This window comes from Ancylobacter sp., assembly GCF_965279025.1.
GTDB lineage: Bacteria > Pseudomonadota > Alphaproteobacteria > Rhizobiales > Xanthobacteraceae > Ancylobacter.
Map to the genome: position 1 here is coordinate 562,377 of NZ_OZ257132.1, position 57,671 is coordinate 620,047.

A 57,671-nucleotide genomic window follows, 5' to 3' on the forward strand; every position below is an offset into this window, starting at 1 on the left:
GCCGCCCTCCGGCACATAGCCGGTAGGGGCCTCGCGCAGGATGGCGCGAACCTCGGGAATGTCCTGTGCGTCGCACGCCGCCTTAAGCTGGGCGAGGACGCGCTCCAATTCGGACAAGGACAGTGAACGGTCCACCGTGGTCATGATGCGCGGATGCTCCGTCGGCTGAGCCGTGCCGCCTATCAGGAGTTCCTCATACAGCTTCTCGCCGGGTCGCAGGCCCGTAAAGCGGATCTCGACGTCGCCCTCCGGCGATGCACCGGCCACGCGGCTGCCCTCGACGATGACCGGGCTCAACCCGCTCAGGCGCGCCATCCGGAAGGCGAGGTCGACGATGCGTACCGGCTCGCCCATGTCGAGGATGAAAACATCGCCTCCCTGCGCCATGGCGCCGGCCTGGATCACCAGTTGCGCCGCCTCGGGGATCGCCATGAAGTAACGGGTGATGTCGGGGTGGGTGACGGTGATGGGGCCGCCCGCCTCGATCTGCTGGCGGAACAACGGGATCACCGAGCCGGAGGAACCGAGCACATTGCCGAACCGGACGATGGAGAAGTTCGTTCCCCCCTTCGCCGCCATCGCCTGGCAGACCAGTTCCGCCATCCGCTTGGAAGCGCCCATGATGTTGGTGGGCCTCACGGCCTTGTCGGTGGAAACCAGCACGCAGGCGCTGACCCCGCACGCGTGGGCGGCTTCGGCAACGGACAGCGTGCCGAACACATTGTTGCGCACCCCTTCGACCACATTGTGCTCCACCAGAGGCACATGCTTGTACGCCGCCGCGTGGAAGATCGTGTTGACCTCGAAGCGGCGCAGCAGGCTTTCGAGGCGAGGCCGGTCAAGCACGGAGGCGAGCAGCGGCACGATCGGAGTTTGCGCGCCCTCGCGTGCCGCCCAATGCCGCAATTCCTGATCGACGCCATACAGGGCGTATTCCGACTGCTCCAGCAGCACCAGCCGCGCCGGACCCTGGCGCAGGATCTGCCGGCACAGCTCGCTGCCGATGGAGCCCCCGGCGCCCGTCACCATGACGGCCTTGCCGCGGATGTTGGCGTCGAGCAGATGCTGCTGCGGAGGAATAAGATCGCGCCCCAGCAGATCCTCGATCGATACTTCGCGAAGCTCGGTCAGCCGGGCCCGTCCCGACACGATATCGGCGATGCCGGGAATGGTTTGCACGCGCAGGCCAAGCGGCACCAGCCGCTCCAGAATCACCGAACGTTGCAGGCGCGTGGCGCTGGGAATGGCCAGAAGCACATTCTCCACCTGGTACTCGGCGACCAGATCCGGCAGGGCGGCGGTCGGATGCACCCGGTAGCCGCCAATGTCGCGCCCCTGCAGCTCGCGCGCATCGTCGACGAAGGCGACAGGGGTGTATTCGGTGCCCTGGAGAGACGCGAGCAATTGCTGGCCGGCACGGCCCGCGCCGTAGATCACCACCGGCGTTCGCAGGCGGGACTGGCGGTGAAGATAGAGGGCGCGCAGGCTGAAGCGGGCGCCGCCCATCAACGCCATCGCCAGAAGCCAGTAGATGATCGGCACGGAGCGCGGCAGGAAAAGAACAAGCCCCTGGGCCACGGTAAACAGCATCACCGCCGAGAGTGCGGCGCCGATGGCGATCACCCGCAGGGTACGCCCGGCAATGTGCCGGACAACCGCGCGATATAATCCCAGCACGTGCAGAAGCGCGATCGTCAGCGGCGTCACGATGGCGAAGACCAGCCAGCTGTCCGGCGCGAAGGCCAGCGTGAAGCTGTCGAGCCGCAGTGCCATCGCCAAGTAGAAGCTCAAGGCGAGAAGCCACGCGTCGACGAGATAGAGGACCGTCCGCTTCTTCGCCCGGCTCAACCCGATCAAATAGTTGAGCATGCGCGCTGTCATGTGAGCCGTGCTCCTAGCAACGCATGCCGGCGCATGGCGCCATGGCGGCGTGGGCACTGCGGCAAGCCCGCCCCGCCACGGCCATCGACCCACGCGGCTCGCTGGAACGACCAACATAACGGGAAAGGGCCATGGAAACGGCGCGACTGTCCCGAACCATCATTGCACTGGCCTGCCACCCCGGAACACCGCCCCCGGCCTTACAACCTGCGAACGCCGCCTTGTAAGAATGCGTAATATATCCCGCAAAGCAGCTGCACTCAACCATCATTGATAGTATTAACCACCAATTAATAATACACATCCCGCCGAATTTTTGGGCTCGAACGCGCAGGCCTGGTCATTACTGGAGTGGCGCGGGTAAAAGCCACCCCGACAAACGGCGATTGTCCTGCAACCCCTGTACGATGAACGCTTTGGCGACGTGCCGAGGAAGGCCGTCCTCGCGTTGCCTTTTTCGTCCCGGCAATGTTCACCGCCAGGGTCGGAGGCAGCAGCAGACCACGGCCCGCTTTCGTCGCCGGGCACGGCATCGGTGCCCTGTAGCCTCCCGGCGAGACGGGCCGGTGCGCCGCGCGCCAGAACGTTAATGGCGCGCCGCGAAGGGCATGAAGATGCCGCGCATGTTGCTATGATCAGACCCCGGCCCGCCGAGGCGTCGGTGCGGCTTCAGAAGGAAAAGGCGTCGGATGGAAAAGGCCAGGGTCGCGCTGACGACGACGGGAAGCGGCGGATTCATCGCGCGCGGTGTGCTCGAAACCTGCGCCCGCGAGGGGCTGGGCAGCCGCGCCCTCTCGCGCGGCGCACGGCCGAACTGGGTGCCGGATGCGATCGCGTGGGTCACCCTTCCCAGCTATGCCGACCAGCCGCGCCTTGCATCTGCCCTCGCCGGCACACGCTTTGTGCTCCACCTCGCGGATGATCCCGCCCGCCATGGCGAGCGGGACCCGGCAGAGGCCCTTCGCGTCTGCGACGCCCTGATCGAGGCGGCGCGCGAGGCGAAGGTGGAAGCCATCATCCTGGCGAGCAGCGTCTATGCCCGCGACGCGCGCACGCCCTACGGATCATCCAAGCGCGCCATCGAGGACCGTCTTCTGGCGGCGAGCGATGTCCGCACCATCGTCCTGCGCCTGCCCCCCGTCTACGGGCCGGGCTGCAAAGGCGGCTTCGCGGCGTTGGCCAAACTGGTCGGCAAGGGACTTCCCCTGCCGCTCGGCGCGGCGCGGGCCCCGCGCGCCTATCTCTCGCGGCGAAACCTCTCATCGCTGATCGTGACGATGGCCGGCATGGATGCCGCGCGGTGCCGGGCCGCCGCCGGGCGCATCTTCGAGCCTTCCGACGGCCAGGGCGTCGCGACGCGCGATCTCGCCCTGATGATGGGCGCGAGCCTCGGCCGCACGCCCATGCTGCTGCCAGTGCCGCCGGTCCTGCTGCGTGCCGCCGGCCGCGCCATCGGCCGGGCCGATCTGGTGCGCGGCGTGGTCGACAGGCTGGAGACGGCGCCGGCCACGGAGCTTGAGGCCGCCTTTGGCTGGCGCCCGGTCGAGCAGATGCCGGAAAGCCTTGCCTTCCTGCCGCAGGGCTTCAGGCCCGCGTAACCGCATCGCCGCGACCGCTGCCCACGGCGGTCTTCAGAAGAAAGCCCATGTCGGCCGCGAGGCTGATCGCGGCGAGGTAGTGGCTGTCCGCCTCGGCAAGCTCGACCGGCGTCGACATGTCGATGCCGGCGATCTGCGCCGGGCCGGTAATGCCCGGGCGGACGGCGTAGACGCCGCGTTTCTCGCGCTCAGCCACCAGCAGCTGCTGGCTCGGCAGACACGGGCGAGGCCCGACGAAGCTCATGTCCCCGCGCAGGACATTCAACAGCTGCGGAAGCTCGTCGAGCTTGGTCTTGCGCAGCACCGCACCGAAGCGGGTGATGGAGACCTTCGACACCTCATGGCTGGGCAGGTTTCCTGTGTCCTTGGCCATGGTGCGCAGCTTGTAGAGAATGAAGTGACGGCGCCCACGGCCGACCCTGACCTGCCTGAAGACGGCCGGGCCGTCGCTCTCCAGGCGGATCACGCACACGCAGACGAGGCAGACGAGCGCCGCCGGCACCGTGATGGCGAGAGCCAGCAGCACGTCGAGGAGGCGTTTGCCGATGCGCGGATAGAAGTCAGACATAGGCGCGGCCCCCATTGCCCGGGTGACAGCGGGCATGAGGACCGGCGAGAGCGAGGCGGCTCCGGTCAGCTTTCATCCGGCCTCCCGACCCTTGCGGCTTGCGGCATCATCAGCGCGCAGCAGGCGGCGAAATAGGCGAGCATGGTGGCGGTGCGCAGGGGATAGTCGACGAAGGAGTGCAGCATCAGAAGCAGCACGGCAAGCGAGGCGCACTGCTGCAGAACGCGCAGGCGCATCTCGCGCGGCGGCGCGGCGACGAACCAGATCCGATAGGCCCGCGCCGCGAACCAGATGAGGAAGACCGTCACCAGCAGCCCGCCGGCAAGGCCGGTCTCAAGGAAGAACTCCACCCAATCATCATGCGCCCGGTTGACATATTGCGGGCCCAGCGTGGTCGCATCCTCGTAGATGGGGAAAACAGCGGTGAAGGTGCCAAGGCCCGTGCCGAAGGGAAGCGCGTCGACCGCCGACTGGAGCGTCTTCTCGTTAAGGATGGTGCGCAGCCGGTCGACGATGCCCGCATCGAAGCGTGTGAGGAAGCGATCGGCACCGAGTTGGCCGACCAGCAGCACCAGGCCGGCCGCAAGGATGATGACAACGCTGCGCACGCGGCGCGGCTTCGGCGCGCGGCCGCTCAGCAAGGCGAGGATCGACGGCGCCATGGTCACCACACCCGCCAGCGCGACCAGAAGCAGGAGAATGCCGGCGCGCGAGCGGGCAAGCGCGAGGCCCGCCAGAAGGAGCAGCGCCAGGCTGAACGCGCCGGCGAGCCAGATCACTTTGCGGGCCGTCGGCGTCCGGGGGGACAGTACGCGCTCGCCTCGCCCGACGAACCACCCGACGCCGAGCAGGAACGCGACATAGAGCTGGGCGGCAAAGTGGTTGCGGTTGGCGAAGAAACCGACCGACTCCGCCCGATTGCTGATCTCGAAGAAGCGCAGGGCGCTGGCAGGCCCCTGCATCACCTGGAGAACGCCAAGGCCGAGAGCCATGAAACCGAAGCCCACCGCCCAGCCGGAGAACCGCAGGCGCCGTTCCTCGTCCAGCAGCGCCACCAGAAGAAACAAGGCGAGCGGAGGGAGAATGGCGGGCAAGGCGGCAAGGCTGGCCGCGGGATCGACCGACGAACTGCCGGTCCATACGCCATCCAGCGCAGCGCCACCGCCGGCGGCGAGCCGGGCCGAGAGCCCCTGCCAACCCGGGGAGCCGAACAGCGGAATGAACTGGGCGAGCGCGATGAGCAGCCCGATCACCGCCAGCCCGGCGCCGCAGGCCAGCTCCAAGCTCAGCCGCCCGCGGAAGGTTCGCGCCGCGAACCGATCAAGCCAGAGCCAGGCGGCCAGCGCGAGAAACGGCACGGAGAAAAACTGCAGCAGCACGTCCGAGAGGTAGCCGGCACGCGTCGCCCCCCCGAGGACGACGTTCGCGAACAGCAGAAGGACCGACGCAACAAAGGCCGGCCCCAGATCTCCATGTGGCTTCAGGATCAGAGCCGTGCGCCCCCGTCAGGGACTGACCGGAAAGAAGATCGTCTTGTTGCTGCCGCTGTCGGAAAGCGCGATGGCGGCCGCGATGCCGCCGCCGACGGCGACCGTGCCGATGATCATGCCGGTCGTGGTGTCGATCACCAGGCCGCAGCCGGGCACGCGCAGCGTCTCGGTGGTCGAGCCAGGGATGGTAACGGTCCTGTTGGTGCCGAAATCGACCACGGCGCTGCCGGGCCCCTGCACAGCAACCTTGTCGCCGCCCTTAAGTGCGGCACCGACGAAGCCGGGGGCGAACCCCTGCCCCTTGTCGATCATCACCGTGCCCACGAGTTCCGTAAGCGTGCCCGTCGTCTGGCAGGCATCCGCAAGCGCCGCACCTGCGGTGCCAACTGAAAAAAACGCCGCAGCGGCGGCAAACAACACCGAACGATTCATGAGCCCCTCGACTATTCAACAGGCACGGAGAGCTGCGCATGTCTCCTGCTGTACTATCAGTAGCAACGCAGAGAATCAAAGAATCCGGCCACCCCGCAGGCGCCACCGGCCATTTCCCGCGCGTCGTGACCCGAATGCAACAAAGCGCCCCGTCCTCTCCGGTCAAATAATTGTAAAACATGGTTAATTCATTTTTGTCGCTAGGATAGGTCACAGCATTTACTTGACGGCGTACAAACGATCCATCGATCAACCTCGCCGCCCCGTTGCCAGCACCGTGGCCGGCCCCTATAAGCAGGGCGATGGCATCGTCGTGCGCATGCGGGGGCCTTTTCCCCGACAGGTATCCCGTCCCCACACCGCAATCCGGCTGCGGTCGGGGCAGCGCGGCGCACGCGTCGCGTTTGGCCGATGATTGACCTGCACAACCATATTCTGCCTGGTATTGACGACGGCGCCGCCGATATGGCCGTCGCGATCGAGATGGCGAGAATGCATGTCGCCCAGGGCGTCGAGATCGTCGCCTGCACGCCGCATATTCTTCCGGGCGTTTATCACAATGAAGGCGCGCAGATCCGCCGGGCGGTCGACAACCTCCAGCAGGCGCTGGACGAGGCAGGCGTGCCGCTGATCCTCATCCCCGGCGCCGACAATCACGTGGTGCCGGCATTTGTCGAGGAACTGCGCAAGGGGCGCCTGCTGACGCTGGGGGATACGCGCTATGTGCTGGTGGAGCCGCCGCACAACATTGCCCCGGCACGTCTCGACGAGTTGATCTTTACCATTCTTTTGGCGAATTATGTGCCAATACTGACCCACCCGGAGCGTTTGAAATGGGTGGAAGAAAAATTCACCTTGATTCAGCGCATGGCAGAGCGCGGCGTCTGGATGCAGATTACCTCCGGTTCGCTCACCGGCCGATTTGGCCGACGGCCGAAGTACTGGGCGGACAAGATGGTCGGCGAGGGAATGGTGCATATCCTCGCCAGCGATGCACATGATACGATCAAGCGCCCGCCAGACCTTGCCGAGGGCCGTCTCGCGGCCGAGCGGCTGGTGGGGACGGTGGAAGCCAGGCGGATGACTGTCGAGCGTCCACGGGATATCGTTTTGAACAGGGCGCCGGCCGAGTCCGCGCCTACAGGGGTGGTACGGTTCGATGAGGTTGGGCGGGAAGAAAGCGGCGATATCCGCGCGCATCGCTCTGGCGGTGGCGGGAGTAGCGATCTTCTTGGCCGGTTGCGTCGCCTCTTCGGGCGATAAGCCGCCACCGGGGGCGCAGGCTTCCGCCCCTTCCGCTTCGGCCGCCAGCTATGCCGCCGCGGGTGAACAGGCGCCTTCGCGCACGGCGGCGCCGACCCGTTCGGCAGCCCCCGCGCCGGGCGGCACGCAAATTCCCGTCAGCACCGTTGCCGAGCGCGTGCCGGCCGGCGAGGCCGCCGCCGTCAGCGCCGTCACAGCGGCCAGCACGCCCGGCTCGGACGGCTACCGCGTCGGCCCGCTCGATGTGCTCAACGTCACCGTGTTCAAGGTCGAGGACCTCTCCAAGACCGTGCAGGTGTCGGAGAGCGGCAAGTTCAGCTTCCCGCTGGTGGGCGACGTGCAGGCGTCGGGCCGCACGGTCAGCGAGATCGAAAGGGACCTCGCCGGCAAGCTCGGCGGCAACTATCTGCGCAACCCGCAGGTCACGGTTCTGGTGAAGGAATATAACAGCCACCGCATCACGGTGGACGGCGCTGTCAACAAGCCGGGCGTGTTCCCCATGCAGGGCCCGATGTCGCTCCTGCAGTCGGTGGCGATGGCGGGCGGCATGCAGGAAGTCGCGGAAGGCACGATCCTCGTCTTCCGCCGCGTCGACGGCCAGACCGCCGTCGCAAAGTTCAGCGTCGCCGACCTGCGCTCGCAGAAGTCCAGCGACCCCGACCTTCAGGCCGGCGATATCGTGACCGTGCCCTCTTCCGATCTCAAGGTCGGCCTCGGTTACATTCTGCGCGCGGTGCCCCTGCTCAACGCTTTCGTTCTGTTGTAGCCAAACCGGGGCGACGCCTGACATGCGCCATACAGGAAGCAGAGACGGATGATGAGCGAGGGGGCTGAAGGCGGGCGGCCGGGCGGCAATGACCGCAACCTTCCGGTGGCGCAGGAAAGCCGGAACCTGCCGGTCGGGCGCGACAGCTACGGTTATGGCTACGGCGCTGCCGCCTATGCCGGCGTCGACACCCAGCCTGAATCCGAACTCGCCGCCGCCATTCACTACGTGATCGGCATTGCCCTGAAATGGCGCATCCTGATCCTCAGCACGGCCGGTGCCTTCGCGGTTATCGCCTTGGTCTACAGCTTCCTCGCCACGCCGCTCTACACGGCCAATGTCCGCATCCAGATCGACAATGAAGCCAGCAAGGTCATCGACGGCGGCGGCACCGCGCCGACCGAGCGGGGCGGCGCCGAATTTCAGAAGACGCAGTACGAACTGCTGAAGAGCCGCGCCATGTCGGAACGGGTGGTGGCGGCGCTGGCGCTCGACCAGAGCCCCGAATTCACGACCTCTTCTCCGGGGCTGATCGGCAGCATTTTCGGGCTGTTCTCGGGGCCGCCGGAGGACGTCGACCCCGCGGCGCTGCAGGAGCGCAACCATCGCGTCAGCGTCGGGCGGGTGAAGGGCGATGTCGATATCCGACCCGTCGCATCCTCGCGGCTGGTCGACATCACCTATACGGACACCTCGCCCGCACGCGCCGCCTCGATCGCCAATGCCTATGCCGACGCCTATATCGCCTCCAATCTCGACAAGCGCTTCGAGGCCAGTTCCTACGCCAAGGTTTTTCTGGAAGACCAGATCAAGCAGTTGAAGCTGCGGCTGGAGGATTCCGAACGGGCGATGCTGGCGTTTGCCGAACGCGAGAACATGGTCCAGACCAACGACAAGGTCTCGATCGCCGAAAGCAATCTCGCCGCCGCCAACACGGCGCTCGGCCAGCTCATCTCCACCCGCATTCGCGACGAGGAAAGCTGGAAGCAGGTCGAGGCCTCCTCGGCGATCAACCTGCCGCAATTGCTCACCAATAACGTGATCGACGGCCTGCGCACGCAGCGCAACGAGTTGAGGCGCGACTACGAGGAAGGGCTGGAAACCTTCAAGCCCGGCTATCCCGCCATGGTGGAGATCTCCAACAAGATCGCCGAGATCGACCGCCAGCTCGCCACCGAAGTCTCGACCATCCGCAATTCACTGCGGGCGGCGTATCAATCCTCGGCTGCCCAGGAAGGGCAGATGCGCCAGCGCATCGAGGAACTGCGCGGCGAGGTGCTGACGCTCCAGCGCAAGAGCATCCAGTACGGCATCCTCCAGCGCGAGGTCGATTCCAACCGCAACCTCTATAACGACCTGCTGCAGCGCTTTAAGGAAGTCGACGTGGCCAGCGGCGTCGGCACCAACAACGTCTTCATTGTCGACCGGGCCATCCCCCCGCGCGGGCCGTCTCACCCGCGCACTATGCTGCTGCTCGCCGGCGGGCTGATGCTGGGCCTCGTCTGCGGCTTCGGCGCGGCCAGCCTCATCGAACTGCTCGACGACCGCATCCGCACCCCGGAGGATGCCGAGAAGGCGACTGGCCTGCCGATCCTCGGCATCGTACCCCGGGCGCAGTTCCCGAAGGGCATTGTCGCCGAGCTTGCCGACCCGCGCTCCGCCGTCGCCGAGGCCTATCGCTCGCTCGCCACATCGCTGCAGTTCTCGACCGAGACCGGCCTGCCGCGCACGCTGGTGGTCACCAGCGCGGGGGCCTCCGAGGGCAAGTCGAGCACCGCCATTGCGCTCGCCCGCCATTACGCCATCACCGGCAAGCGCGTGCTGCTGATCGACGCCGACCTGCGCCGCCCCTCGGTCCACACCAAGCTCGGCTACGACAACTCCGTCGGCCTGACCAATTGCCTGACCGGCATGTCGACCCTGCACGACGTGGTGCAGGCGACCGACCTGGCGACGCTCGACTTCCTGGCCTCCGGCCCGCTGCCGCCCAACGCGGCCGAGATCCTGGGCGGAACCCATGTGTTCTCGCTCATCTCGGTGGGGCTGGAGATCTACGACCTGATCATCTTCGACAGCCCGCCCATGCTCAGCATCGCCGACGCACAGCTCCTCGGCGCCGCCGCGCAGGCCACCATCTTCGTCACCGGCTCGGGTGATGGCCGCCGCGCCATCGCCCGCAACGCGCTGCGCCGGCTGCAGATCGCCCGCGCCGTCACCATCGGCGTGGTGCTGACCAAATTCGATACCCGCAGCGCGCATTACGGCTATGGCTATGGGTATGGCTACGGCTATGGCTACGATTACGGCCAGGGCACCGACACCGGCAGTGTCGACGGCAAGGGCGGCGGCCTGAGCGGGGTGAAGGCGCTGCTGCCGAAATTTGGCCGTCGCGACTCCAAGACGAACCAGTCCGAAGCGGCGTGACCATGGCGGAGCACGACGCGCTCGACGCCGCGCTTGCCCTGTTCAAGGACCCGGTCTCGGCGCGCCGTATGCCGCACATCGCCTTGCCGCAGGGCACCGCCATGGTGCTGGCGGTCGCCGTTGGCGACGAGGCCGCTCTTGCCGCGGCCGAGCGGCGCAGTGGCATCGGGCGCGACACGCTCCGCCAGGCGGCCGGCTTCTTCGTCGAGCAGGCCATGCTGTTCCACGATGCCGACAGCTACCGTGTGCTGGGAACGCGCCGCAGCGCCACGCATGAGGAACTGCGCCACAATATGGCGCTGCTCATGCGCTGGCTGCACCCCGATCTGCAGTCGCTGCGCAGCGGCCCGCTCGACCGCGAAGTGTTCACCGCGCGGGTCTCTCGCGCTTGGGAAGACCTGAAGACAGACGAGCGCCGCAGCGCCTATGAGGTGCGCCACCCGCAGCCGCCGCAGGCCTCGCCGGCACGCGGCGCCCCCGGGCCGATGGCGCGCCAGAGCCGGCCGGGCGGTGCGTCTTTCGCCACATCCCCCGCACGCACTTCAACCGTCCCGCGCGGTGCTGCCAAAGGCAGCGCCGGCAAAGGCAATCCCGGCAGGTCCCCGCCCGCATCCGGAGCGGGCAAGCCAGCGGCAATGGCCGGCGCGGCGAAGCTGCGTTTCAATAGTGGCGCGGCCGCCCGCCGGCGGCCGCTGGCGCTGCGTGTCAGCAAGATCGAGGGCGCGTCCTTCTGGGTGCGCCTGTGGGGCTTCATCTGGAGACGGCGATGACCGACGCTCCGCGCGAGCGGGTACGGAAGCCGCGTCGCCGTCCTCCCGAACGGCGGCCGCGCCTGATCTGGCTGCGCACTCTGCGTCTGGCGGCCATCGTGCATCCCTGGCGATGCGCCGGGATCGGCGCGGGGGCGGTGCTCCTGGTCGCCCTCATCGCCACCACCTCGCTGCCGCTGGCCCTCGCCGAGCGCCGCCCCGACCTGGCGCTGACGCTGCATCCCGAACATCCCCGGGCCCTGCTGGCACTGGCGCGCGAGCAACGTCTGAGACTCACGGCCGCCACCGCGCAGGCGGAGGAAGAAGCGGCAGCGCGTGCCGAGCAGGCCGCCGCACGGGCCGCTGCCGCAACGGCCGGCGCCGCCGAGGACGCCGATGACGCGGGAGCGCCGGCGCCCCCCGGCGAGACGGACGCCCTCTCCAAGGAGGAGCGCGCGCACGCTGCCTCGCTGGCCCGGCCGGATACGGAAACAGCCACTGAGACGGAGAGCGCCGCCGACACCTCCCAGCCTGCCCCGCCGGCCCCGGAAGACATGCCCGCCCTGCGCGCCGCCATCCGCGATCTCGCCCTGCGCATCCTCGCGCGCGCACCGCTCGACGCTGCTGCGTGGCGGCTGCTCGGCGACACGTCGGAGGATCTCGCCACTAGCCGCCAGGCGATGCTGGAGGCGGTGGCGCGCTCGCGCCGCGAGACGGTCGCAGCCTTCTGGCTCATGCATCAGGACTATGAGCGCCGCGATTATGCCGGCGTCGTGCGGATGGCCAATGTGCTGCTGCGCACCCGGCCGGCGCTGAACCAGTACACGCTCAGCTATCTCAGCTCGCTGTCGCTGACACCGGAAGGCCGCACGGCGCTGGTCGACGCGCTCGTCGAGCAGCCGAGCTGGCGCGGGCTGTTCCTGCGCACCATGAGCAACCAGCTCGCCGCATCGGACGCGCCGCTCACCCTTTTCCAGATGCTCAAACAGGCGGGCGCCGGGCCCAGTGAAGTTGAACTCGTGCCGCTGTTGCGCGCGCGCATGGCGACGGAGAAGCGGGCCGACGGCGCCTACAATATCTGGCTGCAAATGCTGCCGGAAGACGAACTCCTCAAGGTCCGCCCGATCAACAATCTCGATTTCTCGCGGGACCCCAGCGCCCTGCCGTTCAACTGGAACGTGCCGCGCTCGATGAACGCGTTCATCTACCTGCAGCGGCGCAGCGACGAGGCCGCCGGCCGGGTCCTCCGCATCCGCTTCGGCGTCGGCCGGGTGAAACTGGGCTCCATCGAGCAGGTCATCTTCCTGCGCCCCGGCACCTACCGCTTCTCGGGCGAGCAGAAGGGGCTGATGTCCTCCAAGCGCGGCATGGTCTGGCAGGTGCTGTGCTATCCCGCCGCACCGGCGGTGGGCCAATCGAGCCAGTTGCTCGGTTCCCCTCGCGAGTGGCGGCCCTTCTCCTTCGATGTCACCATTCCCGACAATGGGCGCTGCGACGCCCAGAGGCTGCGCCTGTTCCACGATTCCCGCTCGACCTCCGAACAGCTCGCCTCCGGCGAGATCCAGTTCCAGTCGCTGGAAATAACGCCAATGGAGCCGGATACGCCCTCGGGCGGCTGATCCGGCGGAACGCCTATTTTATTACCTTGCCAAATACTTAGGTTGCCCGCTGGGCAAGTTGTCGAAGTGGTGCGAGACTGCGTGGAAGGCGGGCAGTGACGATTGCCCGCGCCTGGGTTCGGCGGGCACCGGCTCGGTTCTGCGCGTTAAAGAGGGGCGAGGCCATGGCGACGTCAAACCGCGACAGATCCGGCACGTTTCCCCGTAAGGACTACGAGAAAGAACTCAAGCGCCTGCATGGCGAACTCGTCGCTCTGCAGGAATGGGCGAAGGACAGCGGCGCCAAGATCTGCGTCCTGTTCGAGGGACGCGACGGCGCCGGCAAGGGCGGCGTCATCAAAGCCATCACCGAGCGCGTCAGCCCCCGCGTGTTTCGTGTCGTCGCCCTGCCGGCACCGACCGAGCGGGAGAAATCGCAGATGTTCTCCCAGCGCTACCTGCCGCATCTGCCGGCGGCGGGCGAGGTCGTGATCTTCGACCGCTCCTGGTACAACCGGGCCGGTGTCGAGCGGGTGATGGGCTTCTGCACGGAGGCGCAGGCCGACAAATTCCTCGACAGCATCTCCGCCGTCGAAAAGGCGATTATCGATTCCGGCATCATCCTGCTGAAATACTGGCTGGAGGTCAGCCCGGAGGAGCAGACGCGGCGTATCGAGCAGCGCATCCACGATCCGCGCAAGATCTGGAAGCTCTCCGGCATGGACCTGAAATCCTATGGCCGCTGGTACGATTATTCCCGCGCCCGCGACGCCATGTTCGCGGCCTCGGACAGCGCGTGGGCGCCCTGGTATGTGGTCGATTCCAACGACAAGAAGCGCGCGCGACTGAACATCATCACCCATCTGCTCTCGAAAGTGCCCTATGAGGCGCTGAAGCGCGACAAGATCACCCTGCCGAAGCGGCAGAAGCCAAAGGACTATGTGGAGCCTGAAGACGTGCGCCACCACGTGCCTGAACTGTTCTGAACCGGACGCCAAGCCTACCCGCCACAGGCGGCAGACACCCAGGGAGGACACGATGAGCGACAGCGGCGCAACCCCGACGGGCGACGAGCACCACCGGCTCGGCGACGAGAGCTTCATGTCCGCCGCCGACCTGCGCGGCTACATGGACAAGGTCGCGATGGCGAAGATGAACGAGGCGGTGGAGGCGATGGACCGCGCCCGCCACGCCAAGGACGAGCTCGCCAAGACATTGTCCCAGCCGCTCGATCTCACACCGAAGAAGCTGGAGGAGATCACCGAATCCTTGCTGATCAAGCTGCGCGCCGCGGCCGAGCGCGGCGAGACCGAGATCATGGTGATGCGCTTCCCCAACACGCTGTGCAGCGACCATGGCCGGGCGGTCAACAATGCCGAGACAAGCTGGCCCGACACGCTGACCGGACGGCCGCGCCAGGCCTATGAGCTCTGGCGGGATCGCCTGCGCGGCAGCGGCTACGGGCTTTCGGCGCTGATCGTGGAGTGGCCGAACGGCATGCCCGGCGATGTGGGGATGTTCCTCACCTGGGGAAAGAAGTAATAAGGCACCGTTCGGCGGAGTGATTCTCGCCGATGAAACCGTGGCAAGCGACGCCCGTCGTCGCGTGAGGTCCTGGAGAACGGCATGTCCCCGCTGCCGCACAGCGCCGCCGTCGAGCATCTGCCTTTCTTCATCACCGCGCCCGGCACGCCTGACGTGCTGATGATGGTGGCCGCCGTCGCCCTGGTCGCCTGCGTATTGCTGGCCGGCGTGCTGTTCCTGCACATCCATTCGCTGCCCGAGCGGCTGGCGCATAAGGGCCAGAAGCTGCAATTCGAGATCGTCGCGGTGCTGTGCCTGCTGGCGCTGTTCACCCACGCCCACGCGCTGTGGGTCGCGGCGCTGCTGCTGGCCTTTGTCGATCTTCCGGACTTCGTCTCGCCGCTGAACCGCATCGCCCGGGCTTCCGAAAAGCTCGCCGGCCTGCCGCCGGCCGAACCGCCGGCCGACAGGCCGCCCGGCCGGGAGTCCGGCCACCCGGCACCGGCGGAGGGCCGCCCCGATGCTTGAGCTTCTCCTCTGCTCGCTGCTGACGATCCTGCCGGACTATCTCTATCGCCGCTACGCGCAGGGCAAGCGCCTCGGCCGCGAGATCACGCTCTATTCCGTGTGGTACGAGCTGCGCTGGGGCATCACCGCCTGCCTCATGCTGACGGTGGCGCTGATCACCATCATCTTCTACAATCACCCCTCCTCGACCAACGTCACGGCCTATTTCCGCACGGTGCCGATCGTGCCGGAAACCATCGGCCGCGTGGCGCAGATCAATGTCGCGATCAGCGATCATGTCGAGAAGGGGCAGCCGATCTTCACCCTCGACGACGCCGCGCAGAAGGCGGCGGCCGAGACGGCCCGCCGGCGCATCACCGAGACCGATGCGTCGATGGCGGTCGCGCGCACCGAGGTGGCGTCCGCCGATGCGCAGGTCACCCAGGCCGAGGAAGCGCTTCAGCAGGCGCGCGACGAGCTGGCCACCAAGTCGGAACTGAACACCCGCAATGCCGATGTGGTGGCGCGCCGCGAGCTGGAGCGGCTGCAGAACGTGGTGGACGGCCGCGCGGGCGCGGTGGCGGCGGCAATTGCCGCGCGGCAGGGCGCGCATATCCGGCTGGAAACGCTGCTTCCGGCGCAGAAGGCGAGCGCCGAGGCCGCCCTCGCCGAGGCCGAGGTGCAGTTGGCAAAGACCATCATCCGCGCCGGCGTTTCCGGCCGTGTCGAACAGTTCGGGCTGCGCGTCGGCGATCTGGTCAATCCGCTGATGCGTCCGGCCGGCGTGCTGGTTCCCGACGATGCCGGGCGCGAGCGGCTGGTCGCCGGCTTCGGCCAGATCGAGGCGCAGGTGATGAAGCCGGGCATGGTTGCGGAAGCCACCTGTTTCTCCAAGCCCTTCGTCATCATTCCCATGGTGGTCACCAGCGTGCAGGAGGTGATCGCCGCCGGCCAGCTGCGGGCTACCGAACAGCTCGTCGATGCCCAGCAGGTCGGCGCGCCGGGCACCCTCACCGTCTTCCTCGAACCGCTTTACGATGGCGGGCTGGACGGCGTGCCGCCGGGGTCGAGCTGCGTCGCCAACGCCTATTCCAGCAATCACGCGCTGATCGCGTCGGGCGAGGTGGGCACGCTGCGCGGGCTCTATCTTCACGGCGTCGACGCGGTGGCGCTGGTACACGCGCTGCTGCTGCGCGTCCAGGCGCTGATCCTGCCGGTGCAGACGCTGGTGTTCGGCGGGCATTGACGGCGCCCGCCCGGGGAAACGCTCAGCCGCGGTCGGCCACGATCAGCTCGACGCAGGCCGCGTCGAGCGCCCGCCGTATCGGCTCGGGGGGCGGCACGTCGGTCACCAGGCGGTGGATGCGCGCCAGCGGGGCGAGCTCGAATACCGCGCGGCGGTCGAACTTGCTGTGGTCGGCCAGCACGGTGACGCGGTCCGCCCGCTCGATCATCGCCTTCGCGACCTCGGCCTCCTGCAGGTCGAAATCCATGACGCTGTGGGCGTCGATGGCGCCGATGGTCAGCACCGCGTGGCGGGCGCGGAACTTGCCGATCTGCTCCAGCGCCAGCGGGCCGAGGCTTTCGCCGGCATCGGCGCCATAGGCCCCGCCGAGCAGAAACACCTTGTGGCTGTGGTTGGCCGCCAGCGTCGCGGCGATGCGTGGCGCATTGGTGATCGCCACCAGCGAGGCGCGGGCGGCCAGCGCCTCGGCGAAGGCGATGGTGGTGCTGCCGGTGTCGATGAACAGCGAATCCTCCGGCTGAAACAGTTCGCGTGCCGCCAGCGCGATGCGCTTCTTGCCTGCCGCGTTCTGCACCATGCGCTGGGCGAAGGGCCATTCCATCTCCGCTTCCCCGCCGGCGTGGGAAAGCAGGCGCGCGCCGCCATGGTAGCGGCGCAGGTGCCCCCCGCCTTCCAGCCGGGCCAGATCGCGCCGCACCGTCTCGCGCGACACGCCGAGGCGCTCGGCCAAATCCTCGACCGTCAGCTCACCGGCTGCGGCGAGCAGGGAAATGATGTCCTCATGGCGCGAGGAGAGTGGCACGCGTGTCCCCCAGCGATCCCGCCGCTCCGGGCCGCCTCGCGCCGCCCACCGCCGGCTCGCACCGTCCAGGCAGGAAGCGACAGAACCGGTTACGCCGGCGGAAGGAGTCGGTCAATACGGCTACAAATGACCGAATTGCCCGGCATACTCCAGCGCAAACACGCGCACGATCTTTATTCGGGCATCATTGGCGGCCAAATCCAGCCTGTGCGGACATAAATACCGGAGATCCGCTGACCAAACGGGCAATTAGGTCAAAATTCGGGCTTCCCTTCCCTCAGGAAAGCGGTACATTGATCGCAAGAGCGGAAAAATCAAGCAAGCACAACAATAGTGCAATGCGGTGCGCAAGGGGTTTGATCATGTCGGGTTTTCGACCGTCGGGCGCCTAGTCCCGGCTGGCCGCACAGGTTGCTGCGGCCCTTTACATGGCGCGATGACGTGGTGCCGGCACGGCCTTTCCGTTCAAGGCTTCCGCATCCCGAGCGCGTCATATGTGCCCGCGACCAAGCAAGGCGTCCGGTCCTGGCAGGCAGAGGAGCGACAGAGTGAGCGTTCAAGGGGTGAAGCAGCACGGGGGCGGCTGGCGGGTCATCGCCGCCTATGTCCGCGTGATCGACAAGATATCGGACTATGTCGGCTATCTCGCGGCGTCGCTCGTTTTCGCCATGGGCGGCGTGCTGATGTTCGATGCTGTCACCCGCAACCTGATCAAGATGCCGGTGCACTGGGCGGTGGAACTGACCCAGTTCATGCTGGTGGCCTATTACTTCATGGGCGGGCCGTTCACGCTGCGCAATGGCGAACATGTGCGCATGGACCTCTGGTACGCAACGCTTTCCGAGCGCGGCAAGGCCAAGATCGACCTCGTCACCGTCTGGTGCCTGATCTTCTACCTCGTCGTGCTGCTCATCGGCTCGATCTCCAGCCTGCAATACGCCATCGCCACCAATGAGAAGCGGTTCTCCATCTGGAACCCCTCGGTGATCCCGATCAAGGCGCTGCTCACCGCCTGTCTCGTGCTGATGCTGATGCAGGCCTTCTCCCTCGTCTTCAAGCACATCGCCACGCTGCGCGGGGAGAAGCTCTGATGAGCTATGAGATGATCGCGCTGCTGATGTTCGCGTCGATGGTTCTGGCGCTCATCAGCGGACAGCTCGTCTTCGCCGGCATCGGCTTCGTCGCCTCCGCCGCCGCGCTGCTGCTCTATGGCCCCGGCGCCATGGACCTGCCGTTCAATCAGGTCTTCAAGCTGTTCAACTGGTACGCGATGCTGACCCTGCCCATGTTCATCTACATGGGCTACATCCTCGCGGAATCCGGGATCGCGGAGGATCTGTACCGAGCGCTGCATGTCTGGTTCGGCCGCTTCACCGGCGGCCTCGCCATCGGCACCATCTTCCTGATGGTCATCATCTCGGCGATGAACGGCCTCTCCGTGGCCGGGATGGCGATCGGCGCCACCATCGCCCTGCCGGAAATGATCCGCCGCGGTTATGACAAGGTACTGATCTCGGGCGTCATCCAGGGTGGCTCCTCGCTCGGCATCCTGATCCCGCCCTCGGTGGTGCTGGTGCTTTACGGCATGATCGCCCGCCAGCCGGTCTCCAAGCTGTGGTTCGCCGGCGTCGGCCCCGGCCTGCTCATGGCGGCGCTGTTCATCCTCTACATCTATGTCCGGGTGAAGCTGAACCCGAAGCTCGCGCCCGCGCTGACGGATGAAGAGCTGAACATGCCGCTGCGCGAGAAGCTGGCGCTGGCGCGGGCGGGCATCATCCCCTTCGCCATCTTCTTCTTCATGACCGGCCTGTTCGTCTTCGGCGTCACGAGCCTGGTCGAGAGTTCGGCGGTGGGCGCCACAACGGCCACGTTGGCGGCCCTCGCCAAGCGACGTTTGAACTGGCCGGTGCTGCGCGACACCGCGCTGAAGACGCTGAACGTGTCCTGCATGTTCATGTGGCTCATCCTCGCCGCGCTTGCCTTCGGCACGGTGTTCGACGGGCTCGGCGCGGTGAAGGCGATCGAGTTCCTGTTCGTCAAGCAGTGGGACCTCAATCCCTGGACCATCATCATCATGATGCAGCTCAGCTTCATCCTGATGGGCATGTTCCTCGACGACACGGCGATGCTGGTCATCGTGGCGCCGCTGTACATCCCGCTGGTGAAGGCGCTCGATCTCGGCTTCGACAACCAGTTGATCTGGTACGGCATCCTGTACACGATTACCTGTCAGATCGCCTACATCACCCCACCCTTCGGCTACAATCTGTTCCTGATGCGCTCACTGGCGCCGAAGGAGATCTCGCTGCTCGACATCTACAAGTCGATCTGGCCGTTCGCCGCGATCATGATGTTCACCATCATCATCCTGATGGTCTTCCCGCAGATCGCGCTCTGGCTGCCCGAGCACATGAAAGTCAAAGGCTGATCGCAACAGCCGACACCTTTCCCCCTCCAGAGGAGAACCAGATGACCGACGACACCAAGAAGCCCGTCACCAAGAAGATCGACCCCGCCGCCGATCGCATCCTCGCCACCCGGCGCAGCTTCCTCGGCAAGGCGGCGCTGGGCACCGGCGCCGCGCTGGCGACCACGACGCTGGCGGCGCCCGCCGTCATCGCCCAGGCCGGAACCATCAAGTGGCGCCTGCAGACCTATTCCGGCGCCCCGCTCGGCGCCCATGTCATCAAGCCGCAGATCGACGCCTTCAACGCGGCGGCGAATGGCGCGATGGAGATCGAGCTTTACTACGCCGACCAGCTGGTCCCGACCTCGGACCTGTTCCGCGCCCTGCAGTCCGGCACGCTCGACGCCGTGCAGTCGGACGAAGCGACGATGGCCTCGCCCGTCGATATCGCGGTGTTCGGCGGCTACTTCCCCTTCGCCACCCGCTACAGCCTCGATGTGCCGGCACTGTTCCGCTATTACGGCCTCAAGGAAATCTGGGAAGAGGCCTATGCCGACGTGCCGAACGTCACCTGGCTCTCCACCGGCGCCTGGGACCCGCTGCACATCTTCACCGTCAGCAAGCCGATCAAGAGCCTGGCCGACATGGCCGGCCTGCGCGTCTTCGGTGTGCCCACCGCCGGCAAGTTCCTCTCGAAATATGGCCTCGTGCCCGTCACCATCCCGTGGGACAACGTCGAAGTGGCGCTGCAGACCGGCGAGCTCGACGGCGTCGCCTGGTGCGGCTTCACCGAGGCCTATGAGGTTGGCTGGGCGGATGTGTGCAACTACGCGCTGACCAACTCGGTCACCGGCGCCTGGTTCGGCAGCTACTTCGCCAATTCGCCGAGCTGGGCGAAGGTGCCGCCGCATCTGAAGGAACTGTTCCTGATGAGCATCGACCAGTCGCATTATTACCGCGACGTCTGGTACTGGGGCGGCGAGGCCAAGCTGCGCGTCGAAGGCCAGAAGATGGAGCTCACCGCCCTGCCGCCCGAGGATTGGTCGAAGGTGGTTGCCGATTCCAAGGGCTTCTGGGACGAGACCGCTGCCGCCAGCCCGCGCGCGGGCCGGGTCGTCGAAGCCTTCAAGAAGTATGACGAGACCATGCAGAAGGCGGGCTACCCCTATCGCTGATCTACGCGCCCATACCCCTGCCGTCTAACGGCGGCAGGGGCAATGACCGGCCGTCCTTTGGACGGCCGAAGTGGTGACCGGCCGCCCTCGGGGCGGCCGAATGCCCTTACGGCCAAGGGTGCCGAGAGGAACGTGCCGACATGGAAAGGAGCACCATGCTCCCCGAACCTGCCCTCCACGAAAGCCACGACGCGCGCTTCATCGACAGCTTCGACATCGCCGTCATCGGTGCCGGCGTCGTCGGCTGCGCGGTGGTGCGCCGGCTTGCGCTGGCCGGGGCGAAGGTGGTGCTCATCGAGAAGGGCAGCGACATCCTGTCCGGAGCCTCCAAGGCCAACAGCGCGATCCTCCACACCGGCTTCGACGCCCCGCCGGGCAGCCTGGAACTCGACCTCATCAAGGCCGGGAGGGAGGAATATCTCACCCTCGGGCCCAGCCTCGGCGTTGCGGTGGTGAAGACCGGCGCGCTGGTCTGCGCCTGGAACGACAACGAGGCCGACAAGCTGGACGCCATCGCCGCGCAGGGGCGCGCCAACGGCATCTCCAACCTGTCGCTGCTGAGCGGGCCGGCGGCCCGCGCCACCATGCCGGGCCTGTCGGAACGGCTCGTCGCCGCCATCGAGGTGGCGGACGAACACATCATCGACCCGTGGACCGCGCCGCTGGCCTATCTCACGCAGGCCGTGGCGCTGGGCGCGCGTTTCCTGCGCACTGCCGAGTTGGTCGAGGGCCGTTTCGACGGTGAGTGGCATCTCTCCACCACCGCCGGCATGCTGAAGGCGCGCGCGGTGGTCAATACGGCCGGCCTCTATGGCGACATCGTCGATGGGCGGCTGGGCTTCACCCCGGAATTCGAGATACGCCCGCGCAAGGGCCAGTTCGTGGTGCTGGACAAGGCGGCCTATGCCCATGTGCCGCGCATCGTGCTTCCCGTGCCGACCGAGATCACCAAGGGCGTCGTCGTCTGCCCCACCGCCTTCGGCAATGTGCTTATCGGCCCGACCGCCGAGGAGCAGGACGACCGCGTGCGGGCGACGGTGGAGACGCACGCGCTGGAGGCCCTGCTGGCGCGCGGCGCGGAAATCGTGCCGGCACTGGCCGGCATGCCGGTGACGGCCGTCTATGCCGGGCTGCGGCCGGCGAGCGAGGCCAAGGCTTACCGCGTGTTTTGCCGGCCGGAAAAGCGGGCGGTAACGCTCGGCGGCATCCGCTCCACCGGGCTAAGCGCAGCGCTGGGGCTGGCCCAGCACGCCGCGCGGCTGATCGAGGGCTTCGGCCTGTCGCTCTCGCCCGTGGCGGCGGTGCCGGAGGTGCGCCTGCCCAACCTCAGCGAAACCTGCCCGCGCGACTGGCAACAGCCGGACCATGGCGCGATCGTCTGCCATTGCGAGCTGGTCACAAAGCGCGAGATCGAGGCGGCGCTCGAAAGCCCCGTGCCGCCGGGCGATTTCGGCGGGCTGCGGCGGCGCACCCGAGCCGGCATGGGCCGCTGCCAAGGCTTCTACTGCAATGCCCGCCTCGCCGAGATGACCAGAGGCCGGCTGGCCGAGCCGCTGGCGGTGGGGGACGAGGCATCATGAGCGCGGCCGATGTCATCATCATCGGCGGCGGGCCGGCAGGCGTCGCGGCGGCGGTGGAGCTGCGCCGGCGCGGCGTCGCCCATGTCGTGCTGCTTGAACGCGAGCCGCATCTGGGCGGCGCCACCCGCCATTGCAGCCATTCGCCCTTCGGCATGCGGGAATTCGGCCGGGTGTATTTCGGCGCGGCCTATGGCAGGCGGCTGGAGGCGGAAGCCGCCCGCGCCGGGGTGGACATCCGCACCGGCCATTCCGTGGTGCGGATCGAGGCTGGGGGCCGGGTCGAGCTGGCGACGCCGCGCGGCGTTGAAACGCTCACCGCCCGGCGGCTGCTTATCGCCACCGGCGCGCGGGAGGCGCCCCGTGCGGCCCGGCTTGTCTCCGGCGACCGTCCCGTCGGCGTCGTCACCACGGGCACGCTGCAAGCCTATGTGGCCTTTCACGAGCTGATGCCGTTCAGGCGCCCGCTCATTGTCGGCTCGGAACTGGTCAGCCTCTCCGCCCTGCTCACCTGCCTCACCCATGGCGCCCGTCCGGTGGCGATGATCGAGCCCGGCCCCCGCACGCTCGCCGCCGCGCCGCTGGCGTGGTTTCCCCGCCTGATGGGCGTACCGTTCCATCTCGGCGCGGAGCTCCTCGATATTCACGGCGCGCGCCGGGTGGAGGATGTCACGCTGCGCCTGCGCGACGGCAGCACGCGCAACATCGCCTGCGACGGCGTGCTGTTCACCGGCCGCTTTACCCCGGAATCGGCGCTGCTGCGCCAGTCCGCCCTCGGTGTCGCGGTGGCAAGCTCGGCGCCCGCCATCGATCCGTTCGGCCGCACCGCCGATCCGCACATCTTCGCCGCCGGCAATCTGCTGCGCGCGGTGGAGACCGCCGGCTGGTCCTTCCGCGAGGGCCGCGCAGTCGGCCGGGCGATGGCCGAGGATTTGGCGCGCCGTGAGGGCGTGGCCGGCGACATGGTGCCCGTCACCTTCGACCCGCCGATCAAGCTGGTGGTGCCCGGCCTCGTCCGGCGCTCGACTGAACAGCCGGCATTCAACAAATTCCAGCTCCGCTTCACCCGCGAAGCGCGCGGACGGCTGTCGCTGACGCTGGACGGGCGGGAGGTGTGGGCGCGCGAAAAGACATGGCTGCCGGAACGGCGCATTCTCATCCCGATCCCGCCGGAGGCCTGCGCAGCCGGGGCGGTGCATGTCGGCTTCGAGGAATCCGCCTGATGCGTGTCGCCGCCATCGACCAGGGCACCACCTCCACCCGCTGCCTCGTGGTCGAGGCGGATGGCCGCGCGCAGGTCGCCGCCGCCCTGCCCCATGCCCAGCACCATCCCGCGCCGGGACGGGTGGAGCACGACCCCGAGGAACTGCTCGCCAATGTCCGCACCGTGCTCGCCGCTGCCGGGCGGGTCGACGCCATCGGCCTCGCCAATCAGGGGGAGAGCTGCCTCGCCTGGGACGCGCTGACCGGGCAGGCGCTCTCGCCCGTCATCGTCTGGCAGGACGCGCGCACCGCCGATGCGCTCGCCGCGCGCCCGCCAGACGACGCGGCGCGCTCGCAGGCAATCTGCGGCCTGCCGCTCGATCCCTACTTCTCCGCCTCCAAGCTGGCCTGGCTGATCGAGAACATTCCGGCCGTCGCCGCCGCGCGTGCCAAAGGCCGGCTGCGGCTCGGCACCACCGACGCCTTCTTCCTGGAAAGGCTCACCGGCACCTTCGCCACCGACCTCGCCACCGCCTCGCGCACCGGCCTGCTCGATCTCGCCAGCGGCACGTGGAGCGAGGAACTGTGCGCCCTGCACGGCGTGCCGCGCGGCGCCCTCCCCGCGATCCACCCGGTGGATGCCGGCTTCGGAACCGTCGACGGCGTGCCGGTGCAGGCCTCCATCGTCGACCAGCAGGCGGCGCTGTACGGCCATGGCTGCCGCGCGCCGGGCGAAGCCAAGATCACCTTCGGCACCGGCGCCTTCCTGCTCGCCATCGCCGGTCCGCAGCGGCCCGCGGTCGAGGGCCTGCTCCCCACCATCGCCTGGCAGCGCAAGGGCGAGGCGGCGGTCTTCGCTGTCGAGGGTGGCGTCTATGATGCCGGGGCGGCGCTGGAATGGCTGAAGCGGCTCGGCCTCTATGCCGACACCCGCGACCTCGACGGCTTCGCCGGCCCCTCCGCCCTCAGCCGTGGCCTCGTTTTCGTCCCCGCGCTGTCCGGCCTCGCCGCGCCCTATTGGGACCGCAAGGCGGCGCCGCTGTTCATCGGCATGGAGGCGGCGACCGACCGGCGCGACATGGTGCGCGCGGCGCTGGAGGGCATCGCCCTGCTCACCGTCGGCCTGATCGACGCTGCGGAAAGCGGCGGCACGGCGATCACCGAGATTTCCATCGATGGCGGGCTCTCGCAAAGCCGGTTCTTCGCCGGCTTCCTCGCCGCCGCCAGCGGACGCACGGTGAAGGTGCCGGCGCAGCACGAGATGACCGCGCTCGGCCTCGCCGCGCTCTGCGGCACGGATATCGCGGCCGCCCGGGGCAATGTCCAACGTTTCGCCCCGGACGGATCGGTCAGCGCCCGGGATCGTGCCCGCTTCGCCGAGGCGGTGGAGAAGAGCCGGGGCTGGCGGGCGTAGCGCCGTTCAGAATACGAAGTCCACCGAGGTGAGAAGCCAGCAGCCGCGCGCCCATTCGATGCGGTTGCCGGCCGCGTCGGTGTTGATCGAGCTGGTGCGGAACACCGGCGTGCCCGGCGTCAGCGCCAGCAGGCTTGCCTCGTCGGGGGTGGCGAAGCCGCCGCTTATGCGGGTTTCGGCGCGGCGGTATTTCTGGATGGAATGCGCGACGAACACGTCCGTCACCGATTGGCGCCGCGAATAGACCGTGGCGAAATCCGGCAGCAGGGCAGCTGGGAAAACCTTCGTGCTGATATAGATCGGCTGGCCGTCGGCGGCGCGCAGGCGGCGCAGGCGCACCACCGGCGCGCCGATCTCCAGCCGAAGCTGCTCGGCGGCGGCGGCATCGGCGAATTCCTGCTCCAGCACCGTGGTGCGCGTCGTCACGCTCTTGCCGTCGGCACGTAGGCTCTCGGCGAAGCGGCTGCCATCGCGCACCACCAGCGCGGAAGGCAGGTTGCGCACGAACACCCCCACCCCCTTGCGCGAGGTCAAGTGTCCCTCCTGCTGAAGCTGCTGAAGTGCCCGGCGCAGGGTGATGCGGGTGACGCCGAGCTTTTCCGCCAGGTGCACCTCGCCGGGCAGCTGGCTGCCCGGCTGCAGCCAGCCGCTGTCGATCAGCGACAGGACGTGGTCATAGATCTGCTGCCAGATCGGCGCATCGCGGCGGGGGCGGAAGACGAGGCCGTCAAACCCCGAAATGCCGTCGGCCGATCCCGTCTGTGCCCTCACGCTCCTGTTCACGCCCTCACTCCGCTGCCTGCGCCAGGCCGGCGGACTGACGCTCCAGCGCCCGTCGCGCATAGACGATCCGCCCCGCCACCATGGTCGCCACCACCTCAGGATGCGCCATGTCGGAGGCATCGACCAGCAGCAGGTCGGCGCGCCTTCCCGTCTCCAGGCTGCCGCGATCGGCCAGCCGGGCGACGCGGGCGGGGTTGCTGGAAATCAGCGGCCAGAAGCGGGCCAGCGCCTCCCGGTCTCCCCCTGCGAGGGTGAAGGCGGCATAGAGCGGCGAGGGATAATGATAGTCGCTGGTCAGCACCGTGCAGCGGCCTGCCGCTATCGCCTCGCTGGCACTCAGCGCGCCATTGTGGCTGCCGCCGCGCACCACATTCGGCGCGCCGAGGATCACGTCCTCCCCCGCCGCGCGGGCGGCCTCGGCGGTTTCCTGCGTCATCGGGAATTCCGAGGCGACGGCACCCAGCGCGCGGAAGCGGGCGCGCTCGGCGGGCGAATCCTCGTCATGGGCGAGCAGCACATTGCCATTGGCCCGCGCGCTGGCGGCGAGGCTCTCGATGGCGGCGGGCACCGCGTCCCGCGCCGCCCACACCCGGTCGAGCAGCGCCATATACTCCTCGCGGCTGATGCCCGCGCGCTCCGCCATCTGGCCGATCTTGCGGGCGATGGTGCCCTTCAGCACCGATCCGGTGGTGTGGTCGTTGATGGCGAGGATGGGCGCGGGGCCGAGTTCCAGCCATTCCCGCACCTGCGCCACCGCTTCCAGCGCGAAGGTCTCCCAGCGCAGATGCAGCCGGGTGTCGCAGGCCAGCCCGGCGCGCAGGGCGAGCAGCGCCCCGACGAAGCCGCGCGCCGCTTCCAGCGAACGCAAGCCTGGTTCCCAGGAGATGGTGACGCCGTGAAAGGCGGTGGTGATGCCGTTCGCCACCAGCGCGCGGTCGGTGTCGCGCAGAGCCAGCGTCATGTCGAAGCGCACGCCGGGGCGCGGCATGATGTGGCGCTCGAAGGCGTCGCCGTGAATGTCGATGATGCCCGGCAGCACCAGCAGGCCGCGCGCATCGAGGCGCCGAGCGCCGGCCGCCTCACCCGCCGCCGCGATGCGCGCGCCGCTCACCTCGACAGGCTGCGCGCTCCACTGGCCGCCGACGAGCGCCAGCCCATTCTCGATCCGCCAACTCATCATCCGCCTCGGCACCGGTTACGTCACTGTCACGCATGCGTCATACGCTGTCTATACAGATAACCGTGCAACATCGTTCCTGTCTATACAGCAAGGGCCAAAAAATGTTTCGCACGCTCGTTTCCGCCCTCGCCATCACGCTGGCGACGGCCTTCGCCGCCACGGCCGAACCCGTGCGCTTCGCCGTCACCGACATCGAGGGGCTGGAGGCGCTTCAGCAGGAATTCGGCGGCTTCCAGAAGGAACTTGAGAAGCTCACCGGCCTCGATATCGAGCTGATCCCGGTCAGCTCGCGCACCGCGGCCGTCGAGGCGATGAATTCCGGCCATGTCGAGCTCGTGCTCACCGGCCCGGCCGAATATGTCGTCATGAAGCAGCTCAGCGACCCGCGCATCGTCGTGGCCTGGCAGCGGCCGGACTATTTCGCCCAGATCGCCGTGCTGGCCAACGGGCCGATCCGCTCCATCGACGACCTCAAGGGCAAGAAGGTGTCCTTCGGTTCGGTCGGCTCGACCTCGCAGCATCTCGGCCCGGCGCAGGTGCTGGCCGATTTCGGCGTCATGTACAACAAGGACTATGAGGGCGTGATCATCTCCCGCAACGTGGCGGCGGAAGCGCTGATCCGTGGCGACATCGCCGCCATCGGCCTCAACTATGGCCACCTCAATTCCATCCGCAAGGCATTCCCCAACGCCGCCTTCGCGGTGGTGGCGCGTGGCCGCGACCTGCCAAACGACATCCTCGTCGCCCGCAAGGACATTCCCGAGGACGTGTTCGTGAAGGTGCGCGACGCCTTTCTCACCCATGGCAACGAGCTGATGGGGGCCGTGCTGCAGGGCGACGACAACCAGAAGTTCAAGGGCGGCGTGTTCATTACCGACGTGAAGGACAGCGACTACGACTATGTCCGCGCGATGTACCGCACCATCGGCATCGAGAGCTTCGACAGCTTCATCAACTGACACCCTTTCCCCGGCGCCGGATGGGCCTTGCCCCGTCCGGCGCCTTTCTCTTTGCATGAGTGGAGGCCGCCATGGAGCACGTTCCCGTGCAGAACGTCGCCGGGCCGAGCGCGGCCGGGCTAAGCGTCGCCGGCATGGGCTCCGGCAACCCGCAGGTCGGCCCGCTGGTGAAGCCGCCGGTCGCCGCGCCCCGCCCGCAGATCATCGGCGCGCGCGGCCTCGCCAAGACCTACCCGAACGGTCAGGCGGTGTTCGCCGGGGTCGATCTCGACATACGCGCCGACCAGCGCGTGGCGCTCATCGGCTCCAACGGCGCCGGCAAGTCGACGCTGCTCAAATGCCTGATCGGCCTGCTGCCCGCGACCCAGGGCGAAATCACCACGCTGGGCGAGCGCTTCCTGGCCGCCCCCAGCGCCGCGCAGCTTACCCGTCTGCGCCGGCAGATCGGCTTCGTGTTCCAGAATCACGGTCTGGTAGGGCGACAGTCGGTGCTCACCAATGTCATCCAGGGCAAGCTCGGCCTGCCCGGCAGCTGGCGCGCCTGGCACCACGCCCTCGCCCGCCAGGAATGGCGCGAGGAAGCCATGGCGGTGCTGGCCGAGGTGCGCCTGGCCGACAAGGCCGGCGCCCGCGCCGACCAGCTTTCCGGCGGGCAGGCCCAGCGCGTCGCCATCGCCCGGGCGCTGATCCGCCGGCCTAAGCTGCTCATCGCCGACGAGCCGGCCGCCAGCCTCGATCCGGCCGTGGGGCGCGACATCATGCGCATCTTCTCCGAGCTCGCCGGCGAGCATGGCATCACCCTCGTCTACACCACCCACGACATGCAGCACGCGCTCGATTATTCCGACCGCATCGTCGCCCTGAAGGACGGCAAGGTGCATTTCGACCGGCCCACCGCACGGGTCTCCTCGCGCGATATGGAGGGCGTCTTCCATGGTTAGCCTCACCTCGCCCTCGCCCACCCCCGCCCGCCCTCTCGTGCCGCCCCGGCTGCCGTCGATCTCGCCGATCTCCTTCACGCTGATCGTGGTGGTCGCCGCGCTGTTCCTCGCCTCGATGGGGCAGGTGGCCCCCTCGCCGGAAAAGCTCGCCAACGGCTTGCCGCGCATGGCCGAGCTGGTGGGGCGCATGCTGCCCCCCAACACCGATCCCGGCTTTCTCCAGCGCATGGGCTGGCGCATTCTGGAGACGCTGCAGATCGCGCTGGTCGGCACGGTGTTCGGCGTCATCGTCAGCTTGCCCATGGGCTGGCTGGCAGCGCGCGGCATCTCGCCGCTCGGCGCCCTGCGGCATTTTCCGCGCGCGCTGGTCTCGCTGTTCCGCACCGTGCCGGATCTTGTCTGGGCGCTGCTGTTCGTCTCGACGCTCGGCCTCGGCGCGGTGGCTGGCACCATGACCATCGTGGTCGACACCATCGGCTTCTGCGGCCGCTTCTTCGCCGAGGCGATGGAGGAGGCCGACAAGAAGCCGCAGGAGGCGCTGCACGCCATTGGCGCCAACCGCGTCACCGTGCTGTGCGGGGCCATTCTGCCGGATGTGATGCCGACGCTGATCAACTCCTCTCTCTTCGCGCTGGAGAAGGCGGTGCGGGCCTCGGTGGTGCTCGGCCTCGTCGGCGCCGGCGGCATCGGGCAGGAGCTGAAGGTGGCGTTCGACCTGTTCCAGTACCGCAACGCCTCGGCGATCATCCTCGCCATCTTCGTCATCGTGCTGGCGATGGAGTTCCTCACCGACCGGCTGCGGGCGAAGTTCCAATAGCCCACCTGCCGCTAGGAAAGGTGCATTTGGGAAGCGCTATGGGGTAAGTGTCGCCTCCCGACGACAGGTGCCCGCCCGTGACCTCCTTCCTGCTTTCCATGCGCCCGATGTTCTTCGGCACCGTGCTCGGCATTGGCGGCCTCGCCAATGGCTGGCGCATGGCGACGAGGCTGTGGGGCGTGCCGATGCTCATCGGCGAGAGCCTGGCAGTTCTCGCCTTCGGGCTCTGGCTGCTCTGGACGATGCTCTACGCCTTGAAGTGGCTAGCGCACCCCAGCGAGGCGCGCGCGGAGCTCAACCACCCGGTGCAGGGCCTCGTTGCCGCGCTGCTGCCGGTGGCGACGCTCATTGCCGCCATCGCCATCGGCCCGCATGTGCCCCTGCTCGGCTGGAGCCTGTTCATCGCGGGGGCGGCGGGCGTGGCGCTCTACGCCGCCTGGGCGGTTGGCGGGCTGTGGCAGGGCGGACGCGACCCGCAGGCGGTGACGCCCATCCTCTATTTGCCGACCGTTGGCGGCGGGCTCGTCGGCGGCATCGCCTGCGCCACCTTCGGCCAGACCACGCTGGGCTGGATGTTCTTCGGCATGGGCGTGCTGTCCTGGCTGTCGATGGAATCGGTGTTTCTCACCCGGCTGTTCCAGCACACTCTGCCGGCCGCGCAGCGCGCCAGCCTCGGCATGGAGCTGGCGCCGCCCGCCGTGGCCTGCGTCGCCTATCTCTCGCTGGCGCCGGGGCCGGCGGACCGGTTCGCCATCGCGCTGTTCGGCTATGGCTGTTTTCTGGCGCTGGTGATGCTGCGGCTGGTGCCGTGGCTGCGCCAGCAGCCCTTCGGCCCGGCGGCGTGGGGTTACACCTTCGGCGTCTCGGCACTGCCGCTCGCCGCGCTGAAGCTGGTGGAACAGGGCGCTGGCGAGCCCGTGGCGCAGGTCGCGCTGCCGCTGTTCGTCGCCGCCAACCTCATCATCGGCTGGATCGCGCTGCGCAGTCTGGCGGGGTTGTTCGGCTTTCTGAAGCGACCCGTCTGAAGGCAGGCCCGCTCACACCGCCGGCCCGCTCTCCGCCACTAGGAACGGCATGTCCTTGCTGCCCGCCGTGCCGTCGATAACCCGCCAGCCCTCACCGAGAAACGCGGCGAGTTCGGCGGACGGGTCCCCGGCGCCGGGCACGCGCGTCGGCACGATGACGCGAACGCCATGCTTACCCTGCCGGCGCTCGAAGCCGAACCAGCCCCAACCCGAGGGCGCCACCTCAAGCGCGCGATAATCGCCGCCCGCCAGCGCCGGGTTGCGCCGGCGCAAGGCCAGTAGCGCGCGCGTCAGGCGGAAATAGGCGGCATTCTCGGCATCGTCCGGTTGCTCGCCGGACAGCGCGCGGGCGCGCGCCTCCCAGTCGACCGGGCGCCTGTTATCGGGGTCGACCAGCGAGAAATCCGGGAATTCGGTGCCCTGATAGATGTCCGGCGTCCCCGGCAGCGTGTGCTGGAGAACGAGCTGCGAGAGCCCGATGATCCGGGCGGCGGGTGCGAGCTGGCCGACGAAGGCATCGAGCCGCGCGCGAAACGCGTCCGCCTCCGGTGCTTCCACCAGCGCGCGGGCAAAGGCGAGGGTCGCCTCTTCATAGGCCTCGTTCGGCGTTTCCCAATTGCTGTGGCGCTTGGCTTCGCGCAGCGCCTTGGTGAGATAGGCCTCCATCCGCTCGGCCGAAATCGGCCAGGCGGAAACCAGCGTCTGCAGCACCAGATGCGCGTCGAGCGGATCGGGCATGCTGCCGCCCTCCCCCTCGTGCAGCAGCGGCGCGCAGAGCGCCTCCGCGTCCTCGACGAAACCCAGCCAGCGTTCCGGTGCGAAGCTCAGCGCCGCAAGGCGGGCGCGGGTGGCGGGGCCGCGCTTGGTGTCGTGGGTGGCGAGCGGAATGAGATCGCGCAGGCCTTCCCTGGCGCGGGCCTCGGCCAGCGCATGCAGTTCCTCGGCGCTGCGCGCGGGATGGTCGAGGCTGCCGCCCACCTCATTGGCGCAGAGCAGCACCGGGTAGCGGTACAGCTCGGTGTCCTCGAAGCCCTTTGCCATGGCCGGGCCGCTGAGCTGCTGGAAGCGCGTGCGGAATTCATGGTCGCTCGGCCGCTCGGGGCTTTCCAGCCGGTCGAGCAGCAACGCCGACGCCGCCAGGGTAAGCGGGTTCTCGTTCGCCTCCACCCCCGCCCGGATCGCCGCCCAGATCGCCACGTCGTCGGCGTCATGGCCCTTGCGCGTCGCATAGGAGCGGTAGACCGGGCAATGGGCGATCAGCGCCACGACGGCATCGCGGATCGCGGTGTCGGTCAGGTCGCCGGCGGCCATCGCGTCGTCGAGCCCCTCGCGGGCAAGCGCCGCCAGAATGTCGACCTCGGCCTTGAGGCTGGCCTCCAGCACCTGCCGCTTGGCCGAGGCCAGGCGCTCGGGCAGCGTCCCCACCAGAAGATGGCGCGCGCGCAGCGCCTCCTCGAAGCGTCGATACCCCTCGGCGTCGACGCAGAGCGCGTTGATGTCGTTGAGCCGCTCATAACCGGTCGTGCCCTCGATCGGCCAGCGGCGCAGCACCTCTCCCGGCTCGATGATCTTCTCCACCAGCACCGGCACGTCCGGCCCCACCGCCGCCCGCAGGTGGTCGCAATAGCCGGCGGGATCGACGAGGCCGTCAATATGGTCGATGCGCAGCCCGTGCACCAGCCCGCGCCGGACGAGGTCGAGCGGCAGGCGGTGCACCAGATCGAACACCACCGGATCCTCGACCCGCACGCCGGCGAGATCGGTGATGTTGAAGAAGCGTCGGTAATTCAGGTCGTGGGCGGCGGTGCGCCACCAGGCAAGGCGCCAGTGTTGGGCATCGACCAGCGCGGCAAGGTCCGCCTCCGCCAGCACCGCATCCAGCGCCCGGCGCTCGCCATCGGCAAGGCCGGTGAAAACCGCGCGGGCAGCGCCCAGCCCGGTGTCGTTCGAGGCATCCTCCACCAGGGCGAAGCACTCGGCGGGAGCGCCAAGACCCGCCGCGCGCAGCAGCGCCGCCACTGTTTCCGCCCGCAGTGGAAAGCGGTGATCGGCATAGGCGACATTGATCCGCCCGATCTCATAGTCGGCCACCAGCGACAGCGCCCCTGCCTCCAGCGTCGCCTTGAGCGGATCGCCGAGCACCGGCAGCAACAGCCGGCCGCTGTCCCATTTAACGTCGAACACCCGCGCCGCTGCCGAGCCCGGGCCGCCCTCCAGCATGTCGTTCCAGAACGGGTTATGGCTGGAGGCCGCCATGTGGTTGGGCACGATGTCGAGGACGACGCCCATCCCGTTGTCGGCCAGCGCGCGGGCGAGGCTCTCGAACCCTGCCGCACCGCCGAGTTCCGGGTTGATGCGGGTGGGGTCGGCGACGTCGTAGCCATGGGTGGAGCCGGGCACCGCCAGGGTGATCGGCGAGGCATAGAGATGACTGATGCCGAGCGCGTGCAGATAAGGCACCAGCGCCTCCGCATCGGCAAAGGTGAAGCCCTGGTGGAATTGCAGGCGATAGGTGGCGAGGAGCGGGGGCATCATGCGGTGGCGAGGCTCCACACAGCGGCCGCGAAGGGCGCGAGCGTCACCCGACCATCCGCCTCATGGATCACCCCGCCAAGGCTCGCGCCGGCCGGCATGCCGGCAATACCGGTGAGCGGGTCGATGAGCGCCGGCTCCGGGCCGGCGTTCAGCACCATTATCAATGTGCCCGCCTCATAGTGCCAGGCGACGCGCAGCGCCTCTTCGTTCCGGCTCCACTCGCTGCCGAGATAGGCGCCGGCGGTCAGCCGCCACACCAGCCTGCGTCGCTGGTCGGCAAGCCGGCGAAACGCGTCGAGCTCGGCATGCGCCTTCGGGGTGCGGAAATCCGCTGCCGTCAGCTTGGCGGAATGGAAGGTCGCCTCGCTCAGCGGATCGGGGAATTCCGCGCCATGCGCGTCGAAGAAATCCGCGAACTCGCTGCGGCGCCCCTTGCGCACCGCCTCGGCGAGCTCGCCCTCGAAGTCGCAAAAGAAGGGAAAGGGCTTGTCGAGCAGCGCTTCCTCGCCCTGGAACAACAGCGGGATTTCCGGGGAGAGCATCAGCACGAACCGAAGAAAGGCCAGCCGTTCCTGCGCCAGCGTGCCCGCAAGCCGGTCGCCGAGCGGGCGGTTGCCAATATGGTCGTGGTTCTGGGCGAACGCGACGAAGGCATCGGGAGCGAGCCCGCCGCTCGCCGTGCCGCGCGGGTGGCCGCCCTCGCCGGGATAAGGCTCGCCCTGGAACACGAAGCCCTGGCTCAGCGCCCGCCCGGCCGCCGCCACCGCATCGGCGGCGTAAGGCGCGTAATAGCCGGTGCCCTCGCCGCTCGCCAGCACATGGAAGGCATGGTGCCAGTCGTCGTTCCACTGCGCGGTGTAGAGATGATCGTCCCGCGTCATCCAGCCGGCGATATTGTCGTGGTTCTCCAGCACCAGATAGGCGCCAGGGTTGACGGCCCGGCACGCCGCCGCGATCTCGCGCAGGAAGGTTTCAGCGCCCTTGGTGGCAAGCGCATGCACCGCATCGAAGCGCAGGCCGTCAAAGCCGAACTCGGCAAGCCAGTAAGCGGCGTTCTCCGAAAAGAAGGCGCGCACCGTCTCGTTCTCGAGGTCGATCGCCGGCCCCCAGGGGGTGGCGATATCCCCCCGGAAGAAGGATTTGGCGTAGACCGGCAGGTAGTTTCCGCTCGGCCCGAAATGGTTGTAAACGACGTCGAGCATCATGCCGAGGCCACGCTCATGCGCCGCCTCGACCAGCGCGCGCAGGTCCGCCGGGGTGCCGTAGGCCGTGTCGGGCGCATACATCAGCACCCCGTCATAGCCCCAGTTGCGGCGGCCGGCGAAATCGGCGACCGGCATCAGTTCGAGCACCGTGAAGCCGGCCTCGCGATAATGGTCCAGCCGGTCGATCAGCGCCCGGAACGTGCCCTCGGGCGTGGCCGTGCCCACATGCACCTCGGCGATGATCGCCTCATGCCACGGACGGGGCGGTCCGGGGACCGGCGGATGCGACGTCTCCGGCACGAGGCTCCAGCCATCGGCGTCCTCGGCCTGGCCGCGTGAGGCGGGATCGGGCACCGCGACGCTGCCCTCGCCTTCGCCAATGCGAAAACGGTAGCGCAGCCCGGCTGCCAGGCCTTCCCGCTCCGCCGTGAAGAAACCCGCCTCGTCCTTTTCCATCGCCAAGGGCGCGGCGCCCTCCACCTCCAGCGCGACGCTCGCCGTGTCCGGGGCGTAGAGCCGGAAGCGGGTGGCGCCGCCCTGCTGTGCCGGGCCGAAGCGGTAGCGGGTCATGCGCGCCATTCCCAGACAAGCAGGGTGCGCCCGGGCACATCGAAATGCCCGCCGCCCTCAACCTTGGCACCTTCGAGATCGTTGCCGGTGGCCAGCACCGCCTCCCAGCTGCCGGACTGCACCGGCGGGGCGACGAAATCGACGCCCACATGCGAGGCGTTGAGCATGATCACCAGCGAGGGCTCGTCCGGCAGCACCGGCGCGAGGCGCAGGGTGATGCATTTGGAATGCGGATCGGCCCAGTTCTCCTCCGTCATCCGGGTGCCGCCATTGTTGAACCAGGCGACGTCCGGCTGCCCCATCTCGTTGCGCGAGCCGGTGAGGAATTCGGGCCGTGACAGGCAGGAATGGGTCTTGCGCAGCTCGGCGAGGCGGGCGACGAAATCCGGCAGTTCCGGATCGTCGTCGGACCAGTCGACCCAGCCGATCTCGTTGTCCTGGCAATAGGCGTTGTTGTTGCCGCCCTGCGAATTGGAGCGCTCGTCGCCGGCGAGCAGCATGGGCACGCCCTGCGACAGGAACAGCGTGGCGATCAAATTGCGCTTCTGGCGCCGGCGCAGCGCGTTGATCTCCGCATCGTCCGTTTCGCCTTCGACGCCGCAATTCCAGCTCTTGTTGTCGTCATGGCCGTCGCGATTATCCTCGCCATTGGCCTCGTTGTGCTTGTCGTTATAGGTCACGAGGTCGTGCAGGGTGAAACCGTCATGGGCGGTGATGAAGTTGAGGCTCGACCACGGCCGGCGCCTCCCTTCCGAGAAGATGTCCTGCGAGGCGGCGAAGCGGGTGGCGAAGCTCGGCAGCAGCCCTTCCGAACCGCACCAGAACTCGCGCACCTTGTCGCGGTAGTCGCCGTTCCACTCCGAGAAGCCGGGCGGGAAGGCGCCGAGTTGGTAACCGCCGGGGCCGACATCCCACGGTTCGGCGATCAGCTTGAGCCCGCCGAGCGTCGGATCCTGAAGGATGGCGTTGAAGAAGGCGTGGCCGGAATCGAAGCCCTCCGGGCGGCGGCCCAGCGTGGTGGCGAGATCGAAGCGGAACCCGTCAATGCCGTAGATCGACGCCCACATGCGCAGCGAATCCATCACCATTTGCAGCACGCGGGGATGGTCGGTGTTCACCGAATTTCCGCAGCCGGTGAGGTCGTCATAATAGCGGCCATTGCCGGGCAGCAGCCGGTAATAGGACGCGTTGTCGATGCCCCTGAAGGACAAGGTCGGGCCGAGATGGTTGCCCTCGCAGGTGTGGTTGTAGACCACGTCGAGGATGATCTCGATGCCGGCCTGGTGCAGGCGGTCGACCGCCTCGCCAATGGCATCGAGCCCGTCATTGCCGAGATAGCGCGGCTCCGGCGCAAAGAAGTTCAGCGTGTTGTAGCCCCAGTAATTGGCGAGGCCCCGGTCGAGCAGATGGCGGTCCTGGGTGAAGGCATGGACCGGCAGCAGTTCCAGCGCGGTGACGCCGAGCTTGGAGAGATAATCGATGAACTCCGGCTGGCCCAGAGCCGTGAACGTGCCGCGGATGGCCTCCGGCACCAGCGGGTGGCGCATGGTCAGCCCGCGCACATGGCCCTCGTAGATCACCGTCTTCGCCCATGAGATGCGCGGGTGCTGGGTCGCGGCCATCGGCGTGCCGGCGACGACGCGCGCCTTCGGCATGAAAGGGGCGCTGTCGCGCTCATCCATCACCAGGTCAGCATCGTCGCCGGCACCGATCGTGTAACCATACAGCGCGTCGTGCCACTTGATGTCGCCCACCAGCATGCGGGCATAGGGGTCGAGCAGCAGCTTGTTCGGGTTAAAGCGGTGGCCCGCCTGCGGCTCCCACGGCCCGTGCACGCGCCAGCCATACACCTGGCCGCGCCCGACGCCCGGCAGGTAGCAATGCCAGACGCCATTGGTGCATTCATGCAGGTCGATGCGCTCCATCTCCGTGTCGCCGTAGCGATCGAACAGGCATAGCGTCACCCCGACGGCATTGTCGGAGAACAGCGCAAAGTTCGTTCCTTTTCCGTCGACCGTCACGCCAAGCGGGAAGGCGGAGCCGGGCAGTATCTTGCGCATGATGGGGATTCACCGTCAGGAGAAGGGAAGAAGAGTGGGGCGCGACAGGCGCGACGGAGTTGGTCGGCGCGGCGGGTAGGCGTCAGCCCCAGCCCCAGTGGTTCGCGCGCATGAGACGGGCTGTGCGCTCCAGCGCGCGGCGGGCATCGTGAACCTGGCCGGTCTGCGCCGCCGCGCTCAAAGCGCCGAGCGACGTCCGGACCAGCGGATGACCGGGATAGGCACAGCGGTCGCGAACGAATTCATAAGCCTCGCGCAGAGTGCGCAACCGGCGCCCCTCGCGCGTGTGAAGGGGGCGCTCAAGGTCGGAATCCCAATAGCACTCGGACATGTGGCACTCGCTTGTGTGGACGCTCGCAGAACGCGCGCGCCGGAAGAAAGGTTCCGGGCGTCGGCGAGGCCGGCCCGCGAGGCGTCGGGCAAGGGTCGGCATGTGCGAAGCGGCCGTTCTCCATGCGCCGTCACACGCGCTGGCCCGCCAAAAAAAGAGGCGCCCCGGCAAATGCGCGGGACGCCCTGGTACAGGTTTGGGACGGCACGGATGGTGGGGAGGATCCGGCTTCCCGTTCGCGGCAGGAAGCCGGCTTTTCCTGACGCTTGTGCGCTCAGACGGCCTTTTTGAACTTGGCGGCTTCTTCCGAGCCCCCGGTGGCATTGCCCTTGGAATAAGAATGCGCGCCGGTGCCGGCAAGCGCGCCGCCCTGCACAATGAGATACTCGTCGCGGATCGCCCGTCCCTCGAAGAAGCATTCGAGGATCTCGCGCGTGCCGGCCGCATAGCGCGCCTGCGCGGTCAGCGAGGTGCCGGAAATGTGCGGCGTCATGCCGTTCCACTTCATGGTGCGCCAGGGGTGATCGGCCGGCGCCGGCTGCGGGAACCACACGTCGCCAGCATAGCCCGCGAGCTGGCCGCTTTCCATCGCCCGGGCGATGGCGTCGCGGTCGCACAGCTTGCCGCGCGCCGTGTTGACGATATAGGCGCCGCGCTTGAACAGCTTCAGCGTCTCGTCATTGATCATGTGCTCGGTTTCGGGGTGCAGCGGACAGTTGAGCGTCACCACATCGCAATGCGGGTACATCTCTTCCCGCGAGGCGTGCCAGGTGAGATTGAGCTCCTTCTCCACCGCTTCCGGCAGCCGGTGGCGGTCGGTGTAGTGCAGCTTCACGTCGAAGGGCGCGAGGCGGCGCAGCACGGCAAGGCCGATGCGGCCGGCGGCGACGGTACCGACGCTCATGGCTTCGAGATCGTAGGAATGCGCCACGCAGTCGGCGATGTTCCAGCCGCCCTTGCGGGCCCAGTCATGCGACGGGATGTAGTTGCGCACCAGGCCGAGGATCATCATCACCACATGCTCGGCGACGCTGATCGAGTTGCAATAGGTCACTTCCGCGACCGTGATGTTACGGTCGATCGCTGCCTGCAGGTCGACATGGTCCGAGCCGATGCCGGCGGTGAGCGCCAGCTTGAGGTTCTTCGCCTTGGCAATCCGCTCCGGCGTGAGATAGGCCGGCCAGAAGGGCTGGGAGATGACGATATCGGCGTCCACCAGTTCCTTCTCGAACACCGAATCCGGGCCATCCTTGTCCGAGGTCACGACCAGCGTATGGCCATTGGATTCGAGATAGCTGCGCAGGCCAAGCTCGCCCGAGACGGAACCGAGCAGATGACCGGGGGTGAAGTCGATCGCCTTCGGCGTCGGCAATGTCTGGCCGCCCGGATAATGGTCGATCTTCGGCAGGTCGTCGCGGGCATAGCTGGTGGGATAGCCGTCGATCGGGTCGTCATAGAGCACGCACAGAATCTTCGCCATCGGGGCATTCCTCTCGTCAGGGTGAGCAGGGATGCTTCCGCCACGCGGCGCGGCAGACCTTGGCACAACGGCCTTTAGCCGGCGCATGAAGGACCGGCATGCCCCTTGCGGGCGCTGCGCTGCGAGACGGGCATCCTCGTGCCGGTTCGGCGCGGGCTGTTCCTTCCCGCTTCGCCGTCGACCAGCCGACAGTGGACCGGGGCGGAGGGAGGCTTCAAATTGAAAGGGATGACCAATTGATAGACGGCGGAAATGAACGTCCGCTAGTTGAAAATAGTCTCAATCGAACCTTGGCGCCCAAGCGTTTGCGCCAGCTTGAGAAGCGCCCCGGCGACCGGGCTCAGCGGGTCGCGATCGGACAGAACGAGGCCGATAGGCTGCACGTGAATCGGCTCCACCAGCGGCACGCCGACGAGATCCGAGGCATCGCCCAGGCCGCGAAAGCTCGCTTCCGGCACGATGCTGTTCCACGGACCGCGCCGCACGAAGGACCACACGCCCATGAAGGAGTTGGTCTCGATCGCCGGGGTCGAGGCGATCCCCGCCTCGCGCATTACCTGGTCGATGATGCGGCGGTTCTGCATGTCGGGGGTCAGCAGGCACAGAGGCTGCGCCGCCGCTTCCGACCAGCGCAGGCGGCTGCGGCGCGCCAGCGGCTCGTCGGCGCGGGTGATGAAGACATAATGCTCGCGATACAGCGGCACGCGGCGCACCCGGTTCAGCGGCTCGTTTTCCAGATAGGTAATGCCGGCATCCAGCTCCATCTCGTCCAGCCCGCGCTGGATCGCCGCCGAGTTGAGCGTGAGCATCTGCACCTTCACCTCGGGATGCCGGTCGCGGAACGGCGCCAGCAGGGCCGGTGCCGCGGCAGTGGCGGCGGGGATGGCGCCGACGCGCAGCGTGCCGGTGATCTGGCCGCCGGTCTCGACCTTCTCCTGCTTCAGGCTCTCATAATCGGCCGCGATCTGCCGCGCCCAGCCGAGCACGCGCTCGCCTTCCGTGGTGAAACCGAGAAAACGGTGTCCGCGCACCACGATCGGCATGCCGAGTTCCTGCTCCAGCTTGCGCAGGCCGGCGGACAGCGTCGGTTGGGTGACGTGGCAGGCTTCCGCCGCGCGGCCGAAGTGCTTCTCGCGCGCCAGCGCCACGAGATAGTGCATCTGCCGCACGAACATGGGCGCTTTCCGTGCCTTCCCTGCGCCCCGCCACCGGCGAGGCGGGCCGCATCATTTTCCGTCGGATAGGGCAGACATATAGGCGGAAAGGCGCTGGCGGAAGGCCTTGGGCTTTTCGGCGAACAGGCGGGCCTGCAGGCGCAGCGCCGAGCCGGCCAGCTTCTCCTGCCGGGCGGCAAGGGCGTCGAGCAGCGCCGCGAGCCACAGCGGCGGGCGACCAGCGCGCAGCGGATGGGCCTCCACCAGCGCCCGCAGCACGGCAAGGTCTTGGTGCTTGCCGAGTTTGTCGCGCAGGCGCTGCAGCTCGTCCACCCACAGCTCGCCGAGCGCCGGCCAGGCGGGGCTCACCAGTTCCATCTGGTAGCGCTGCGCGATGACGGTCTTGCGCAGCTCGTGCAGGCTCTCCTCATTGGCCGGGTCGACCGCGCGGCCGGCGCGGCGCGCCCTCGCATAGTCGCCCGCCAGCGCGGCGATGAGCGCCTTGTCGTCCAGCGCGGCACCAAGCTGCGGCAGGTCCGTCGCCAGCGTGGCGAGCAGGGCCTCGAGCGCCGCGCGGTGCTCGCCAAGGCCGGCTTCGCCTGTCGTGGCAGCGCCCGCCGAAAGCGCCTTCGCCGCTGCACGCCGCGCCGCGCTGGAAAGGCCGGCCTTGGCGACAAGGTCGTCCAGCGCATCCTCGCGCGCCGCCCCGTCCCGCGCCTGCGAGAGTTCCCGCGCGGTCGCGGAGAGAGCGTTCCGGGTGGCCCGCGCCCGGCGCGACAAAGTGCGGTTGCGTGCCGCCCCTGCCAGGCGCAGCAGCGCCCGCAGCCGCTTGAAACCCTTCCGCAGGTCGTGAACCGCCTGCACGGGATCGCCCAGCGCCAGAGCGGCGGCAGCTTCCGCATGCGCGTGCTGCAGTGCCTCAGACAGGCGGCGCGGCGGCGGTGAATCGCCCGCGCGGACGCTGTCCACCGCTTCGCCAGAGCCCTCGGAGTGGTCGTGCGGCATGAATTTCCCTAATTTTTCAATTGATTAGCCGACGCATGCAGGCAAGGCGCGACGATCCGATGACAAAAAGATAGCCCACCCCCCTTTCATTTGGCCATCCGCATTGCTAGATACCCGGCGTCGGCAGGCCACGCAGGTGGCGTTGCCGCCTCTGACGCGGGGTGGAGCAGCCCGGTAGCTCGTCAGGCTCATAACCTGAAGGCCGCAGGTTCAAATCCTGCCCCCGCAACCAAACCAAGCCCTTGATTATGAGGGTTTTTGCGAAGGCCGCCGCGAGGCGGCCTTTTGCATTTCAGCATCTGTGTCGCCACCATGTCGCCACGGCGAGTGCAGCCTTCTCCTGAGGATGGCCCCGATGCCAGACAATCATCGGGGAACCGTTTAGCAGCGCGTAGACGTTCGCACGAACCACGCTGGACTTGAATACCATTCCCTCAATGCGGGTAGGCGTGTGGACATGCACGCGCACACGTCCATAATACCTCTCATCGGGGGATGGAGGCGTGGACGTGAGAACGATTATCGTTACGGACCTGACAGAGATGCATGCCGGCAATTTTTGTGTAGCTGGTTGGGACCTTGATCAGAACCGGATGGTCCGACCTCTAGGTCACAGACCCATAAACGGGATTCCCTTTTGGGTCGGAGGCTGATTCATTTCTCCTGATGGAGGATGAGATGGCCCGCTTTGATCTAACGGATTTCGAGTGGTCGGTGATCCAGCCGCTTTTGCCGAACAAGCCGAGGGGCGTGCCTCGGGTGGACGACCGGCGCGTGCTGAACGGGATTTTCTGGCGACTTCGGACCGGGGCGCCGTGGGCCGACATTCCCGAGCGCTACGGCCCGCACACGACCTGCGTGAACCGCTTCAACCGCTGGCGCAAGGCGGGGGTCTGGGATCGGCTTCTGGAAGCGGTGTCAAAGGCTTACGATGGCGACATCCAGATGATCGATTCCTCCAGCATCCGCGTGCACCAGCACGCCGCCAACGCCCAAAAAAAGACGACCGATCCGGTTGCATGGGTCGCTCGCGGGGCGGCCTGACAACGAAGATCCATGCTCTGGTGGATGCCGAAGGCCTGCCGATCGCCCTGAAATTGACCGAGGGCCAGGCTCATGACGGACGCAGCGCCCGCGACATGCTCGGCGCGCTTGTCGATGGCCAGACCCTCCTGGCCGACCGCGCCTATGACAGCGACGAACTCCGGCAAAGCCTGCGCGAGCGAGGCGCATGGGCCAACATCAAGCCCATGCCGAACCGCAAGAACGTGCCAGCCTTCAGCCCCTTCTTGTATCGCTATCGCAACCTCGTCGAGCGCTTCTTCAACAAGATCAAGCACTACCGCGCCGTTGCGACCCGATACGACAAGCGACCTGACAATTTCCTCGCCGGCGTAAAACTCGCATCACTCAGAATATGGATGCGGTTTAATGAGTCGGTCGCCTAACGAGCAGCGGCCTGAATTGGACGTTAGGATATATTGGTCATCGTTCGTTCTGGTCTAGGCGTATTGTGACCTTTGACGAAGTCAAAACGCCGAATAATCGTGCCTATCCGCATGCATCTGAAGACACGTTCATAAACGAAAATTCGATAAAATCGTATCAGAGACCGCAGAACTGGAGTGATATATTCAGAAATACGGAGAGTACTACTATTTCAAATATCTTTTCTGGGCTTCTCCAATGCACTCCCGGCCTTAATGTGAAGCGCAGTCCTTGGGTTTACCCCGGCTCGGGCTGCTCTTCGTTAGGAGCCGTTCGGGGCTCTGCATCGGCATTCTCCTTCTATGAGGACACGTTCGACCCACAGAAGCCAAAATTGAGATGCAGGTTTTCCGTTAGCAGTGAATGCTATGATCTTCCTGTGAGTTCATACCGCTTGAGGCTCCGTTGGCGAGACGTCGGAGTCAAAAAGATGAATGAGCTTCAAGGTAGTTTTGGAGATGTGCACGTGAGAATTGGTATTGCTAGGCCATTCAATGGTAAATTCTATCTAATGTTGAATGGATTATTCAAGCGCTAGTCGAGAATATGTTATGAAAGAAAAATTTGATATATTTTCTGTTGGCCATTCTACACATTCTTTGGATAGATTTCTGGAGATGATTTCTAATTGCCAGACCAACGCAATCGCGGATGTCAGATCATCACCGTTTTCGCGTTACGCTCCTCACTTTTCGCGGCCGGAATTAAAGAAAACTCTTCTTGCTCATCGAATATCTTATGTATTCTTAGGTGCTGAACTTGGGGGGCGTCCAAGTCAGTCCTCTCTTTTTTGCGACGGAGTTGCCGATTACGAGGCTATGGCGGGGACAAATTTATTCAAGAAAGGAATTGAACGATTAAAGATAGGCATGCAGAAGCATCGCATTACACTCATGTGCTCTGAGCAAGACCCATTGGATTGTCATAGATGCCTTCTGGTATCTCGCGCTCTTGCTGAGATAGGAAAAAATATAGGACATATAATGAGTAACGGGTCAATCGTAGATCATTCGGAGATAGAGGGTCGATTGCTGGATATTGAAGGAAGAGCAGTTGATGATTTATTTTCAACTAGGTCGGATCGGCTTGTTGAAGCGTATCGTAGTCGAAGCAAAAAGGTTGCGTTTGCTGAGCCTGGCGATGTCGAACCACAGGCGTGCAACGAATGAGTTCAATACATGTTTGTACGATTGGATTCACCCAGACAAGTGCGCGGAGTTTTTTTTCGCGATTGAATGATGCTGGCGTCAGAAAAGTTATAGATGTCAGACTTCACAATACGTCTCAGTTGTCTGGATTTGCTAAGGAGGACGATCTTAGATTTTTCCTTCTTAGATTAGGAAAAATTAAGTACCTTCATGTTCCTTTGCTTGCCCCTACGGATGATATGTTGAAGGAGTATAAGAAAAACAAAGGAAGTTGGGGTGTTTACCAGGGACGATTTCTAGAACTTATGGAACAAAGAAGGATACATGAGCGCATAAAACCAGGAAATTTAGATGGTGTATGCCTATTATGCTCAGAAGCGACCCCAGATCATTGTCATAGGCGACTTGTGTGTGAATTTCTGAATGACAAATGGGGAGGCGTAATTGATATTAAGCACATTTAAATGGATATTTTATAATTATCTGTTTTCTTATTTTTATTAAAACTTGGTTATATATTATTGCAGTGAGGCGGGTGAATGGTCGACCATCATTTTGGTGGAGCACATACCGACGACAAGCTCGATAGGCTGCGAGCATATCTCACAGCCTTCTCGATCGCGCTCAAAGACCAGGGGTTCGTCCGCGTCTATATCGATGCATTTGCTGGTTCGGGCGGTCGTGCCGAGGTTCTACCAGCCCTTCCGCTTTTCGGCGACAAGCATGCCGAACCTCAAGTCGTCTCAGTTCCCGGCTCGGCGCGGATCGCCCTCGATGTCGACCCACCCTTCGATGTTCTCGTGCTCATCGAGGCCGATCGTGAGCGCCACGCAGCATTGGAAGCTCTGAAACGGCTGTATCCCAGTCGAAAGATCGAGTGCCATCAGGGCGAAGCCAACGACGCCGTGAGGCGTCTCTGTACACGTCTTCCATGGAGAGGCTCATCAGCCATTCCGAAGGGGATGCGCGGAGTGCTGTTTCTCGATCCGTATGGGATGGAAGTGGAGTGGTCGACCGTCGAGGCTGTCGCAAAAACCCGATCGATCGATGTCTGGTACTTCTTCCCTTTGATGGGGCTCTATCGGCAGGCGCCACGCGAAATAATCGCCCTGACGGCGGACAAGGCAGAGCGCCTCACTCGCACTCTCGGAACGGACGAATGGAGGAAGGCGTGGTATGGGACACCAAACGGCCCTACCACGCTGTTCGATGATCCCGCCACGGCGGTGAGAACCGCGGACGTGAATGCGATTGAGGCGTTCATCGGTGATCGGCTCAAGGCGATCTTCAAGGGAGCCGTTCTTTCACCGATGCGCATCTACAATGGCAGGGGACACCCGATCGCGTCCCTATTCTTCGCTGTGTCCAATCCGAACTCAAATGCGGTCAAGCTCGCGACACGCATAGTGACCTGAGACCCATTTCTCCTCCGGCTTAAGAGAGAGTCCGAGGGTTGATTTGTGGCCTCATGCGGCCTCGGTTTCCAGTGCGATTGTTGCCGCGAACTCGGCAGGGGATCGATTGCCGAGAGCTGAATGGGGACGGTTCACATTGTAGTCCTCCTTCCATGAGGCGATAGCGGCGCGAGCCTGGGGCAGGTGCGAGAACAGTGTCTCGTTCAAACATTCGTCCCGGAAGCGGCCGTTGAAGCTCTCGACGAAGCCGTTCTGCGTGGGCTTGCCGGGCGCGATGTAATGCCATTCGACGCCGGTCTGCTGGCACCATTTGAGCACCGCCATCGAGGTTAGTTCAGTGCCATTGTCCGACACGATGGTTGAAGGCTTGCCCCGAACAGCCATGATCTCGTCCAGCTCGCGCGTCACTCGAAGGCCGGAGAGCGAGGTGTCGACGACCAGTGCCAGGCACTCCCGGCTGAAGTCGTCGACAACGGCCAGCACCCGGAAGCGGCGGCCGTCCGTGAAGGCGTCCGACACGAAATCGAGACTCCAGCGAAGGTTGACCCGATCCGGCACCAGCATAGGCCGTCTTGTGCCAAGCGCCCGTTTGCGACCACCTCGCCGACGCACCTGGAGCTTTTCCTCTCGATACAGCCGGCGCAGCTTCTTCTGGTTCATCACGATGCCCTGACGCCGCAGCATGACGTGGATCCGTCGGTAGCCGAAGCGGCGGCGCTCGCCGGCCACGGCTTTCATGGCGTCGCGCAGGGCCGCATCGTCAGGACGGACGCTTCGATAGCGCATACTGGTGCGATCGAAGCTCAATGCCTTGCACGCCCGACGCTGGCTCACCCCGTGCTCGGCACAGGCATGGGCCACGGCTTTACGCCTCACATCGAGCGTCACCATTTTTTTGAGGCGACATCCTTCAGGATAGCGTTGTCCAGCATCTGCTCGGCGAGCAGCTTCTTCAGGCGGGCGTTCTCATCCTCAAGCGCCTTCAGCCGGCGGGCATCCGACACGTCCATGCCGCCATACTTTGCCTTGAACTTGTAGAAGGTCGCCGAGGAGATGCCGTGCTTGCGGCACACGTCAGCGGTCTTCGCCCCCGCCTCCTGCTCCTTCAGCATGCCGATGATCTGCTCTTCCGTGAACCGTGAGGCTCGCATCGTCCGTCTCCGTGATCGACGGACTCTACTCAAATCTGGAGGAGGATCGGGGTCTCAGGTCAAGATCAATCAGATCACGAGGCGCAATTGTCGCACTCCGTCATCCCGGTCCGGCGACGAGAGGCGGTCCGACTGCGAAATCGGTTCACGGCATGAACTATCTCGATGCGCTTGACGCCAGTCAGGCCCTGCGATGGCTGGAGATGTTTGATCCCCATCTTGCGGGCACGCTGCCCCTCGGCCTGCCAGATGAGCACGGGAGTGCAATAGGCGCGGAGCAAGCCCGCCTGCCGCTCGAGGCTTTCGAGTGGCCCCAGAACCGCCACCTCATCAAGTAACAGAAGGACCTTCGGATACCTGCGCGGCTGGTGCTTGGAGCGCATGATCTGGGCAATCACACATCCTGTCATCACCCGCAGCCATCGGTCATAAACGGGCAGCAGCTCTTCATCGACGCAGAGGAAGAGCGTGGTGACCTCGCTTACAAGGTCCGACAGCGCAAACGTTGACCGACGGGACAACTGCCCAGCGGCCGAGCCGGAAGACCAGGGTTCCGTCGCCTTCTGCACGTTGGAAAGCACACTCTCGAACTCGCCAGCCTTAGTCGTGGGCTTTTGCGGGATCTGGCCAAGGAAACCGGAAGCGATCTCCGCGGCGGCGACGGATCCGTCGCGGACGATCTCCTCGAGGGTGTCCCGCATTGCCTCAATGCCACCGACCGAGAGGCGGCGGACATGTCCGAGATGACGCAGCTCGGGCGGTGCGCGAAGGGTATGGAGGATCAGTGCCGTCAGAAGCGAGGCCGCCTTATCGTCCCAATGTGCCTCACGCGCATCCGGCTTGATCATGAGCTTGGCCAGGGCTTTGGCGTCATCCGCCTCCAGCCCTGTCTTCGCGCGGATGATGTCCATGGGATTCCACCGGTCGGAAAGGACGAGATCGGCCGGGTTCATCATCCGGACGGTTCCGACCTGACGGCGATATGCAGCTGTGATGGCGTAGTTCTCGCCTTTCGGGTCTGTCACTAGGATAGATCCCGGGTAGTCCAGCAGCGTGGGGATGACAATGCCGATGCCTTTGCCGGCGCCTGTCGCGGCAAAAACCATCATGAGCCCGTCCTGAGTGAAGCGGGCCAAAGGGCCTAAAGGCATTTTGCCGATGACAGGCCCGATTCCCCGCGACAGTCCGGCCCGCCATATTTCCCAGCGCGTCGCAAACCGCGCGGTCCCATGGGCGGAGCCCGCTCTTGGACGTTGAGACCATCGCAACGCGCGATATATTGTCCGCAGCAACCAGAACAGCACGCGCAGCGCGAGGCGCACGATGCGCCAGAGAAACACGCAGAGTTCTAAAATAATCCCATCCCGGATAAGCTATTGACGAAACGAAACGACCGAAAGTGCAGAAACATAATGCTCACGGTAGCAGTCTGCACTTGCGCCTGACTGGCTTTTATCGTCCGACGACAGAGGTCGGACCTCGAGCCATCCGGCGTTCGTCCGGTAAGGGACATCGTCAGCCGGATCCATTCTTTCTCGCCTGAGCCGGCGACTAGCTATCCCCCATTAACTGGTCGCCATACCCGATGCGTGAGCCTGTTCGATACGAGCTCCACGGCTGCTTGTGGAGCTCGCTCAAGCATAACCGATATCCGTTTGACACGTTTCCCCGCTCATCGCCAATATACACCTGTTAAGAACGTGCCTTTGGCCCGCCTAAACGGAATTCCCCGCCATCTCCATCCGGATTTACTCGTGAGCAAACGCAAGACCGCCGTTATTCTCATCCATGGTATCGGAGAGCAGCGTCCGATGGATACTCTCTGGGGCTTCGTCGAGGCCGCATGGGTAAATGACAGCGCGCTGGTCCATCACACGCGGAATGAAACCTGGTCGAAACCCGAGTTGCTAAGCGGCTCGTTCGAGCTGCGGCGCGTCACCACGCGCGAGGCAGCAACAGGGGACAGAAGGCGCTTTGACTTCTTTGAGTATTACTGGGCACACCGGATGCAGGGACATACCTTGGGTGGACTTGTCCGCTGGACGCTTGGCCTGTTCATTCGGCCATCATCGGCGGTCCCGCCAGACCTGCGGCCTGTATGGGCCCTGGGGCTGATGCTGCTCGCTTTAGCCGTAGGTGTCGCTCTGCTCGCAGCGGTGCCGGAGGCTGCCGCGTGGCTTGGACTGCCGCCCTGGCTGCTCCTGGCTGCCTCTGTACTGAGCGCCGCGGGGGCGTTCTTCGTCAACGCGATGGTGCTGCCGCACGCGGGCGATGCCGCCAGGTACCTTAGCCCCGAGCCTGACAATGTCGATGTGAGGCAACACATCCGTGCGGAAGGGGTTGCACTGATCGAGAAGCTCACTGCCTCAGGTGCCTATGACCGAATTGTCCTCGTCGGTCACAGTCTCGGATCGGTGATTGCGCATGACATCCTCAATTTCGCATGGACGCGTCTTGAGGGGGACCGACTCGCAAAAGTTCATGCCGCAGAAGGTATGACCATGGCCGCGCTCGCCAACGTCGAGCAGGCTGCTTTGAACCTCGAAGGAGCGTCAGACGCGGAGGTAGGTGCCTTACGGTCTCGCTATCGCGACGCTCAGCGCAGCTATGCTGCAGCGCTGGCAAACGCCGAAATGCCCATCTGGATTGTAAGCGACCTGGTGACGCTCGGCAGTCCGCTAAGCAAAGCGGATATCCTGATCGGACGGAACGCGGAAGATCTCCGTAAACGTATCTCAAGGCGCGAGATCCCGATATGCCCCCCCGCCTTGGAGGAAGCCCGGGCGTACGGTCGGTTTTCCTATCCAGTGGCGAGCGATGTGCGGCGCCCGCATCACGGCGCTGTCTTCGCACCCGTGGTCTGGACGAACCTTTACTATTCCCACGCTTTCATTCTTTTCGGAGACATCATTTCAGGTCCCGTTCGACACCTCTTTGGACGAGGCGTTCTTGATGTTCGTCTCCCCATCGGCTCTCCTCCAGGGTTTAGGCACCTCGACTATTGGCGCGGCTCTGAAAATGACCCCGTACCCGCGGCCATCCTCGCGCTGCGCAACGCGCTGAACCTTTCCGGCGTGCAGCGCGACGCCGCCCTGTGGGCCGAGCAGGCTGACGCCGCTGAAATAAACGCAAATGACCTCACCAGGGAGAACTAGCCTATGCGTTTTGTCGGTCGGGACGGCATGCAACCCGTGCCGTCGTTCGCCTCGAGCGCGGCACGCGAAAGCCGAGAAGCGCTCCTGGAGCTCTTCTTGAAGGACGAAGTCCACCTATCGCAATCGCGCAGCTCCAGTACCTTCGCTGCGACTGAGGAGGACGACATCCGGGCGGCTGTCGGGCAGCTTTTCAATAATTGCTGCGCCTTTTGCGAGTCTCCGCTTGAACGGCTCCTGATCCACCGCTTCAGGCCCTCGACCGGTGCGAGTCCAATCAACGACCCTGCTACGGCACACCTGTATTACGTTTGGCTCGCTGAGGCCGCGCAGAACCTCTATCCCATCTGCCACGGCTGCCTTCCCGATGACCCCTTCCGCTTTCCCGTCATCAACGGCGCTCGGAGCCCACTGCCCGATCGCGATGTTCTGCTCGAGTACCTCAAGCGTAATGACGGCCGTTGGCCCCGGTACCCACTTCAAGAAAGCTCGCTCTTCGTTGATCCGTGTTACGATGAGAAGCTGTGGCGGCATCTTCGGTTTGATGCCGAAGGGCAGGTTCATGCCTATAAGGGCGAGCGCCGGGGCCGCGCAACCATTGCTCATTTCAAGCTGGATCGCGACGAGCTCACCTCCGCGCGTCAGCTGGTTTTCAATGCCAATCTGGAGGAATTATTCGACGCCCTGGAGCGCCGGATTGAATACGACCATTCCCCCTCCAACCTGAGTCGCGGGGCCTATTCAGGCGCCTGGTTTCTGCATCTGCGAGAAATCCTGTCCACGGCGCTGCGTATTAAGCCGACTAATAATATTCGGCAAATGGTAAGTAAACTCAGAGGTCTGGATGATTGGCCTACCAGGCTACAGCATGCGCGTGACTTTTCTCGCTATGAGGGCCCGTCATTTGCGAAGGCATCCGCAGGATCCTCTCCGCGTCGGCCTGCACACGACGTCATGCGTAGTCCGACCCGCCTTTCCATCCGCAACTTCAAGTCGCTCGAAAAGGTCGACGTTATCCTCCCAACCCCGGACTATGGAGGGGGCCGGGAAGCGCCAGCACTTCTTATCCTCGGAGAGAATGCCGCCGGCAAGAGCACCATCCTCGAGGCGATCGCGATTGCCATGATGGGCGCCGATCTGCGCGCCAACCTTGGCTTGAAGGCGGGACAGCTCGTCCTCAATCCCTTCTACCTCGGCGCACGCGCTGTTGAACCTCCGACGTCGGCGGAAATAACGCTGACATTTGATGATGGTCGCGAGCAGACACTCCGCATCGCCCCCACCACAGATGAAAGCCGACGAGCTCACATCCCCCGCGACTTTCAGGAATCGCAGCCAGTCCACTCCATTCCGCTTTTTGCCTATGGAGCGTTTCGTCAGTTTCTCGACGCAGAGCGGCGGTACGCCCCACATCGCTACGTTCGGAACATGTTTCACTCGAACGAACTGCTCTCCAATCCTGAAGGCTGGCTCCTGAAACTGAACGATGCGCAGTTCCAGATGGCCGCCAGGGCGCTGCATACGGTCTTTGCGATCGATGCCAATATCGACGTCCTTGAGCGCAGCGCCGACGGTGTTTCCATCGTGGAGGCGGTCACTGCTCCGGGTGCTGTTGAGCCCACCCTGCGTAAAACCCCATTGAGCCTCGTTTCTTCGGGATCTCGCGCCATTCTGGCCATGGTGTGCGACATCATGCACGGTCTCATGGATCGGCGGCTTAATCCTGGATTTCAGACGTTCGAAACCGCCCGTGGCATCGTTCTTATCGATGAAGTCGAGGCTCACCTCCATCCTCGCTGGAAGATGGCCATCATGACGGGCCTTAGACGCGCCCTGCCGCAAATGACATTCATCGCGACATCCCACGACCCCCTGTGCCTGCGCGGCATGAAAAAGGGCGAGGTTCTCGTGCTGGAGCGCATTCCTGGCCTACATGCTCAAACGTCCATGCCGGTATTCACACAGCCGGTGACCGATCTGCCCGACAGCAGCCACTGGACCATAGGCCAGTTGCTGACGGCCGACTTCTTTCAACTGCGCTCAACGGCGAATGCTGATGAGGAGCGGCGCCTCGCGGAGATCCAGGATAAACTGGCGCGCGGCGTTCATTTCACAGAAGATCCTCAGGTTGGGGCATATCTCAACCAGTTGGTGTCCGATCTTCCGATTGGAGACAACGAAGCCAAAAGACTTATCCAGAAGGCGCTGGCGATCTTTCTCGCTGAGCAGCGTCAGACTACTCGAGAGAAGCTCTCCAGGCTCAAGGAAAAGACCCGTCGCGACATCGTAGATGCGTTGCGTGGTGCCATATGAGGAAGGTTAGTCGCACAGCTAAAGGTCCGGATGCCCTCCAGACCCGAGGAGCAAAGGAACTCGAAAACGCAACCAAGCATTTCGAAGGCCCCGCACCATCAGAAGGGTCATTCAAGTTCTCAGCCTATAAGCATGACGAGGTACACGCGGCGCTTGAAGGCCTATTTCATGGGAAATGCGCCTATTGCGAAACGTTCTATGCAAATAGCGCTCCGATGGATGTCGAACATTACAGGCCAAAAGGGGCTGTTGAAGGTGATAAAGAGCATCGCGGGTACTGGTGGATCGCGATGGCCTGGGAAAATCTCCTGCCGAGTTGCATAGATTGCAACCGTAAGCGGAGGCAAATCACGCCAGACGGCAACGAAAGCCAGGTCAAGCTTCTGGACGGTTCACTCGCGTTTGCCAAAAGCGTAACGATGACCAGCGGCAAGAAAGACAGCTTTCCTCTGGCTGTGGGCGGAGTGCGGGCAAAAACACGTCACGATGCTTATGACGCCGAAATGGCCCTGCTGATCAACCCTTGTGAAGACGATCCTGCCGACCATCTCGCATATCGCTTCGTGGGCGATCGGGTGGTGTCCCTGATAACTGCCAAACCGCTGGCAGGCCCCCCGGCCTACGTCGGCCCTGGCGGCCTCAGCCTCAAGGGAACGACATCCATACATCAGTACGGGCTGAACAGAATTGGCCTTGTCCAAGCCCGCACGGAGCTCGTAAGGCGGTTGGCATTTATGACAAATATGGTGATTGATCTTAAAGAACTAGCTGAAGATCTTGCAGGGGTACCAGGCTCCCATCCGCAACTGGTCCGGGCGAGGCAAGCCGTCGACGTCCTCGCTGAACGGCTACTCGCCGAACTTCAGCAATCGACCCATCCAAGTCGCGCCTATTCCGCCACCGCCAAAGCGTGGCTCGCATCCAAGGCAGATGAAATCGAAGGTATCCTTTAGCGCGCAGGCCGGCAGCTAGATGGCCTGAAAGCCCAAGCGGAGAAGGGGGAGGTGTCGAGCCTCCCCATTCCACGCATCAACCCGCCAATGCAAACGTTTCCGCGTCGGCATCCGTGGCTTTCGATCGCGCCATAACCACAGTCTTGTCCTCCGGATTTGCCTTGCGCTTCGCGAGTTTGGCGAGAGCCAGAGAACGACGAATGACCGCGGTCTTGGTTTTGACACCGAAGAAAAGCTTCAAATCTTCAAGCAGCTCCTCCGTGTCCTTATCATACTCCAAGGTCATGTTGGGCATGAGTGCACTCCGAAATGTTACAGATCTCCGCGCGGCAAGTGCCGACACAGTCGCACTGCCAACTTGACACGGTCGACCGTATGAGTCCACAATAATCGTGGGGTTTTTGTGGGGATGACTAAGCGGCTATCGGCTAACCGCATAGGAGGGTCGCATGGTTACCGGCCGAACGACGCAGGTCTCGGAGTACCCGACGTGCATAGCGGGCATCGAGGATGCGGAGGAGCGCCGCGCTTCCGAGCTCGTGTTCGTTGGCCTCAAGTCCGTCCAGGAGCGCTACGACCCGAAGGCTCGGCGTTGCCCTTCGCAGCGTCTCACGAAGACCCAAGCCATGCGCATATACAAGACGTTGGCCCGGCACGGGTGGGTGCGGAACGATGCACTGGATAGCCAGCTTGGTGCCACTGTGGTCTCGCAGGCCAGCGGCGTGCTGGCTGCTGCCGATCGGGGTGCACTGACGGCGAAGGCGCAGCGGGCGCTCCTGACGCGCCTGCAGCAGGCGATCCAGCTTATTCGCGCACCCGACGTCGTGCTCATCAAGCGGCGGCTGCCTCCTTACTTTCTGAACCGGCTGAAGGCCGGTCCGCTCGGAAATCTCTATCAGTGCCGTTTCGACGGACTTCGCATGCTGATTGAAGTGACCGAAGAGGAAGTGATCCTCCACTATATCGCGGCCGGTCCTGTAGCCGATCGTCTTGCCGGCGCATCTCCCGAAGGCGCCGCACGCAGCGCTTAGCCTCGATATTCCGCATTCCGGCAACGACGTCAGGAAACGAGGCTTGGCGCGAAGGACGCCCGCCCAAGCATCGGTTATCGGCCAAAGATGGCAAACAGGAAGTTGCGAACATTTGGTCGCGGATCGTTGAGGGCCGCCAGGGCGCCCGGATGTCCGAGGCTTGCAGCGTTTTGCAGGAGCACCTGGTACCTCTCACCGGGTAATGCGCGCACCTCCCCAGCCTTGATTAGCAGACCGAGCGAAGCCATGGCGTCCGGGTCGCCAAGCGACACGCCCTGGCGCAATAACGCGACAGGTTGAGCTGCCGGCGCTCGGGTTCTCGCAAGAGATCGCCTGGCCGACAAAACGCCCGGCAACAGCCGAAGTCGCAAACCATGCGAAAGCACCAAAGGTGACCGCGCCCATCCGACAGTCCGGCCGAGCTGGCCGGGGGTCGCACGCCGGCACACGTCCCTGGATCAGATATCCGCTGGTGACAGTTGTTTTGCTGCTGCTCGCCGGTAGCGGTGGTTGGATGTTCGGCGGCGCTTCTACGAGTTGGCCCAGACCGGCCCCGCACCGATCGCCAGTGAAGCCCTGCTACGCATCGCCGAACTCTATCGCGTCGAGGCTGATATCCGTGGCCGCACCCCGGAGGAGCGCCGGGACGCACGGCAGCAAAGGAGCAAACCGATCATCGACGCCCTCGAGCCATGGCTACGGCAGAAGCTCGCCTTGATCAGCCAGAAGACCAAGCTCGCCGAAGCGATCCGCTACGCGCTCTCTCGCTGGGCGGGGCTTGGCCTCTTCCTCGACGACGGGCGTATTGAACTCGACAACAACATCGTCGAGCGATCCATCCGCCCCCTGGCCCTGACCCGGAAGAACGCCCTGTTCGCCGGCTCCGACGGCGGTGCCGAGCACTGGGCCGTCATCGCCTCGCTCGTCGAGACAGCCAAGCTGAACGGCATCGATCCCCAGGCCTATCTCACGGACATCATCACCCGCATCGTCGAGGGCCACCCCAACAGCCGCATCGATGAGCTCATGCCATAGGCCTATCCCGCCAACCCCACCCTCAGTAACGTGGCCTGAGGACGACGCTTACATCTTTACTGGGACAAGCGCCGGTCAGATGTCATCGTTTGCTGGGATACGCGTTGGGTTGAGCGAGCGGCCTCTGAAGATGGGTCCAAGCCGGCCAGGCCCCTGTTCGTTGAGCAGCATGGTCGGTCTATGAATGCAGACTTTAGAGCGCGGCCCGCACGCTGGGGCAGTGCGAAGCGGCTGTCGATCTATGGCGCCTGCAAACGCGATCTTGAAGCCAGCAACCTGAAACTTTCGCACTTTCGCTGTTGCTCGGATAAAGCCGAGAGTGTGCATCCTCAGGGCTTGAAGGTGACGCCGCGCGCGTCAAAGTCTTAGCATCTAGGCACTGCTTCCTGTCTGAAGCTAACGTCTCAGGCGCAGTCAGATGTCGCGTAGAACGTGCGGCATTGCGCATGTGTCCGCAGATTGTCAGGGCGGTACGCGCAGTCCTGGTCTACGCCAACGATATGCGTTGCCTGAAAGCGCTCGAGCACTGTCTCGTGGAGCACCGCATTGTCCTTGATTTCCCGGGTCTGCTTTCGCCAGATGTATCGCCACCAGAGGATCGGAACGCCCATCCTGCACTCATCATGCTGGGGTCCCAGAGCGCGTCCTGCGGGTCGCAGATAGTGTTCATCGACGAGTAGGCCGGCCGTCCGGGCTTCCTTCGCCATCCATTCAAGTGCGATGTCGGAAAGACGGGACTCGTTTTCTGGATAGCTGCCGCCGATGTCAGAGTGGTTGCCGGCAAACCATACCTGCTGAAACCAGCTGGTATCGTCAAGATCGTGCTGGCTCGCGCCGACGTCTGTAACCCAGGGAACCCGGTCAAAGTCCGCGCGGGCCTCATCGATGGCAAGGGCGTGGCGTGCGTAGCGGACACGCTTGTTCAGGCTTCTATCGAAGAATGACATGCGCAGGCTCATGAGATGCATCGTGTCCCAAGTGCGAACGCCTGGGAGGTCCGTCACGAACTTGATCCTCAGAGCGACATACGTCGCCAGCCCGACAATGCCGAGCGTCGCAAGTGTTCCAGCGAACCATACCCAGAACGCCACATTGCCGACAGGTGCCGCAATCCAACCCATGATGAATGAGGCCACGATTGCGAGCCCGGGGGTGGCCCACTTCACCACTGCCATGGCGGGCGCACTGAGCCCAACGGCTGCCACCGTATCCCAGACTCCTATAAAGTAGGGAACTGCATTTGAGCCTTCTGGAGCCTGCGAGCCATACTGCTCCCGAAACTGAGCACCGAGAGCCTGGCGCTGTTCGCCAAGACGCGCTTTCCGCGCTTTGTCCTTTTCCTGCCCATGATCGTCGATACCGCTGCCACGGGAATACACGCGGCCAATGGCCTCCTTGGCGATTCCGCGGCAGGTCACAGGGTCTCTAAGCAGCGCGCTGCCGTCGGGCATTTTCGTCGGGATACCGCAGAGACCGAGGACCCCACCGAGGCAGCGGACCGTGTAGGCGCCGCGGCTGAAGCCAAACAGGAATATCCGGTCTCCGGGCCGCCACAACTGGATCAGCGCTGCGTAGCAGTCGATGATGTTGCGTGAGATGCCCAAGCCGGTCGCGCTGCTAAGGGCGTTATAGACCTTGCGCGCCACGCCGATCCTGATGCCTTCGCCCGCGAGAGCGGAGCCAAGTCCAGGATCATAGAACGCGATCTGCTTGTCCGGATCGATCGCGGTATCCGGGCCGCACCGCGTTGCACGAAACAGCTTGTAAACGTTGCTGCGCGCCTCATCGACGAGAATGCCGCCTGCTTGGCCTGTTCCGTCAGAGAACACCACAATATTGCGCGGTGCCGTGCCCTTTTCGTCAGCCGTATCTTTGGCGGGCACAGTGTCAACCATTCAAACCTCCGGGCCCGTAGCTCGTCGTTTGATCGCCGGCAATGGGCAAAATTGTCTAGCGGGCTGGGCCCACACCGGTTCGGCAGAGGCCGTGAGGTAAATTTCACGCGAATCCGGCTACTACTTCCATGGAAGGTTGCAGGGTATTGGATGTCATGTAAAGCCGGCGGCTCATGCGATGTGGCGCTGCCGAAAGACGTTGAGGTCTATCACCTGCTCAAGGGGCGCGGCAGCGCGGCAAGCCGCCAGACCGGTCCTCTGGCCCCCCCCTATGGCGTCGACGGCCCAGGCTCACATCGTCTGCCCGACCACAATCGGGGTCTCCACAAGCGAGTACGTCGAGATATGGAAGGTCGATCCGCGGATCATCTACCTCGTAAGCCGCATGTATTTTCCGAACGGCACAGCCACTGTTCGATACACCTACAGGTCTTGTGGGTAGCTGGAGGACTGCGATCGGGCTGCCGCTTCGGAATCCGTGAGGCCCTGTCAGTAACCCTCCCGCGCCAGACCACGATCAGGTCAGCCGCGGTGATGACCCGAGCATCTCCTCAGGCGGACCGCACGGGGTGAGGCTCCGCTCTCTATCCGCAGGATGGATAAAGACGCCTGGCCTCGTCCAGCGGCATCGTTTTGACAGCGAAGCCGTTAGCCCAAATCTGAACCCTATCCTCGCCGGCAACGCTCCTGTAGCACCGGCCCAGGGGAGCCGCGGCCCGGCTTGCCGGCGCGAGCGTATTGAATGCGTAAGGCGTCACGGTCGCACGTTCCGATCGTCTGAAAGCGAGTACTGCGGCGCAGTGGAGCATCAGTTGGGTAATGGCCTCGTCATCGCCCAGACCTTCCGAGAGATCGCTCGCAACGGCGCGCAGGTGTTGCTCGTGGGGCTCCAGTGAATCCTGCTCCGCCGATTTGCTGATACCATCCGACTCATTATTCGCGCCGGGCGCCACCGTCTTCTTCTTCGAGGGCGTTCTGACCTTTTCTGCGTCAACGTCCTTCGGTTTCTTCATGTCTACTCTCCTTTTCGCTTACTGAAGCGGGATCACGACGCGCTGTAGCCCAGTCTGCAACTGTGTGAAGAGGTGCGTCTGTTCTGCCAGATAGGTCAGCCCGGCGGGCCGGCCCGCGTAGGATCGGTCAACTGGGCCGAACGTCAGGACCAGCTCATGTGTACGGTCGCGGCCTGCGCTGGCGAAGGTTCCGGTCGGATTGACGACTGCGCGCACGAGCGTCCACGTCGGCGTTATCCCGCCGGAGGTCACAATCTTGAACTGCACGGTCTGCGATATAACGTTGCTTTGGCCATTGATCGGCACTGGCGCGCCCGGACTCGCCGCAAAATTCAGGACGGTCGCACCGATACGTCCTTCCAGTAGCGATGAGAGCCGGAGGTCACTGTCGACGAGGAGCGAGCCTTC

The 57,671-nt window shown here is 65.2% G+C and carries 46 protein-coding genes, 1 tRNA gene and 3 pseudogenes (2 of these 50 cut by a window edge); 30 read left to right on the forward strand and 20 right to left on the reverse strand.

Features of this window, described 5'->3' with window-relative positions:
- A protein-coding gene (locus ACQY76_RS02580) for a polysaccharide biosynthesis protein (RefSeq protein ID WP_428031362.1) crosses the window boundary here: on the reverse strand, positions 1 to 1,881 show its 5' portion. It extends 66 nt beyond the left edge of the window; 1,881 of the gene's 1,947 nt are visible here — the first part of the coding sequence; the start codon lies at positions 1,879 to 1,881; its stop codon lies beyond the left edge, outside the window.
- Positions 1,882 to 2,570: 689 nt separating this feature from the next.
- On the opposite strand from ACQY76_RS02580, the gene ACQY76_RS02585 reads away from it, so the two are divergent.
- Complete coding sequence (locus ACQY76_RS02585; protein WP_428031363.1) at positions 2,571 to 3,479, forward strand: NAD-dependent epimerase/dehydratase family protein; 909 nt, start codon at positions 2,571 to 2,573, stop codon at positions 3,477 to 3,479.
- Here ACQY76_RS02585 and ACQY76_RS02590 read toward each other — a convergent pair.
- From ACQY76_RS02590 to ACQY76_RS02600, 3 genes are all read right to left on the reverse strand, one after another.
- On the reverse strand, positions 3,466 to 4,047 hold the full coding sequence (locus ACQY76_RS02590; RefSeq protein ID WP_428031364.1) for a sugar transferase: 582 nt from the start codon (positions 4,045 to 4,047) through the stop codon (positions 3,466 to 3,468). The genes ACQY76_RS02585 and ACQY76_RS02590 overlap by 14 nt on opposite strands.
- A gap of 65 nt (positions 4,048 to 4,112) precedes the next feature.
- A complete protein-coding gene (locus tag ACQY76_RS02595; protein WP_428031365.1) occupies positions 4,113 to 5,426 on the reverse strand; it encodes an O-antigen ligase family protein in 1,314 nt (437 codons plus the stop codon).
- 126 nt (positions 5,427 to 5,552) lie between these two features.
- Positions 5,553 to 5,969 (reverse strand): hypothetical protein, encoded by a 417-nt coding sequence (locus tag ACQY76_RS02600; RefSeq protein WP_428031366.1) that lies wholly within the window; start codon positions 5,967 to 5,969, stop codon positions 5,553 to 5,555.
- 411 nt (positions 5,970 to 6,380) lie between these two features.
- Here ACQY76_RS02600 and ACQY76_RS02605 point away from each other — a divergent pair, with 411 nt between their 5' ends.
- From ACQY76_RS02605 to ACQY76_RS02645, 9 genes are all read left to right on the forward strand, one after another.
- Entirely contained in the window at positions 6,381 to 7,232 is an 852-nt protein-coding gene (locus tag ACQY76_RS02605) for a tyrosine-protein phosphatase (protein ID WP_428031367.1), read from the forward strand.
- Positions 7,201 to 7,998, forward strand: coding sequence for a polysaccharide biosynthesis/export family protein (locus ACQY76_RS02610; RefSeq protein ID WP_428031368.1), 798 nt, complete (start codon positions 7,201 to 7,203; stop codon positions 7,996 to 7,998). The genes ACQY76_RS02605 and ACQY76_RS02610 overlap by 32 nt, the downstream gene beginning before the upstream one ends.
- A 51-nt stretch (positions 7,999 to 8,049) precedes the next feature.
- A complete protein-coding gene (locus ACQY76_RS02615; RefSeq protein ID WP_428031369.1) occupies positions 8,050 to 10,422 on the forward strand; it encodes a GumC family protein in 2,373 nt (790 codons plus the stop codon).
- A gap of 2 nt (positions 10,423 to 10,424) precedes the next feature.
- The gene (locus ACQY76_RS02620) at positions 10,425 to 11,192 is read left to right on the forward strand and encodes a J domain-containing protein (RefSeq protein WP_428031370.1); all 768 of its coding nucleotides are present in this window, start codon (positions 10,425 to 10,427) and stop codon (positions 11,190 to 11,192) included.
- On the forward strand, positions 11,189 to 12,790 hold the full coding sequence (locus ACQY76_RS02625) for a hypothetical protein (protein ID WP_428031371.1): 1,602 nt from the start codon (positions 11,189 to 11,191) through the stop codon (positions 12,788 to 12,790). The genes ACQY76_RS02620 and ACQY76_RS02625 overlap by 4 nt, the downstream gene beginning before the upstream one ends.
- A 164-nt stretch (positions 12,791 to 12,954) precedes the next feature.
- A complete protein-coding gene (gene ppk2, locus ACQY76_RS02630) occupies positions 12,955 to 13,755 on the forward strand; it encodes a polyphosphate kinase 2 (protein WP_428031372.1) in 801 nt (266 codons plus the stop codon).
- A 52-nt stretch (positions 13,756 to 13,807) separates the two neighbouring features.
- Positions 13,808 to 14,311 carry a hypothetical protein gene (locus ACQY76_RS02635; RefSeq protein ID WP_428031373.1) on the forward strand — a complete coding sequence of 168 codons (504 nt, stop codon included), beginning with the start codon at positions 13,808 to 13,810 and terminating at the stop codon, positions 14,309 to 14,311.
- A gap of 84 nt (positions 14,312 to 14,395) precedes the next feature.
- On the forward strand, positions 14,396 to 14,821 hold the full coding sequence (locus ACQY76_RS02640; RefSeq protein WP_428031374.1) for a hypothetical protein: 426 nt from the start codon (positions 14,396 to 14,398) through the stop codon (positions 14,819 to 14,821).
- Positions 14,814 to 16,046 (forward strand): HlyD family secretion protein, encoded by a 1,233-nt coding sequence (locus ACQY76_RS02645; RefSeq protein WP_428031375.1) that lies wholly within the window; start codon positions 14,814 to 14,816, stop codon positions 16,044 to 16,046. The genes ACQY76_RS02640 and ACQY76_RS02645 overlap by 8 nt, the downstream gene beginning before the upstream one ends.
- Positions 16,047 to 16,068: 22 nt before the next feature.
- Here the strand turns inward: ACQY76_RS02645 and ACQY76_RS02650 are convergent, their stop codons facing one another.
- Complete coding sequence (locus ACQY76_RS02650) at positions 16,069 to 16,848, reverse strand: DeoR/GlpR family DNA-binding transcription regulator (RefSeq protein WP_428031376.1); 780 nt, start codon at positions 16,846 to 16,848, stop codon at positions 16,069 to 16,071.
- Positions 16,849 to 17,396: 548 nt separating this feature from the next.
- Between ACQY76_RS02650 and ACQY76_RS02655 the strand changes: the two genes are divergently transcribed.
- From ACQY76_RS02655 to ACQY76_RS02680, 6 genes are all read left to right on the forward strand, one after another.
- Positions 17,397 to 17,939 (forward strand): TRAP transporter small permease subunit, encoded by a 543-nt coding sequence (locus ACQY76_RS02655; protein WP_428031377.1) that lies wholly within the window; start codon positions 17,397 to 17,399, stop codon positions 17,937 to 17,939.
- Positions 17,939 to 19,276, forward strand: coding sequence for a TRAP transporter large permease (locus ACQY76_RS02660; protein WP_428031378.1), 1,338 nt, complete (start codon positions 17,939 to 17,941; stop codon positions 19,274 to 19,276). The genes ACQY76_RS02655 and ACQY76_RS02660 overlap by 1 nt, the downstream gene beginning before the upstream one ends.
- 41 nt (positions 19,277 to 19,317) lie before the next feature.
- Entirely contained in the window at positions 19,318 to 20,430 is a 1,113-nt protein-coding gene (locus tag ACQY76_RS02665) for a C4-dicarboxylate ABC transporter (RefSeq protein WP_428031379.1), read from the forward strand.
- A 155-nt stretch (positions 20,431 to 20,585) separates the two neighbouring features.
- Positions 20,586 to 22,010, forward strand: coding sequence for an NAD(P)/FAD-dependent oxidoreductase (locus tag ACQY76_RS02670; RefSeq protein WP_428031380.1), 1,425 nt, complete (start codon positions 20,586 to 20,588; stop codon positions 22,008 to 22,010).
- Positions 22,007 to 23,230: an NAD(P)/FAD-dependent oxidoreductase gene (locus tag ACQY76_RS02675; RefSeq protein ID WP_428031381.1), complete on the forward strand. Its 1,224-nt coding sequence runs from the start codon at positions 22,007 to 22,009 to the stop codon at positions 23,228 to 23,230. The genes ACQY76_RS02670 and ACQY76_RS02675 overlap by 4 nt, the downstream gene beginning before the upstream one ends.
- Complete coding sequence (locus ACQY76_RS02680) at positions 23,230 to 24,624, forward strand: FGGY family carbohydrate kinase (RefSeq protein ID WP_428031382.1); 1,395 nt, start codon at positions 23,230 to 23,232, stop codon at positions 24,622 to 24,624. Before ACQY76_RS02675 ends, ACQY76_RS02680 begins: the two co-directional genes overlap by 1 nt.
- A 6-nt stretch (positions 24,625 to 24,630) precedes the next feature.
- Here ACQY76_RS02680 and phnF read toward each other — a convergent pair whose 3' ends face one another.
- Positions 24,631 to 25,407 (reverse strand): phosphonate metabolism transcriptional regulator PhnF, encoded by a 777-nt coding sequence (phnF, locus tag ACQY76_RS02685; protein ID WP_428031383.1) that lies wholly within the window; start codon positions 25,405 to 25,407, stop codon positions 24,631 to 24,633.
- A gap of 4 nt (positions 25,408 to 25,411) precedes the next feature.
- Positions 25,412 to 26,587, reverse strand: a complete 1,176-nt coding sequence (locus tag ACQY76_RS02690; protein ID WP_428031384.1) for an alpha-D-ribose 1-methylphosphonate 5-triphosphate diphosphatase — start codon at positions 26,585 to 26,587, stop codon at positions 25,412 to 25,414.
- Between the two features lie 101 nt (positions 26,588 to 26,688).
- Here ACQY76_RS02690 and ACQY76_RS02695 point away from each other — a divergent pair, with 101 nt between their 5' ends.
- The 4 genes from ACQY76_RS02695 (at position 26,689) to ACQY76_RS02710 (ending at position 30,329) form a co-directional block, all read left to right on the forward strand.
- The gene (locus ACQY76_RS02695; protein WP_428031385.1) at positions 26,689 to 27,546 is read left to right on the forward strand and encodes a PhnD/SsuA/transferrin family substrate-binding protein; all 858 of its coding nucleotides are present in this window, start codon (positions 26,689 to 26,691) and stop codon (positions 27,544 to 27,546) included.
- A gap of 71 nt (positions 27,547 to 27,617) precedes the next feature.
- Complete coding sequence (locus tag ACQY76_RS02700) at positions 27,618 to 28,487, forward strand: phosphonate ABC transporter ATP-binding protein (RefSeq protein ID WP_428031386.1); 870 nt, start codon at positions 27,618 to 27,620, stop codon at positions 28,485 to 28,487.
- A complete protein-coding gene (phnE, locus tag ACQY76_RS02705; protein WP_428031387.1) occupies positions 28,480 to 29,304 on the forward strand; it encodes a phosphonate ABC transporter, permease protein PhnE in 825 nt (274 codons plus the stop codon). The genes ACQY76_RS02700 and phnE overlap by 8 nt, the downstream gene beginning before the upstream one ends.
- Before the next feature lie 77 nt (positions 29,305 to 29,381).
- Complete coding sequence (locus ACQY76_RS02710) at positions 29,382 to 30,329, forward strand: dicarboxylate transporter/tellurite-resistance protein TehA (RefSeq protein ID WP_428031388.1); 948 nt, start codon at positions 29,382 to 29,384, stop codon at positions 30,327 to 30,329.
- A gap of 12 nt (positions 30,330 to 30,341) precedes the next feature.
- On the opposite strand, the gene treY is transcribed toward ACQY76_RS02710, so the two are convergent.
- The 7 genes from treY to ACQY76_RS02745 all read right to left on the reverse strand — a co-directional run bounded on the left by treY (position 30,342) and on the right by ACQY76_RS02745 (position 40,669).
- The gene (gene treY / locus ACQY76_RS02715; protein ID WP_428031389.1) at positions 30,342 to 32,864 is read right to left on the reverse strand and encodes a malto-oligosyltrehalose synthase; all 2,523 of its coding nucleotides are present in this window, start codon (positions 32,862 to 32,864) and stop codon (positions 30,342 to 30,344) included.
- Positions 32,861 to 34,639 (reverse strand): malto-oligosyltrehalose trehalohydrolase, encoded by a 1,779-nt coding sequence (gene treZ / locus ACQY76_RS02720; RefSeq protein WP_428031390.1) that lies wholly within the window; start codon positions 34,637 to 34,639, stop codon positions 32,861 to 32,863. Before treZ ends, treY begins: the two co-directional genes overlap by 4 nt.
- Complete coding sequence (glgX, locus tag ACQY76_RS02725; RefSeq protein ID WP_428031391.1) at positions 34,636 to 36,699, reverse strand: glycogen debranching protein GlgX; 2,064 nt, start codon at positions 36,697 to 36,699, stop codon at positions 34,636 to 34,638. Before glgX ends, treZ begins: the two co-directional genes overlap by 4 nt.
- An 82-nt stretch (positions 36,700 to 36,781) precedes the next feature.
- Positions 36,782 to 37,030 (reverse strand): hypothetical protein, encoded by a 249-nt coding sequence (locus tag ACQY76_RS02730; protein ID WP_428031392.1) that lies wholly within the window; start codon positions 37,028 to 37,030, stop codon positions 36,782 to 36,784.
- A gap of 274 nt (positions 37,031 to 37,304) precedes the next feature.
- The gene (locus ACQY76_RS02735) at positions 37,305 to 38,510 is read right to left on the reverse strand and encodes an NAD-dependent formate dehydrogenase (protein WP_428031393.1); all 1,206 of its coding nucleotides are present in this window, start codon (positions 38,508 to 38,510) and stop codon (positions 37,305 to 37,307) included.
- A gap of 263 nt (positions 38,511 to 38,773) precedes the next feature.
- The gene (locus ACQY76_RS02740; protein WP_428031394.1) at positions 38,774 to 39,685 is read right to left on the reverse strand and encodes a LysR family transcriptional regulator; all 912 of its coding nucleotides are present in this window, start codon (positions 39,683 to 39,685) and stop codon (positions 38,774 to 38,776) included.
- Between the two features lie 51 nt (positions 39,686 to 39,736).
- Entirely contained in the window at positions 39,737 to 40,669 is a 933-nt protein-coding gene (locus tag ACQY76_RS02745; protein WP_428031395.1) for a CHAD domain-containing protein, read from the reverse strand.
- A 155-nt stretch (positions 40,670 to 40,824) separates the two neighbouring features.
- Between ACQY76_RS02745 and ACQY76_RS02750 the strand changes: the two genes are divergently transcribed.
- The 5 genes and pseudogenes from ACQY76_RS02750 (at position 40,825) to ACQY76_RS02770 (ending at position 44,720) form a co-directional block, all read left to right on the forward strand.
- A tRNA-Met gene (locus ACQY76_RS02750) sits at positions 40,825 to 40,901 on the forward strand.
- Between the two features lie 446 nt (positions 40,902 to 41,347).
- Positions 41,348 to 42,117: pseudogene (locus tag ACQY76_RS02755) on the forward strand (IS5 family transposase).
- A gap of 558 nt (positions 42,118 to 42,675) precedes the next feature.
- Entirely contained in the window at positions 42,676 to 43,326 is a 651-nt protein-coding gene (locus tag ACQY76_RS02760; RefSeq protein WP_428031396.1) for a DUF488 family protein, read from the forward strand.
- On the forward strand, positions 43,323 to 43,769 hold the full coding sequence (locus ACQY76_RS02765) for a DUF488 family protein (protein ID WP_428031397.1): 447 nt from the start codon (positions 43,323 to 43,325) through the stop codon (positions 43,767 to 43,769). Before ACQY76_RS02760 ends, ACQY76_RS02765 begins: the two co-directional genes overlap by 4 nt.
- A 75-nt stretch (positions 43,770 to 43,844) precedes the next feature.
- Entirely contained in the window at positions 43,845 to 44,720 is an 876-nt protein-coding gene (locus ACQY76_RS02770; protein ID WP_428031398.1) for a three-Cys-motif partner protein TcmP, read from the forward strand.
- A 78-nt stretch (positions 44,721 to 44,798) separates the two neighbouring features.
- Here ACQY76_RS02770 and ACQY76_RS02775 read toward each other — a convergent pair.
- Positions 44,799 to 45,871: pseudogene (locus tag ACQY76_RS02775) on the reverse strand (IS3 family transposase); the annotation flags it as partial.
- A 74-nt stretch (positions 45,872 to 45,945) separates the two neighbouring features.
- Entirely contained in the window at positions 45,946 to 46,980 is a 1,035-nt protein-coding gene (locus ACQY76_RS02780) for a type IV secretory system conjugative DNA transfer family protein (protein ID WP_428031399.1), read from the reverse strand.
- 645 nt (positions 46,981 to 47,625) lie between these two features.
- Between ACQY76_RS02780 and ACQY76_RS02785 the strand changes: the two genes are divergently transcribed.
- Genes ACQY76_RS02785 through ACQY76_RS02795 form a run of 3 tightly spaced genes read left to right on the forward strand, consistent with a single transcriptional unit; the run spans position 47,626 to position 52,289 of the window.
- The gene (locus tag ACQY76_RS02785; RefSeq protein ID WP_428031400.1) at positions 47,626 to 49,026 is read left to right on the forward strand and encodes a hypothetical protein; all 1,401 of its coding nucleotides are present in this window, start codon (positions 47,626 to 47,628) and stop codon (positions 49,024 to 49,026) included.
- Positions 49,027 to 49,029: 3 nt separating this feature from the next.
- Positions 49,030 to 51,336, forward strand: a complete 2,307-nt coding sequence (locus tag ACQY76_RS02790; RefSeq protein ID WP_428031401.1) for an AAA family ATPase — start codon at positions 49,030 to 49,032, stop codon at positions 51,334 to 51,336.
- Complete coding sequence (locus ACQY76_RS02795; RefSeq protein WP_428031402.1) at positions 51,333 to 52,289, forward strand: hypothetical protein; 957 nt, start codon at positions 51,333 to 51,335, stop codon at positions 52,287 to 52,289. Before ACQY76_RS02790 ends, ACQY76_RS02795 begins: the two co-directional genes overlap by 4 nt.
- 76 nt (positions 52,290 to 52,365) lie before the next feature.
- Here ACQY76_RS02795 and ACQY76_RS02800 read toward each other — a convergent pair whose 3' ends face one another.
- Complete coding sequence (locus ACQY76_RS02800) at positions 52,366 to 52,584, reverse strand: hypothetical protein (protein ID WP_428031403.1); 219 nt, start codon at positions 52,582 to 52,584, stop codon at positions 52,366 to 52,368.
- A gap of 154 nt (positions 52,585 to 52,738) precedes the next feature.
- Between ACQY76_RS02800 and ACQY76_RS02805 the strand changes: the two genes are divergently transcribed.
- Positions 52,739 to 53,320: a hypothetical protein gene (locus ACQY76_RS02805; protein WP_428031404.1), complete on the forward strand. Its 582-nt coding sequence runs from the start codon at positions 52,739 to 52,741 to the stop codon at positions 53,318 to 53,320.
- A 507-nt stretch (positions 53,321 to 53,827) separates the two neighbouring features.
- Positions 53,828 to 54,355, forward strand: a pseudogene (gene tnpC, locus ACQY76_RS02810) (IS66 family transposase); the annotation flags it as partial.
- Positions 54,356 to 54,759: 404 nt separating this feature from the next.
- Here tnpC and ACQY76_RS02815 read toward each other — a convergent pair.
- From ACQY76_RS02815 to ACQY76_RS02825, 3 genes are all read right to left on the reverse strand, one after another.
- Entirely contained in the window at positions 54,760 to 56,250 is a 1,491-nt protein-coding gene (locus tag ACQY76_RS02815; protein WP_428031405.1) for a DUF2235 domain-containing protein, read from the reverse strand.
- Between the two features lie 584 nt (positions 56,251 to 56,834).
- Positions 56,835 to 57,263, reverse strand: a complete 429-nt coding sequence (locus ACQY76_RS02820; protein WP_428031406.1) for a hypothetical protein — start codon at positions 57,261 to 57,263, stop codon at positions 56,835 to 56,837.
- Positions 57,264 to 57,281: 18 nt separating this feature from the next.
- Positions 57,282 to 57,671, reverse strand: the 3' portion of a protein-coding gene (locus ACQY76_RS02825) for a hypothetical protein (protein WP_428031407.1). Its footprint extends 375 nt past the window's final position; the window shows 390 of its 765 coding nt (coding positions 376-765); its start codon lies beyond the right edge, outside the window — the gene reads right to left on this strand; its stop codon occupies positions 57,282 to 57,284.

Bases quoted from the DNA above. Each gene is read 5' to 3' on its own strand.
- treY (WP_428031389.1), bottom strand. From the start codon at position 32,864: ATGATGCCCCCGCTCCTCGCCACCTATCGCCTGCAATTCCACCAGGGC.
- ACQY76_RS02695 (WP_428031385.1), top strand. From the start codon at position 26,689: ATGTTTCGCACGCTCGTTTCCGCCCTCGCCATCACGCTGGCGACGGCC.
- ACQY76_RS02820 (WP_428031406.1), bottom strand. From the start codon at position 57,263: ATGAAGAAACCGAAGGACGTTGACGCAGAAAAGGTCAGAACGCCCTCG.
- ACQY76_RS02740 (WP_428031394.1), bottom strand. From the start codon at position 39,685: ATGTTCGTGCGGCAGATGCACTATCTCGTGGCGCTGGCGCGCGAGAAG.
- ACQY76_RS02625 (WP_428031371.1), top strand. From the start codon at position 11,189: ATGACCGACGCTCCGCGCGAGCGGGTACGGAAGCCGCGTCGCCGTCCT.
- ACQY76_RS02730 (WP_428031392.1), bottom strand. From the start codon at position 37,030: ATGTCCGAGTGCTATTGGGATTCCGACCTTGAGCGCCCCCTTCACACG.
- ACQY76_RS02645 (WP_428031375.1), top strand. From the start codon at position 14,814: ATGCTTGAGCTTCTCCTCTGCTCGCTGCTGACGATCCTGCCGGACTAT.
- ACQY76_RS02635 (WP_428031373.1), top strand. From the start codon at position 13,808: ATGAGCGACAGCGGCGCAACCCCGACGGGCGACGAGCACCACCGGCTC.
- ACQY76_RS02640 (WP_428031374.1), top strand. From the start codon at position 14,396: ATGTCCCCGCTGCCGCACAGCGCCGCCGTCGAGCATCTGCCTTTCTTC.
- ACQY76_RS02665 (WP_428031379.1), top strand. From the start codon at position 19,318: ATGACCGACGACACCAAGAAGCCCGTCACCAAGAAGATCGACCCCGCC.
- ACQY76_RS02805 (WP_428031404.1), top strand. From the start codon at position 52,739: ATGGTTACCGGCCGAACGACGCAGGTCTCGGAGTACCCGACGTGCATA.
- ACQY76_RS02815 (WP_428031405.1), bottom strand. From the start codon at position 56,250: ATGGTTGACACTGTGCCCGCCAAAGATACGGCTGACGAAAAGGGCACG.
- ACQY76_RS02690 (WP_428031384.1), bottom strand. From the start codon at position 26,587: ATGATGAGTTGGCGGATCGAGAATGGGCTGGCGCTCGTCGGCGGCCAG.
- ACQY76_RS02745 (WP_428031395.1), bottom strand. From the start codon at position 40,669: ATGCCGCACGACCACTCCGAGGGCTCTGGCGAAGCGGTGGACAGCGTC.
- ACQY76_RS02660 (WP_428031378.1), top strand. From the start codon at position 17,939: ATGAGCTATGAGATGATCGCGCTGCTGATGTTCGCGTCGATGGTTCTG.
- ACQY76_RS02675 (WP_428031381.1), top strand. From the start codon at position 22,007: ATGAGCGCGGCCGATGTCATCATCATCGGCGGCGGGCCGGCAGGCGTC.
- ACQY76_RS02800 (WP_428031403.1), bottom strand. From the start codon at position 52,584: ATGCCCAACATGACCTTGGAGTATGATAAGGACACGGAGGAGCTGCTT.
- ACQY76_RS02615 (WP_428031369.1), top strand. From the start codon at position 8,050: ATGAGCGAGGGGGCTGAAGGCGGGCGGCCGGGCGGCAATGACCGCAAC.
- ACQY76_RS02670 (WP_428031380.1), top strand. From the start codon at position 20,586: ATGCTCCCCGAACCTGCCCTCCACGAAAGCCACGACGCGCGCTTCATC.
- treZ (WP_428031390.1), bottom strand. From the start codon at position 34,639: ATGACCCGCTACCGCTTCGGCCCGGCACAGCAGGGCGGCGCCACCCGC.
- ppk2 (WP_428031372.1), top strand. From the start codon at position 12,955: ATGGCGACGTCAAACCGCGACAGATCCGGCACGTTTCCCCGTAAGGAC.
- ACQY76_RS02585 (WP_428031363.1), top strand. From the start codon at position 2,571: ATGGAAAAGGCCAGGGTCGCGCTGACGACGACGGGAAGCGGCGGATTC.
- ACQY76_RS02590 (WP_428031364.1), bottom strand. From the start codon at position 4,047: ATGTCTGACTTCTATCCGCGCATCGGCAAACGCCTCCTCGACGTGCTG.
- phnE (WP_428031387.1), top strand. From the start codon at position 28,480: ATGGTTAGCCTCACCTCGCCCTCGCCCACCCCCGCCCGCCCTCTCGTG.
- glgX (WP_428031391.1), bottom strand. From the start codon at position 36,699: ATGCGCAAGATACTGCCCGGCTCCGCCTTCCCGCTTGGCGTGACGGTC.
- ACQY76_RS02780 (WP_428031399.1), bottom strand. From the start codon at position 46,980: ATGATGGTTTTTGCCGCGACAGGCGCCGGCAAAGGCATCGGCATTGTC.
- ACQY76_RS02765 (WP_428031397.1), top strand. From the start codon at position 43,323: ATGAGTTCAATACATGTTTGTACGATTGGATTCACCCAGACAAGTGCG.
- ACQY76_RS02620 (WP_428031370.1), top strand. From the start codon at position 10,425: ATGGCGGAGCACGACGCGCTCGACGCCGCGCTTGCCCTGTTCAAGGAC.
- ACQY76_RS02760 (WP_428031396.1), top strand. From the start codon at position 42,676: ATGGATTATTCAAGCGCTAGTCGAGAATATGTTATGAAAGAAAAATTT.
- ACQY76_RS02770 (WP_428031398.1), top strand. From the start codon at position 43,845: ATGGTCGACCATCATTTTGGTGGAGCACATACCGACGACAAGCTCGAT.
- ACQY76_RS02680 (WP_428031382.1), top strand. From the start codon at position 23,230: ATGCGTGTCGCCGCCATCGACCAGGGCACCACCTCCACCCGCTGCCTC.
- ACQY76_RS02605 (WP_428031367.1), top strand. From the start codon at position 6,381: ATGATTGACCTGCACAACCATATTCTGCCTGGTATTGACGACGGCGCC.
- ACQY76_RS02790 (WP_428031401.1), top strand. From the start codon at position 49,030: ATGCGTTTTGTCGGTCGGGACGGCATGCAACCCGTGCCGTCGTTCGCC.
- ACQY76_RS02600 (WP_428031366.1), bottom strand. From the start codon at position 5,969: ATGAATCGTTCGGTGTTGTTTGCCGCCGCTGCGGCGTTTTTTTCAGTT.
- ACQY76_RS02795 (WP_428031402.1), top strand. From the start codon at position 51,333: ATGAGGAAGGTTAGTCGCACAGCTAAAGGTCCGGATGCCCTCCAGACC.
- ACQY76_RS02700 (WP_428031386.1), top strand. From the start codon at position 27,618: ATGGAGCACGTTCCCGTGCAGAACGTCGCCGGGCCGAGCGCGGCCGGG.
- ACQY76_RS02735 (WP_428031393.1), bottom strand. From the start codon at position 38,510: ATGGCGAAGATTCTGTGCGTGCTCTATGACGACCCGATCGACGGCTAT.